This is a genomic window from Natrialba chahannaoensis JCM 10990 (genome assembly GCF_000337135.1).
GTDB lineage: Archaea > Halobacteriota > Halobacteria > Halobacteriales > Natrialbaceae > Natrialba > Natrialba chahannaoensis.
Map to the genome: position 1 here is coordinate 57672 of NZ_AOIN01000056.1, position 57671 is coordinate 115342.

Genomic DNA, 57671 nt, shown 5'->3' on the forward strand with positions numbered 1-57671 from the left:
GTAGCACGTTTGTTCCTCGAACCAGTGCCAGCCCGCGCCTTCGCGACGACGACTTCCAACGATGAACAAGGAACTGTTCGGTGTATTCGGCGATAGTGAGGCGTTCGAGCGGTTTCGATCACCAGACGAGTTCGACGAGTACCTCCGTGGACCGTCGCTCACCGTCGGCATCAGAGACCCCGGTCTCGAGTACGACGGCTGGAGCGCGACGCACGCCGACGAGATCGGCTGTTGCGTGATCTGGGGCGAGGCGTACGTGCCCGGCGACGAGCAAAACACCGCGCGCTGGCTCCTCGAGCGCTACGACGCCGAGGGGCTCGACGCACTCCACTCGCTCAACGGCTCGTATCTCGCCGTTCTCGACATCCGGGGTGAGGAACCGTTCGTCGCAGCAGACCCCGTTCGGTCACGCGAGTGTTTCTATACTGCAGCCCACGATGCTTATGGAGACTGTGGTGGCTGGGTGTTCGGTACCGACGCGGCTGCCGTCTGCCGGACCGTTTCAGACCCAACCGCCGACACTGATGGGATACTCGAGTTCCTCCATACGGGGCTCTCACTCGGCGAAAAGACCTGGGTGGACGACGTGTCACGACTCCCGCTCGATAGCCGGCTCACACCCGATGGTGTCGACGCGCTGTCGCGGTTCGTCTATCGACCGGCGGAACGCGACGAGTTCGACTACGTCGACGAACTTGCCTCGCGACTCGATCGGGCGATACGTCGCCGGTCGTCGAATCCCGGACCGAAGGGACTCCTCCTCTCTGCGGGCTACGACTCGCGGATCGTTCTCTCGCAGGTCGACGGAATCGATCACTGTTACACCGTCGGCTCCCCAACCGCACAGGAGGTCCAGGGTGCGAAACAGGTTGCAACCCAGTACGACGCGACCCACACCGCGTTCACACCGGACGATCGGTATCTGTACGCCGACGAGTCCAAAGTGCAGTACACAAACGGGATCAAGGAGTCCTTGCACATCCATCACGCCGGCTACACTGACGAACTCGACGGCGAGGTCGAAACGATGTATCACGGCCTCCTCTGTGACACCTTCTTCCGCGGGCACTTCACCGCCCAGGACGGCGTCGACGTCCTCGGCGCGCGCGTCCCATTCAACCGCCTCGACCCGGACCCCGACCCCGTCGAGTCGCTTCTCGGCAAGTACGGCTACAGACGCGACGCCAGTATCGGCCTCGCCGATCGAATCGACGTCGACCACGACCCCGAAACATTCGTCAGGGAGGCTATCGCCGCCGAGTTCGCCACAAACCGCTCACGCGCGAACTCGGTCCAGAACGCACTCACCTGCTGTGGCATCGCAAACCAACCCTCCGTCCCGTTCCACAACCACCTCGCCGACCAGTTTTTGACTCCGTTTCTCGCGACGGATATCGAGCTACTCGAGTGGCACCTGCGGACGCCACCGGAGCATCGCACGACGGAGACGTTTCTGCGGGCGTGTCAGCGACTCGACGGCAATATCCTTCGCCACCGACCGCCGGATCGACCACACGGGGCAATGCTCCTGAACGAAGTCGAGGGATTTGTGCGGCGCAAAACGCCGTTGCTCACGTCGTTCGAGCCCCCGTGGCCAGACCGCCGGGAGCTGTTCGACCGCTACGAACTGGACCAGCGACTTCTCGAGTCGACGCCGCACCTGCATCCGTTGCCGCCACGGCACAAGCTGCGGGTGAACGATCTGCAGACGTGGCTCGACTCCTGGAGCGCGGGAAGTGACGAGTTACTGGCATGGTTGCAGCAACCACCACGGATTATGTCCTAGTATAGCACTGTCTCCAAGCACATTCTCTGGCGTATACTGTGGCTAATTGTTCCGGACCGGCCGCTAACGACCAGATAGACCGTTTATCGTATTTGAATCGTGAAAATACTTATATATCACGGCGAGTTAGGCTGGAATATGCGTCTGACGCCGTCTTGGATTCGCTCTTCGTCAGCCGATACCTCAGAAGAGCAATCAGTAGATGGCGACGCCTCACTCGACGTCCCGATCTACCATTCGACTGGTGGAATACAGTCGTCAAGAGAGCCTGAACGGGGAGACACTGCCATATTCAACCACCGACCTGCCGACGCATTTATCCCTGATTCGGACGCGACATTGTGCGCGGTACTCGATGACCTGTCGACACCCGTGACTGTCGACGAACTGGTCGATGCACTGATTTCGAGAGCAGACCTACCCGACCCCTCAGTCGGTGCAACGTCGTCAATTTCTCCACCTGTAACCGACGACACCACAGTGCCTGTCGAGACGTGGGCCACGATTCACGAACAACTCCATCAGGACCGACTTCCCCGCCTCGACGAAGAAGGGGTACTCGAGTTCGAACCAACGTGTGGCACTGTCGACCGTGTTGGACCGGGTCCAGTGGGCCAGCGGCTCCGCTCTCCTGCGGTTGTTGGGGTGGTTTCGATCGTCCTCCTCTTCGTGCTGGCCGTGCTAGTGACGGCGTCGATGTATACGGCAGTAACAGTGACAGTTGCGGCGACGACGTTTGCAGTCTGGTTTCTTCCGGCCTACGGAGTCGTATAAGTCCGTCTTCGGGGAGTGGTGAGTCGGATCAATTGATGAACCGGCTGGCAGTGACCAGCGTGAACAGGAATAAGATTAGCGCACTGAGTCCGATTCCAGAGAGAATCGAGAGCACCGGCAACTCGAAGACAGCCCCCAGCAGTGCGACGTAACAGACTGCGGTCGCACCGATGTAGTAGTCGTCGCCGATCGAGAGTGCAGAGTTGGTCTCGTCTGTGGCGTTGTCCGCATTTGTGTCTGCGTTTCCGGTCGCGTTCGTGTGTCTGTTCTGTTCAGTGACCTGTAGGTACTGGTCGACCTCGTCTGCGAGTGGCTTGCGCTCGACGATGCCACGGTTTTGTTGGTAGTCAATGACGCCGGCTTCATCGAGCTTCGAGAGGTGTGACTGGTACAGCGGGATGTAGACGCGTTGGCGCTGCGTTGAGGTCAGTTCAGCGACGGTGGTATCGTGTTCCCAGGCTGCGACCTGCTCTGCGACATCACGCATGCGGACGGGTTCGTTGGTTCCCCGGAGATAGCGGAGTACAAGACGCCTGCGCTCGTTTTGCAGCAGGTGGAATATTTCGTCTTCGCTGAACGTCTTCTCGTTCCCTTCGGTTTCTTCGGTGTTCTCACTCTCCGCAACATCGTCTGCGGACTCTTCCTCCGCAACCTGTGAATTTGACCTGATATGTTTCGCTTTCATCGAGCCAGTCTTCCCTAATGAGGAGTGGGTAATAAAGTGTAGAAACCGGCCAGTTCAATTGATCCGGTTTCACATCGTTTCACCATCCGGCCTGGAGTTTCACGACATTTTATAGTAGCCCAGTAGCGCCCAATAACCCCGATATCAAAACATTCAGCATACCCATATGGGTTTTATTACACAGTAGTTCGAGTCGATAATTCCAGAAATTAAACCCGAATTTTCGATAGTTCTACTGAATAGGAGTATCACTCGTGAGCGATCAATCCCTCCCCGATAGCAGTGTCGGAGTTGTGATGAATTTGGTGATTCGAGGGGGTGTTAACCCCCACTGATTCCGGCTTACCAGGGTGATAATAAACCCGTCTGAGACCAACGGTCTGGTATGAGCGACACCGATTGGTGGTTTCTCGATCTAGCAGTCGTTATTGCAATGACGGGGGCGCTCTCGATCGGCCTCTTCACCGCGATTTCGGGACCTGTCCGCATCGTACTCGCCCTGCCGCTCGTCTTGTTTCTGCCGGGGTATGCACTGGTCTCTGCCCTGTTTCCGGATGAAGCGGATGAGACGTACCAGGACTTCGATGAGGAGAAAACTGGCCTCGGTAATCCCCTGCTGTTGACCCGGGGACTAGAGCCAATCGAGCGCGGAATCCTGTCAGTCGTTTTTAGCGTCGCCATCGTTCCGGCGATCACCCTTTTCGCGAGCGTAACCCCCAGGGGTGTGACGCTTGATCCGGTGCTCCTCGGGGTTGCCCTGACGACGATCATCCTGTCACTGCTCGGGATTGTTGCTCGGTATCGATGCCCGTCCGATCGGCGGTTCGCTCCGACCCAGACCGAACTGTCAGTATTTTTCCCCCGATTCCGTCCGAACTCCTACTCCGAGACGAATCCGCGACCGTACAACATCGCCATCGTCCTCGCGCTTGGTGTCCTTCTGCTGAGTGCTGGATTCGCCGTCGCCAATCCACCACAGCACGAGGGATACACCGAGTTCGCAGTCGAGACGACCGAAGTCGACGGTGACATCGAAACGATGTACGATGCAGAGTACACTGCCGGCGAAGCGACATCGCTCTCCGTCTCGATCACAAACCAGGAACACAGCGAACAGACGTATACGACCGTCGCGATGCTCGAACGCGTCGACGACTCGGGTGAGCCCACCGGTGAGACGGACCAACTCGCCAGTACGACCACCACGATCGCTGACGGCGACACAACAGCGCAGACACTCGAGTTCACCCCGTCGATGCAGGGAAACGATTTGCAGGTGACGCTGTTGCTCTATCAGGGTGATGCGCCGGCAGAGCCGGATACGGAGTCAGCGTATCGGGTGATCGAGTTGCCGGTTGTCGTCGAGTGAGTGGGACGGTTGCATATGGTACTGCTGTAGAGAGACAGACAGTATTTTTACGACCCGTCAGTTCTGTGAACATGTGATTTACGACCTCGTCGGATTCGCCCTCCAGTTCGCAGTGCTGGTCTTTGCAGCGTACCTCGGCACGATGCTCGCGCTCAGTCAGTTCCACCGACAGACGACTGGGAAACCGGGCGAGACGTTGCCCATCAGCCACCGGCTGACACCGCGTTTTATGCGGCCGAACCACGAGCAGTATCTCACCCCAACAGACGATCAGAACGCGGCTGCATCGGCTGCTGGGTCGACTCCCAGCGAGGAGTCGACCGAAGACGATTCCAACCATGACGCGACCGCCGATACGGCGGACGACACTGATCGGTAACGCAACCAATCGCGGCTCCTCTCCTCTCACCCTGGGACAGCACGCTGGCTATCGAGTATGTCACCGTACTCGAGCCGAGTACAGCCGTTCAGTCACCACGCAGTTCTTTGCGAGACGTTCCGAGAAAATCCAGACGACGAGAACAGCACACTGTCTGTGCAAGAGAGCAGTATCGACGTGCTGACTTGTGGCGTGACGAACCGTGGGTACTCGAGTATCCGACGACAGTGATGGGCCTCAGCGTCGGAACGCGGCGAGGCCGGTGAGAAAACGTTCACCGTTCGCCAGCGCCCGCCAGCAGTGGTCAGCGGTGGTCAGCGGGGACAGAGAGCGAAGAGCAGTCGAAGCGCGAAGTGAATAATCGCCAGCGAGGAGCAGCCTGAAAGCCCTACGTCGCCGGCGACGGCGTACACATCGTTACCTCACCGTTCGTGTACACAGTCGCGTGGTGTGGCTGACAGAGCCGGTCCTGGGAGACCTGCTCGATTCGTCCCTCGCCGTTCTCGTCGTTGAAGTACGTCGCGTCGGTCGACTGTTCCGCCCGGTAGACGACGTACTCGTGGTCTGCAACGCCGTCATCGGGCACTGTTGCTGTTGTTGTCGACGGATAGGCCCCCGTTCGACTGATCACCGTCTGATAGGGGTGGTCCGTGTGTAACTGCTGATCTGGTCGAATGTCCTGGCCGTCGGGGCCACCAGTGAGGTCACCGATACTCGAGACGGCTGCGAGCTCGGCCTCGTTGTAGGCGAGTTGTTCGTGCTGGTCGGAGAACACCGGATTCTCGGCGTTGCTCTCGACAGCGAAGAGCATCGCGCCCGGGTAGATGAGCGCGAACAACAGCAAGACTGAGACGACGACTCGTGGCGAGAGGCCGCGAACGAGCGTTCGGAGGCCGATCGCGCCAAGGATCGCCATCGGCGCGTAGAGGAACGCGAACCAGCGCGTCGGGATGAAGTTCCGGATGCCGAACATCGGCAGGACGAGGACGAATACCAGCATGATCGCGGCGGCGAGCAAGAGAGTGAATACCGACTGCTCGGCGCGCCGGCGGTGGACGACGTAGAGACAGCCGGCGAACGTCGCGCCGAGCAGGAACAGGAAGCCGAGTGCATCGATGTAGGGGACTGCCTGTTCGAGCAATGTCGGGGCGGCCCCGGCACCTGCCTCCGCTGCCTCGTCGCCGGTGCTCCCGCTCGCGATGTTGAGGAAGCCGGCGCTCTCCTCTAAGGTCTGCGTGAAGAAGCTGAGGACGGTCGCGAGGAACGACTGCTCGCGGTAGGGCGTCAGCGACCAGACGAAGATGGTCAGCCCGAAGTTGAAGACGACGAGCCCGATGAGATTGACCGGCTTCTTCGCACGGAAGACGCTCGTATCGAGGCGCGTGAGCCCGAAGGGGCCGACAACGAAGACCACCTGTGCGACGAATGCAGCGAGCAGGAGGACGAGCGTGATGAACGTCGACACCTGGTGTGTGAGGATGACCGCGACGCTCAGCAGAATCAACAGCGAGAAGTCACGCATCGTGTACTCGATGCGCATCACGCGGATGAGCGCATACAGGATGGCGAGGAAGAACACCAGCCCGAGGCTCGTGGGGATGAGGTGCAGCCCCCACATCGAGACGTGACTGGCGAGTGCGAACAGCGCCGTCGCCAGCACGGCCCAGCGCTCGGAGATGAGCAGGTTCGTCGTCGCGTAGACGAGCAGGACCGACAGCGGCATCAGAACACCAACGGAGAGATACAGTCCGAGCCGCAGCGGCACGTCAAGCAGGAGCGACGATGCGACGACGAGCAGGTGGTAGAACGGCGAGGCGTAGTGTTTGTCGTGTGAAATCGCGCTCAGGGACTCCTCGGCGTAGATCGCCTCGACGAACTCCATGTGCGTCCAGACGTCGATCCCGATGTAGCCCGGCGTCGCGTACAGTGCAGTAAACCGGAAGACGAGCGCGAAGAGCACGATCTGGAGCAACAACAGTCGCCGATTGAACTCTTCCTCGCTGGTGAAGAGAATCTGAGCGACGACGAGCGTCGCCAAGACGCTCGCCACCGCGAAGAATACGGGCGTACGCGCCCCCTGCAAGACCGTCAAGACAACCAGCGCACCGAGTCCAGCGAGGACGACACTCGGGAGCGTCATCGCGACGGGACGGGGCAGACGCGGCAGCGCTGTTGTCGTATCCCGCTGATACAGCGCGAGAAGGTAGAGTGCACACGCCGTCCCGAGAACGAACGGAACCGTATTGAGATAAATCTGCGAGGCGACCAACCGAAGCGGCAAGAGTGTGAGTGCCAGCAAAAGGCCGATAATCGCCGCGACGGTGTCGAGTCGGAACGGGCGAAGTTGCGATATCTTGTTATACACCACTGGAAACACCTCGCTTCGCAGTCTTCGCGCGGGACAGCGCCGTCGGATCAAGCAGGCGCTCGTAGAGATCGACCAGCCGGTCGCCCATCGAATCGAGGCTCAACCCGTCGATGCGCTCACGCCCCTCCGAGGAGCCGCCGTTATCGAGTGCAACCGTGAGCCCGACCGCCAGTTCATCGTCCTCGTCGCTGACGAAACAGTTCGGCAGTCCTTCGACCGTTTCGGCGACGAAGCCGACGTCGGTGGAGACGACCGGGAGGTTGCAGGCCGCGGCCTCCTTGACCACCATCGGGCCGCTCTCGCGCTCCGAGGTCACGAGCAACACGTCGCTCGCGTTCATGTAGTACGGAATCTCGGCGTGGTCGACGCCGCTGACCGTTCGGAGTTCGACATCGACACCTGCACGGTCGACGAGACGCTTCGCCCGCGGGAAGTCCTTGACCGCGCGCTCGCGGTCGTAGGGAAAGAGGGCGATGTTGGTGTCAGGGTCAGTGTCCCAGCCAAGGCGCTCGCGAGCCGCCGTCTGCGGAATCGGACGGAACAGTTCCGTGTCGACGCCGAAGGGGATCAGTTCGTGGTCGATCTCGAGTTGGCGCGACATCACCGGGCTCGGAACGACGGTCGCGCTTGCGCGACGTGCGCCGTGCCGGCTGAGCGATCGGAGCCACTCCTGGTCGGCCATGAGGTCCGTTCCCCACAGCGTCAAGACGACCGGTCGGGTCGGCTGGGCGAGCGCGAAGGGGGCAACGAGCCCGTAGTTTGCGTGGACCAGATCGTACTCGTCCGAGCGGAGTTCGGCGAGGATTCGCGGGTAAAAGCGTGCGTAGTCGACAGGCGTCCGGCCCGAATCGCCGTGGTGTTCGCCCGGCACGCCGACTACCGTACAGTCGACGCCGCGGTTTTCGAGTACCGACACCTGCTGGTCGAAAAACGGTCGTGGCGTGGTCACTACCTGAAGTACCTTCATTGTCACACTCACACTATCCGGGGTTCGTCGCAGCTGACGGCTGCTCCGGCCGCTTGCCGCGTGCAGTCGTCTCGAGTGCCTGTACGATTACGTTCGTCACGTCAACCCGCTCTGTGAGCAAGCGCTCGCGTCGCGCCGCCCACGGCTCGTCGTCGCGCTCGACGATCGACGCTGCCTTCTCGAGTGCTCGTCCGTGTCGATCCTCGTCGTTGAACTCGAAGAGGAGGCCGTATTCCGCGTCCAGTTCGGCCGTGTAACCGAGCGAGAGCGAGTTTACGTAGACCGAGGGCGTGCCGAGCACGGCAGCCTCGGCCGCGGTCGTCGCCCCCTCGCCGACGACGATATCCGCGAAGGCGAGCAGGTCGTGCATCAGCTCGGGCGGCGTCTCGAGTTGGTACTCGGCTAGGTCGTCAGGTGGCTCGCCCTCTGCCGTCAGAAGGACCGTCGCGCCCGCATCCTCGAGTCGGGTGACGACCTCGCGCGGGTCGTCGAAACCGCCGTGGCCCACGTCGTGGGACGCGTCCCAGCTACTGAGTCGGACGACGGCGATGGTCTCGTCGCGCTCGACGCCGGCTAACTCGAGTACGGCTGGATCGGGTTCGAACCGGTCGGGGTGGAGATAGGCCAGTTCGTGGTAGCCGGGATAGGTGACCTGCTTTGCGCCGATTTCCTCGCGATAGCACGCCGGCGTGCAGATCACGTCGGCGAACGGGTACCCCAGTTTCGTGATGAGCGTCGCGTGTTCGGTGTCGTAGAAGACGACGCTTTTCGCTCGAAGCGCCGTTGCGACGTGTGCTGCGGCGACACCGCCGATCGCGGTGATCACGTCGGGGTTGATCGCCCGTGCGCGACGGAGGAGCTTCGCCTCGTAGGTCGCCTGGACTGCCGCGAGCGAGGCGAGCGAGTCCGCGTCGCCGGCCAGTACTTCGTGGTCGATGTCGTAGCCCTCGAGCAAGGCGACCGCGACGCTGCTCTCGCGGGCGAAGACGTGGACCTCGTGGCCGCGGCACTCGAGTTCCCCGATCGCGTTCCGGAAGAAGTGGACGTGGCCGGGGTGCTGGATCGTGACGATGATGCGCATTATGTGACCTCCGTGTTGTCTGCGGTGGTCGCTGGCGTCGGTACTGGTTCGGCGACGTTCTCGCTCGCCGCTGGCGATCGGTCGTCCATCATCTCCGTCCGCAGCCCCATTCCCATCCCAACGCCGATCGCGTCCCCCCGTCCCGTCATACGCGTCGATAGGTGAAGCCGGCATCCGCGGCCTCGTCTTCGTCGATCGCACCGGCGACGTCGACCAGCGCGGGATCGTCAGCGAGTTCGCTGCCGATTGCCTCCAGGTCCATCTCGGTGAACTCGTCGTGAGGTGTCGCGAGCACGATCGCGTCGAAGCCCTCGAACGAGAGCTGTTCCTGAACGTCGAGATTGAACGTCTCTCGGGCCGCCTCGTGGTTCGCGATCGGATCGAAGCCCTCGAGGTGGATGTCGTACTCGTTCAGGGTGTCGATGACGTTCGAGACCTTCGAACTGCGCAGGTCTCCGACGCCGGGCTTGTAGGAAAGCCCGAGGACGAGTACGCGGCTGTCCCGGAGCGTCTTGTGACACGTGTTGAGCGCCTTGATCGTCAGGTCGGCGACGTGGGCCGGCATCGACTCGTTGACCTTCCGTCCCATCTGCATCAGTTCCGGCTCGAAGCCCTCCTGTGCGGAGCGGTAGGAGAGGAAGTACGGATCGACCGGGATGCAGTGTCCGCCGACGAGGCCAGGCTGGTAGTCGTGGAAGTTCCACTTCGTCCCAGCCGCTTCGAGCACCTCCTGCGTGTCGACGTTCATGTGCTCGAGCGCAACGGAGAGCTCGTTGACGAACGCGATGTTCAGATCGCGCTGAGTGTTCTCGACGACCTTCGATGCCTCGGCGACTTCGATCGAGGGCGCGCGGTGGACACCCGCGTCGACGACGGAGCCGTAGAGCTCCGCCACGTCGTCGAGAACAGCCTCAGTCTGGCCGCTGACAACCTTGACGACATCCGAGAGGCCGTGTTCCTCGTCGCCCGGGGTTGCACGCTCGGGCGAATACCCCACGAAGAAGTCCTCGCCGGCGGTCATCCCGGCGGTCTCCTCGAGTGCCGGGATGAGCACCTCGCGGGTCGAGCCCGGATAGACGGTGGACTCGAGTACGACCGTCGTACCGGCGCTCATCTTCGAACCGACAGTCTGGCCGGCGCTTTCGACGTAGCTCAGGTCCGGCCGGTCGTCGTCCTGGATTGGTGTCGGGACAGCGATGACGACGTACTCGGCGTCGCTGATCGCGCTCGCGTTCGTGGTGTAGGAGATGTCGTCGTTCTGGACGGCCTCGTCTGTGAGGTCGCCGGTCGTATCCTCGCCGTCTTTGAGCTGTTCGACGGTCGACTCGTCGACGTCGTAGCCGATAACCTGGTAGTCCGACTGTGCGAAGCCAACCGCGAGTGGGAGGCCGACGTAACCGAGGCCGACGACGCAGATGGTCGCCTCTCGGGTGTGGTGGTCTTCGTCGACGTGCTCGAGCGTGGTTGCCTCCGAGCTGCGGTGCTCGAGTACCTGGTGGCCGTGCAGTCGGTCGTCCGATCGGTTCTCGGTGTCGCTGATTGTCGGTGTCATGGGTGTCCTGTCTGGGTTCGTCTCCGGCGCACCCGGTGTGTGCCGGCGATCTGGATTCCGATTCGAATTCGGATCGGTTGTGAGTGGGTTCCGTTCGATTTCGGTCGGGCCCGTGTCGTTCGTCCCCGAGACACGGATTCGTCCTCGGTCCCGCCGAAGCGAGATTGGTCTCGATCTGGACAAGCAGCGATGAGCGGTTTACTATAGCGCTGATAAACTGTTGCAGCGATCGGACGGAAACGAAATCAGGTCCAAGGGCGTCTCTCGAAGGTGGAATGGCAGGATGCTCGAATACTGGCTGTAGGCCGGCTTAGCAGTCAGCTAAATCTGCTTGTATCGACCCATAATGAAGGTGCCATACCGTGCAGTGTCGATGCGGTCGTCGTGACCGTCGTGTGATTCGGAGGCTCACTCCGACTCGGTTGGACGACCAAGCGCGCGGCGAGGTTGCGAGCGCGAACGCAGGTGCAGACGCATACGCAGACGCGATACGTTACCTTCCGCACCGTGAGCACGGGCACGAGCACGAGCACGCAGGTCCCGACACGGCCGCCACAGACACAGAACGAGCGACCACAAACACAGAATCGCGAACTCATGGCACCACTACCCAGTATTCAGATCGGCCCCGGACTGCACGCACCGGTGGCGAGCCTCGACTCCGTCACCGACCCGGTCCTGGCCGCCGCAGTCGACGTGTCCACAGTCGGAGCGACGATACCCCTACCACAGTTGGGCGAAACGGCGGGTGGATCGTCGTACTGGCTGTCGACGATCCGTGATGCGTCGATCTGGGAGGTGTCACTCATCGGAATTCTGTTCCTGATGATCACCGCACTGGTCGGCATCCGTGTCGTGCAGGCCCTCTCCGTTGACGATCTTGGAGCGCTTGCACGACACGCTGGTACCGGCACTCGGTCCGGTGGCTCCGGTTCCAGTTCCGGTTCGGCAGAGCCACAGCATCCCGCTGGCGCGCGCTCTGCACGCGCAAACGGAACCGTGAACGCGAACCCAAACCCGAACGCGGGTGCACAATCCACCACTGGAACCGCCGGTACTGATCCCAATGCTGACCAGCCACGCTCCTACGAGAACCTCGTCTCCGCTGACACACCACCAGAGCTACTCAGCGACGAAGGACGTGTCGTCCGACTGCTCGTGAAACACGGCGGCCAGATCCGGCAACACCAGATCGCCGACGAAACGGGCTGGTCGAAGTCGAAGGTCAGCCGCATCCTCTCGAGTATGTACGACGACGGCACGATCGAGAAAACATCCGTTGGTCGAGAGAACGTGATCTCGCTTCCGGACCGACCGATTGGCGAAGACACGTCGACGGCGACTGACAACTCGAGTCCAGTGCCGTAGTTGCGAAGTTTCCTTGTCCTGACGGCGCGGTTAGCTGTGGTTAGTTAAATACCCTGATTAGTGTGTGAGGGTCGTGCGAGCGCCCTCAGAACTGAAGGTTCTGATGGGTTGCACAAGAGCTTGCTCTTGTAACGCTGTATCCCCGCCCTTCTCACTCGGCTTTGCCTCGCTCCTTGAGAACGGGTGCTTAGCGCCCTATGATTCAGCTAAACAGGAATGTACTGTGTGAAACAGTGCGAACGACTCCGTTGACAGAGAACTCGTCAGTGGGCAACGACACGTAATCGTATCGGAGTGGTGGCCACCCAACAGAACCCCGAGAAGCCGACTATCGTCGGCTTCAGACTGTGTCATTCCAGTTCAGGGAAACGTCCTCGTCGTCTGTCTCACAGGGCTACCGTCTTATTCGCTCTATAGTAATGCCTGCAGGACTATTCGCTTCGGGTAGATGCTCGGATCCGCCGTTCGGGCGGGATGGGCACACCTACGCAGCTCAAAACCATGACACTGAACAGCACCGATCCACGGGCAGCTGTCTCGAGCCGAGTCACGACGGATGCGACGACTGAAGTCGCGGGCGGATTCGCGGTCACCGGCGAATCCGAACGCAGTGTCGCGTCCGAAGACGCAGCCACGATCGGCGAACACGGGCACCAGCGACGCCAACGCCATCACCATCGTCATCACCGGCGAGCCCAGTCACCTGCAGGGAGACAGGTGGGATCGCCGTGGTTGCGTGCCTGGTCACCACAGGCACACGTAATGGAGGTGAACGGCTAATGTGCGGTATCATCGCGCGAATCGGGCAGGGCGAAGCCGCAGATACGCTGCTCACCGGCCTGGAGAATCTCGAGTACCGCGGCTACGACTCCGCCGGCATCGCCGTTCAGAACGGCTCCGGCGTCAAGGTCCACAAGTGCTCGGGCGAGGTCTCCGAGCTCAAGTCCCAGCTCGATGGCCAGCCCCACGGCAACCTGGGCATCGGCCACACGCGCTGGTCGACCCACGGGCCGCCAACCGACGAGAACGCACACCCGCACACGGACACCGTCGGCGACGTCGCCGTCGTTCACAACGGCGTCATCGACAACTACGACGAACTCAAGGCCGATCTCCAGGCGAAGGGCCACGAGTTCGAGAGCGATACCGACACCGAGGTCATTCCCCACCTCATCAACGAGTACCTCGACGATGTCGACGACACCGAAATCGCCATCCGCCAGGCGGTCGACACGCTCGAAGGGAGCTACGCTATCGCCGCAATCGTCGACGGCGAGGAGCGCGTCTACGCGGCCCGAAAGGGATCGCCGCTCGTCCTCGGTCTCGACGACGAGGAATGGTTCCTCGCGAGCGACGTGCCGGCGTTCCTCGACCACACGGACGAGGTCATCTACCTCGAGGACGGCGACCTGGTCACGCTCGAGCCCGATACCTACTGGATCACGGATCTCGAAGGCCAACCGGTCGAGCGCGAGGTCGACACCGTCGACTGGGATCCGGAGGATGCCGGCAAGGGCGAGTACGACCACTACATGCTGAAGGAGATCCACAACCAGCCGACCTCGCTCTCAAACACTATCGAGGGCCGGGTCGAAGACGGCGATGTGGTGTTCGAGGACCTTCCAGCGGGCACGTTTGCAGAAATTGAAACAGTCCAGTTCGTCGCCTGTGGAACCTCCTACCACGCCGCAATGTACGGCGCACAGCTGCTCCGTAAAGCTGGCCTCCGAACCGAAGTCATTCGCGCAAGCGAGTACGAGTCAGCGGCCGGTCCCGTCGACGAAAACACCCTCGTCGTCGCTGTCACCCAGAGCGGCGAAACTGCGGACACGCTGGACGCCGTCCGCACCGCGACCGACCGCGGCGCACGCTCACTCGCCGTCACCAACGTCGTCGGTTCGACCATCTCCCGCGAGGCTGACGACGCGATTTACATCCGCGCCGGTCCCGAGGTCGGCGTCGCCGCGACCAAGACCTACTCCTCGCAGGCGGTCACCCTCACGCTGCTCACCCAGCGCATCGCCGCCGACGTTCCCGAGGCCACGCCCGCCGCGGACCGCGAAGCGATGCTCGCCGAACTGCAGCACCTCCCCGAGTACGTCGAGCAGGTACTCGAGTCCACCCGCGCAGAGACCCTCGCCGAAGAGACCCTCGACAACGATTCATACTTCTTCATCGGGAACGGCCTCGGCCACTCGGTGGCACTCGAGGGCGCGCTGAAGTTCAAGGAGATTACCTACGAGCACGCGGAGGGATTCGCGTCGGGACAGCTCAAGCACGGGCCGCTGGCGCTGGTGACTGAGGCGTCGCCGATCTTTGCAGTGGTAACGGGCGACGGTGACGAGAAGACGAAGACGAACGCGATCGAAGCGCAGTCTCGCGGCGCGCCGATCGTTGCGGTCGGTCCGGAAGAGCACGCACTCGTCGACGTGGCGGACGAGAACCTCTCAGTGCCGGCAACGCATCCGGTCTGGGCGGGGCTGCTGGCGAACGTCCAGCTTCAGCTCGTCTCCTACCACGCGGCGGAGTTGCTCGAGCGGCCGATCGACAAGCCGCGGAATCTGGCGAAGAGTGTGACCGTCGAGTAGGGCCGGTGAGTACAGCCTGTCGACCACCAGGTGCGTGTAACTGCATCGGGGGTCGACCTGCGCGGTCCACTGCAGTGCAGTCGTCTGGTTTTGAGTTGCGTCCGGGGTGACCCGGACGGTGACTCGTTTCGTGTGTTGCCTTCGAGTGTGCACCGCTACCTGCACCTGTCTGTACTGTTCCTGTAGCCGCTGCAGTCGGATATCCGAACGTCGGGCTGGTGTGGCACAGTGCCTACTGCCCACTGCTCGAGCGTACTGGATACCCCTGACGCAGTGACAATCCGACACCGAACGCATATATCGATCCGCTCTGAATCGACGCAACAGTTAAATGAGCGAACAGGGCGGCTTTCGGCTGCGTGCCGTACTCACAGTTTCCGGTGTCCTCGCCATCGCGCTCGGTGCGGTCGCTCCCTGGATTCGCCCGAATCCTGCGCTGGTCGGGCGGACCGATTCGATACCGGACGTACTGCTTCCGAAGATGAACGCGGGGCTGGAGCTGTACGGGGTGTTCCTGCTCGCTCCTGCACTCTTGCTGGCCAGTATCGCGCTGGGTGCGTCACGAGGAGATGCCCGATATCGGCGTCGGGACTGGCACTGGCACTGGTACCGATACCAGTCACTCGCTGTTCGCGCCTACGGACTCATCGGGCTCGTGCTCGCGGGCTACTACATCCGCTCGCACTCGCTCGTCGGCTTCGACGGGACGTTCGTCCCCGCGACCGGCTGGTATCTGGTCGTCGCCGGCAGCAGTGTACTCCTGCTCCGCGGCGATGGGGTTTCCAGAAACAGAAAGTCAGCTAGACGGGATCAACTGCGCTCACACGTAGACGGGGATTCGAACTCAGATTCGAGCCCGAATCCGGACTGATCCGGATCTGAAACCGACCTCGGGACGGTCACAACCACTAGCCGGCACGCACTCGAGTACCCTAGAATCGATTCGGACCCACCCGATTTACCCTGCAAGGTAACACTCCTTTATCAACAGCTACGTGGTTAGATAAGCAACACGTAGACACTCGTGTCCTCGCTTCCACCGATACTCGAATCCCTCACGATCGCAATTGCTATCGCAGCCCTTCTCTTGCTGGCCTGGCTCGGCTATCGCGAAGCGGATCGCCGGGACTGCGACGCCAGGACACGGATCGGTGCGGCGAGTGGGCTCGGCGTGCTTGGTGCGAGCGGTTTTCTCGTGCCAGTCTGGTTCGACGAGACGTTCTACGCGATGCTGTTCGGCGGATCAGGTGCGGTTCCGTACGGCGTCTCGTCGCCAACCCTGTCCGCTGCGCATCTTGCAGTCGGAATCGCGACGACGATAGGAGCGCTGGGAGTGTACTGGCAACGACGAGAGAGTCGGTGAGTTGGTCGAGAGCAGAAACACCAGGCAACAACCACGCACCATCTGGCCCCGCAGTGGTATCGCAATCAGTGTGCACGAGAGAACGGAGGTGAGCGAGAAGACGAAAGACAAAAAGACAGGAGAGAAAAGAAACAAGGAAGAGATCGTTAGTAACTGCCGGAGGGAGCAGAACCGCAACTACGCCGCTGCCCGTCCCGATCAGTCCTCCTCGAGTTCGACCGTGATCTCTTCATCGTCGTCGATCTCGATCTCGAACTCGGCGTCCTCGTAGTCGTCTGCCGAGACGACCACCGTATACTCGCCTTCCCCGACGTCCAGTTCGGCCTCGCCATCGTCGTCAGTCGTTGCCTCGGCGTCCGGACCGAAGAGCTGATTCCCGCTGTAGAGTTCGATCGTCGCATCTTCGATCTCGTCGCCGTCGTCCTCATCCTCGACGAGCGTCGTGAGGGTGTACTCGTCGTCCGCGTCGTCATCCTGGCTCTCGAGTACCAACGTCACATCCTCGTCGTCGCCGTCGATTTCGACATCCGTCTCGGCCTCCTCGTAGCCGTCCGCGCTGGCAGTGAGCGTGTACTCGCCGTCGTTGACGGTGAACTCGACCGTGCCGTCGTCAGCGGCTCGCTCCGTGGAGTTGAGGTCGCTCGTGAGTTCGACCGTTGCGTCCTCGATTTCGTCGCCATCCTCGTCTTCGATAGTGGCCGTAAGCGTGTGCTCGTCTGCATCGTCACTGCCGTTTTCGTCAGCGTCGTCTTCGTCTTCGCCGTCATCGGCACCGTTGTTCGACTCATCGCCATCAGACCCGTCGTCTGCATCGTCGGTATCATCTGGATTGCCGTCGTCATCGCCAGCATCGGTATCGCTCTCTCCACCGTCGTCACTGTCTGCTGACTCATCGTCTCCGCCGTCGGCAGCCGGGTCGTCGGCTTCCGGTTCCGGCTCGTCAGCCTCGTCTCCAAACGGGCCGAGTGCCCCGATTGACGCACCGCTCGCGGCGAGTGCGAGGCCGGCAACCAACAATACGACGCCGGCGAGCGTCAGCGTCACCTGTACACCTGTCTGGATCGATCGCGTTTCCGCGGTCTGTCGACGGCTACTGTTAGACATTGACCTATAACTGTGCCGAACGGGTATTCGGTGAACGATACGTTGTGACGTGGCTGGTCGTTCTCCCTGTGAGGGGAACCCACGGACCACGCACTGGCTGTGGCCCTGGGCGTTCGTCACGACGACGCGGGCGATACTGGAGTCGTTGCATTACGAAAACCGTTCTCGCTTTCGGCGGTTCACTATACACGTGCTAAGGTCGTTTTTCTGATACGGGTTTTCACACCCGACCTGCCCCCACCCACACATCTTCTCTCCTCATACCTAAACACGTAATCTCTCAGAACTGCTCAAAACGGCCGGAAGACAGTTCAGAGTGACTGTCCCATTTTGTAGACGATCGTCATTACTGGCTGGAGACGATGCTCGCTCATTCGCTCCCCCAACTCGAGTACACCCTGCTCGGTGCAACAGTGTCGGGTATTGGTGTGCTGTCGACTCATCGGCGGGACCCGAACAGGACGTGCCGGCAATCTGCTCGAGTCGGATGCAGCGAGTCGGACGGTCGTTTAATAGCCCCATAGTATCGGATACGCTGGTCGAAAGACCGGGTATGGGAGACTACACGCTCGCGTTCAAACCGGCGATCGGTCTCTACGGCCAGCACGATCCGAGTGCCGTGCTCTTCGAGGACGGGACGCCGGTGTTTGGAATCGAAGAAGAACGGCTCACGCGCCAGAAACACGCGCCAGAGACGTTTCCGACGAACGCGATTACCGCCTGTCTCGACTACTGTGACCTCGAACTCGCCCATCTCGATGAGATCTATCTGCCCTACGATCCGCACCTTCGCTCTCGAATCCGCTCACACTACATCAGCGACGCCCTCCGTGCACCCGGTGTGACGCGAAAACTCTCCGCACTCGAGGAGACCCTTGTCTCGGAGGTCCAGAGCAAGGTCGCGCCGACGCGCAAGATCGAGAACCGACTGGCCGAGATCGGAACGCCGGTGCCGCCGATCGAGACGCGTTCCCACCACCGCTGTCACGCTGCGAGCGCGTTCCACCCGTCGGGGTTCGACGATGCGTTGGTGATGACCATCGACGCGAAGGGTGAGTTTGACTCGACGGTAATCTGGCGGGGCCATCAAGGCGGGCTCACGCGTGTGAAAACGTACGAACACCCGAACAGTCTCGGGCTGTTCTTCGCGATTATTACGGAGTACCTCGGCTACCGGATGTTCAACGGCGAAGGGAAGGTGATGGGGCTTGCACCCTACGGAGAGGAAAACCCCGAAATCGAACGCACGCTGCGGAACTTGATCGACACCGGTGCGGAGTACGATGTCACCGAACTGACCAAGCGCTGGGGAACCGGCTACGGCGTCGAGCGCCTCGAAAAGGAGTTCGGACGAACTCAGAAGGAGAGTCCGGAGTCGTTCACCCAGTGGGAGAAGGACCTGGCCTACACGACACAGAAGCTCTTAGAGGAGATCGTCACGGACATCGTCCGAACCTACGCACCGGGCATTGGTTCGGGGAACGTCGCCCTCGCCGGTGGCGTCGCGCTCAACTGCAAACTCAACAAGGCGATCCGAGAGACCGCCGTCGTCGATGACCTGTTTATCCAGCCCGTCGCCCACGACGCAGGACTCGCACTCGGTGCGGGCTGGGTCGGCCAGCGTCCCTCGGCCGTCGAGCCGCTGACGGATGTCTACTACGGACCTGAGTACGACACAGCGGAGATCGAGTCAGAGCTCCAGACGAACAAGATCGAGTACGAGGAACCCGAGAATTTGGAACGCTATGTCGCCGAACGGCTGGCAGACGGCGCACTCGTCGGCTGGTTCCAGGGCCGGATGGAACTCGGTCCGCGCGCCCTCGGCGCGCGAAGCATCCTCGCAGATCCGCGCACTGCGGCCTCGCGTGACCGTGTCAATCGCTTCGTCAAGCACCGCGAGGAGTGGCGACCGTTCGCCCCCTCGATGCGCGAGGAGGCCGCCGCGGAATACCTCGTCGACGGCCAGCCCGCGCCGTTCATGATCAACAGCTTCGACGTCGACCCGGAGAAAGCGGACGACCTGACCGCCGTCGTCCACCCAGCGGACGAGACCACCCGCCCCCAAACGGTCCGCGAAGACCAGCACCCGCGCTACCACCGCCTGCTCACCGAGTTCGAGGCCATCACCGACGTACCAATCCTGCTCAACACCTCGTTCAACGACCACGGCGAACCGATCGTCAATACTCCCACCGAGGCGGTCAAAGACTTCTACGGCATGGGCCTCGACGTGCTGGTCCTCGAGGACTACGTACTCGAGAAGGATGCGCCGAACACACCCACTGGTCGGAGTCTCGACGTGACGAGTCGGGATAGCAGTCGGAGCACGTTCGTCGCAGCAGACGATAATCACGGAACCGGCTCGGCCGGGCGACACGCAGACGCCGGAACCGAGAACAGTAACGGCGAACCCACCGCGACGACGAGAATTCTCTCGAATATCAGCACCCGCTGAAGCGGCGGTACTGCGCTGTCACGGGCCAGATATGGGTACCGGTCGTTTATTGAAGCGACGACGACTGTGGCTTGAAGCAAGTCGATAGCCGCTCGGTAGCTCCTTGTTCTTGGCAGCTATAGTAACAACTGCAACTATTTACACACTGATCGCACAGTTGCCGTACGATCAGGTGCGCATTGACTTGCAGTGGCTACTATAGAACCAGACCGACTCGATTGAGCGAAGTGGGTACTGCACACCCACGGAAATAAGCAGGGAGGTCGGTGCGCGACGGTTCGCAGAAAAAACGACGCTTTTCGGATTCTAGTCTTAGCTATCGGAGAGTGCAATCGTCCAGTCGCCGTCGGCCTCGACGTTGAGCCAGACCGCGCCACCCGCGCTGTAGGATCGCGAACTATCGAACGTGCCGTTCTGGTGAATTAGTTGCTCCGAGCGGCCGTCCGCGCCGTAGCCGTCGACCATGAACAGGCCGTCACCGTCGTGGGTCACGTCGAGCGAGACGTTACCCTCGGTGTCGAACGGACCGACGTAGGAGGAACCCGACCCGGACACGTCGGTCGGCAGCGCCGTCAGATCGTCGCTGTGGACCTCGGGCTGGTCGAGATCGAGCGACCACGCGCCGTCGGCGTCGACTTCGAGTTGGTACGTTCCCTCCTCGACCGTGATGATCGACTCGCCGGACTGGGTCGCCGTACTCGTCGTCGGAATCACGCGGTCGTCGCCGTTCGTGTCGCCGGCCGGCACCAGTTCGACCGTCAGATCCGCATCACCGTCGTGTGAGAAGTCGGCCGTGACGATGCCCTTCTCGAGTGCGAACGACTCTGTCGTGTTCGATTCGATGCCACCGAAGGAGTGATTCTCGCCGGCCTCGAGGATGAGGCCCTGCTGGTCGCCCGACTCATCGTCTGCTTCGTCGTCGCCATCCATCGTTCCGTCGACCACGTCGGACGGCGTCACCACGTCGAGTCCGCGGTGCTCGATATGGTTGACCAGTTCGTCGAAGTCCTCGAGTGACATGCTGTTCCCGCTTGCCTCCTCGTCGTTCTCGAGTTCGACGATGCGTGGAATTCGAAGAACGACCAGCTGGTTGTACTGATCGCAGAGGTTGATCGCGCGGCGGACGCCGCCGTGGAGGTCGGGGCCCCAGATCTGGGAGAGCATATGGGTGTTCGTCGGCGGTGCACCGGTCGGCGAACCGCTGGCGAGGACTGCAGAATCGACCTCCTCCCGGAGAACGGTCTGAAGTGAGTCGTCCATCCGGTCGGCTGGGGCGTAGAAGTGTCGGGAGTCGTCCTCGAAGCCGAGGTCAGCGAGCGTATCACGAACGTTCGCGACGACCTGTCGCTGGCGGTCTTCGGGCATCTCCGGCAGCGGCGTGCTGACGCTCGGGTAGCCACAAATGTCCCAGCCGCGTTCGTGAAGCTCGTCGAGTTGGACGAGGTCCATCCGTCCGCCGGAGCCGATCTGATCCGGATCGACCGGGACTGCGCCGGCCCAGTCGCGCTCGTCGAGCCGATCGAGTGCGTGCTCGTAGTGAGAGGCGTGGCCGTTGTAGAACGAGAGGATCGCCTTGCCGTTGTCAGCTGCTTCGGTCTTGCGGAGGTCGTCTGCGACGAGTCGGGTGCCGTCCTCGGGGCCGACGGCGACGACGTTCAGTCGTCGAACGTCCGAGAGGTCCGGATCACCGTGCTTCTGGATGTAGCCGAAGTCGAGGCGGAGCCAGCCGTCGTAGTCGTCTGGCACGTGGCGGATGCTGGTCAGGTGATCACCCCGCGACGGTGCCATGTACTCGAGATGGATCTGGTCGACGGCGTCCGCTTTGACTGCCATCGAGGTGTCCCAGCCGTCGAGGTCGATACCGCGGGGGAACTCGATCCGCATCGCGGCCTGGTCGCTGTCGCTCTCGACGGCGAGTGCCTGCGAACCTGTTGGGGCGTCCGAGACCGTCTCGGTTTCGCCGGTGACGGCGACCCACTCGTCGGCGGACTCGAAGTCCGAGAGGAGTTCGCCGTGGTCGATTGCGGGCCAGCTATCGGTGCCGTTCTCGTCGCCGTTTCCACCGTCTCCGTCGCCGTTCGAATCGGAGCCACCGTTGGAGTCCGCCTCCGGCGACTCGTCACCGGAAAGTACATCGAGACAGCCCGCAACCGTTGCTGTCGACGTGACGCCGAGTGCCGCCACCAACTGTCGCCGAGAGAGTCCACGCGTCATGCTGTGATCACTTCTCGCTCGCGTTCGGGGACACTTTCTAATAGAGCCGTTAATTGTGCTGACGCGAACTGTTTCGGTTCGGTGTGTGGACGGCACTGGGAACAAGAAACAGGGCACGGGGACTGGCTGAGGGTGGCCAGACTGCAGTAGTGGTGTGTCTCCCGGCTTTAACAGGGTGCTAAGCGGCGTGGCTCACTCGCGGAGCCGGACTGGTGCTGGATCTGAACACAGGTCGAACCCGGACCACACACGGGCCGAGTCCGGGCCGAACAATGATATGGGCGGCCCCCAGAGTTGGGGGCAACGAGCAACGCCACATGACAAACCAGTACGATCACGCGCAAGTACAGGAGTTCTGGCAGTACGTCTGGGAACGCGACGGCGTCACCGAACTTCCGAACGGGGCCGTCGATCCAACCTACGTCCTCGGGATGTTCCCCTACACCTCCGGGACGCTCCACATGGGTCACGTCCGAAACTACGCGATCACCGACGCCTACGCCCGCTACCGGCGACTCCGCGGTGACGACGTCCTCCATCCGATGGGGTGGGACGCGTTTGGACTCCCCGCAGAGAACGCCGCCTACGAACGGGCCAGCGACCCCGAATCCTGGACCCGTGCGTGTATCCGCCGAATGCGCGAGGAACTCGAGACGCTCGGCTTCGGCTACGACTGGTCACGAGAGATAACGACCTGCGAACCGTCGTACTATCGCTGGAACCAGTGGCTGTTCAAGCGGTTCCACGAGGCCAGCCTCGTCGAATTCACCGGCGCGACGGTCAACTGGTGTCCCGACTGCGAGACGGTGCTCGCTGACGCGCAGGTTGTCCTTGAGGAGCCTGAGAGTGAACGAGACACGACAGCCGCTGACGGTGCTGACGCTGACACCGCTGCCAGCGGTGATAGGGACGACAGCTCACACGGCCACACCGGCTCCCGTGTCTGCTGGCGCTGTGCAACCCCCGTCGAGCAGCGCGAACTCGATCAGTGGTTCTTCACGATCACCGACTACGCCGACGAACTGGTCGACGGACTCGACGACCTCGAGCAGTGGCCCGAGGGTGTTCGCGAGATTCAACGGAACTGGATCGGTCGACAGGAAGGGGCACGGCTCACGTTCGACGTATCGACGGCAGCCGACGAGTCGGAGACCGCCGTCGATGTCTTCAGCACCCGGCCCGAGACCGTCTTCGGCGCGACGTTCGTCGCCATCTCGCCCGAACACGACCTAGCGAGTGAACTCGCGAGCGCGGACGATGAGGTGGCAACGTTCGTCGACCAGGCGCGAACGAGTGCACCCGACACCGGCCACGCCGCGCGCGACGACTTCAGTACTGCAGGCCTTGAAACCGACGCGACAGCTCAGAATCCGCTCACGGGCGAGGAGATTCCGGTCTACATTGCCGAGTACGTTCTCGCGGACGTGGGCACGGGCGCGGTGATGGGCGTTCCCGGACACAACGAGCGCGATTACGAGTTCGCACGGGCACACGAGCTGCCGATCGAGACGGTCGTCGTTCCCGAGGCTGGCGAGGGTGAGGACAGTACAGATGCAGGGAGAGAGACGGAAACGAACACGGACACAAGCGCAGGCGCAGACACAGACACGAACACAGACTCCCCCCTCACCGCCGACGGAACACTCGCACTCGAGTCCATGTCCTCCTCGCACAGCGAGTACGACGGCCAACCGAGTGAGGTCGTTCGAGACCACCTCGTCGACGATCACGAGGCGATCGACCCCGACGTGACCTACCGACTCCGGGACTGGCTGATCTCACGTCAGCGCTACTGGGGGACGCCAATCCCGGTCGTCCACTGCGAGGACTGTGGGCACGTTCTCGTTCCCGACGAGGAGCTGCCGGTCGAGTTACCGGAGTTCGTTCAGACCACGGGGAACCCGCTCGACGCCGCCGAGGAGTGGAAGGAGACGAGTTGCCCGGACTGTGGCGGCCCCGCAGAGCGCGAGACGGACACGATGGACACCTTCGTCGACTCCTCGTGGTACTTCCTGCGATTTCTCTCACCCGACCTTGCGGACGCGCCGTTCGATACCGAACTGGCGAACGAGTGGCTCCCCGTCGATGTCTACGTCGGCGGCGACGAACACGCCATCTTGCACCTGCTGTACATCCGATTCGTGACGCGCGCGCTGGCGGATCTGGGCTTTCTCGACCAGCGCGAGCCCGTCGAGCGACTCGTCAGCCAGGGGACGGTGCTCTACGAGGGCGAGAAAATGTCCTCCTCGAGTGGGAACGTCGTCACGCCCGACGAGTACGGCGCGGAGACGACCCGGCTGTTCGTTCTCTCGGCGGCCCACCCCGAACAGGACTTCGAGTGGACGGCAAACGACGTGCGTGGTGCGTACGACCTCCAACAGGCGCTGTACAGTATGGCGACCGAGTTCGTCGACGAAGGCGAGACCCGTGTCGAACGAACGAGCCACGACGAGTTCGTCGACCGCGAAATCGACCGCACGATCGTCGCCGCCCGCACCGAGTTCGAGCGCTTCCGCTTCCACCGCGTCGTCACCGAGGTGCAGGAACTCGCCGGCCTCCTGCGCCAGTACCGCAGCTACGACCGCATCCACGGTGAGGTCTACCGCCGCGGGCTGCTCACCATTGCGGTGCTCATCTCGCCGCTCGCGCCCCACCTCGGCGAAGAGCTCTGGAACAAGCTCCGCGGCGACGGCCTCGTCGTCGAGGCCGACTGGCCGGCACTTGAGTCCGACCCGGCGACGATCGAGGTGGACTACCAGCTCGAACGGCAGCTGGTGGAGACGACGCGCGCTGACGTGCGTGATATTCTTGACGTGGCATCGATCGACGACCCGGAACGGATCGACCTCGTGGTGGCCGAACCCTGGAAGTACGAGGTTGGGGCGCGCCTTGCGAAAGCAGCTGGCGAGATGGATGATGACAGAGCGGCGGAGACCGGCGACACACCGGGTAGCGGAAGTATCGATGTCGGCACGCTGGCCAACGAGCTTGGTGTCGAGCCGGAGCCACTCGCTGCGTTCGTCGCGGACCAGCGGCGTATCGACGGGCAACACTCACCCTCGAAGGAACTCACAGCGACGCGCGAACAGACACTTCTCGAGCAGGCGGCGTGGCTGCTTGCTGATGAGTTCGGCGTGACTGTGAGTGTTCGATCAGCGACCGCAGTAGACGTCGAAGACGAGACGGCAGACACTGCAGCGGACGACACACCGGACGCAGATATCGCGTCTCGTGCCCAACCAGGGAAGCCCGCAATTAGTATTCAATAGTCCATCAGTCGACCGGTGGCCAAAAGCGCCGTTCAGGCGAAGATGTGCGGCACAGCAGCCGAATTGGCCGACGGAGAACAGCAAGACAGATAGGTGGGCTCTCCTAACGGCCGATAATGGCAACTGCCGACGCAGCACGAGAGCGGCTTCGAGAACGCCCCCTCGGCGTGACGATTTTCCTATCGATCGTCGGCTACGCGCTGGTTATCGGGACATTCCTGTTCGAGCTACCGATCTATCCGGAGCTGACGAACGCGCAGGTGAACCTGTTTACCCATGCGATTGCGGTGATTAACCTGGCGACAACGATCCTGCTGATCGCCGGCTGGTACTGGATCCGCGTCGACGAGGTCGAGAAGCATCGGCTCGCGATGATCGGCGCATTCGTGTTGATCCTCCTGTTCCTGGTCGTCTACCTCACTCGCGTCGGCGGTGGCGGCGGCGAGAAGCAGTTCCTCGGCCCTGACTCGGTCTATTATGCCTATCTGGTGATGCTGGCGATCCACATCGTTCTCTCGATTGTCTCCGTTCCAGTCGTCCTCTACGCCCTGATCCTCGGGCTCACCCATACGCCCGCGGAATTGCGCCAGACGGCCCACGCCCGGGTCGGCCGAATTGCAGCCTCGGCGTGGATCCTGAGTCTCGCCCTCGGTGTGGTAACATATCTGCTGTTGAACCATATCTTCGACTACGAGTTCCCGTCGATGCTCGTTTCGCTGATGTAGCCGGGGAGGCGACCACTTATCGCAGACTGTCCGCGGATACGAGCTCTCAACACCGTACAGAGAACGGTACGCAAAGATCACTCTCTCAGGGATTTCGCAGGACAGGGTTTACAGGCACCGACGAAGTATGTACGTCGTCATGGATTCGTCGTCCTGTGGGACCGACGACGACCAGTCACAACAGCTCCGCCAGCAGCAGGTGCTGGCTACACTCAGTGAGTTATCACTTTCGGTGACTGAGCAACACACCAGACGAGAGGCACAGGACAGAAACGAAGTCGACGACACAAACGATGCAACAGACCCGGATTCGGACACTGACCAGCCACACACACTCGAGTCCCTGTTGCAACTCACGGCCGAGCAGGTCGCAGCGGTGTTCGATGCCACCTCGGTGTACGTCCTGCAGGCAGATAGCGATCGAGGTCGGTTTCGACTGCGTGCAGGTGTGTCTGTAGACAGAACGGAGCGCGCCGGCGATGCAAGTGAGGGATGTGAGGGAGAAGAGCAGGCTTCCGGTGATGGCAGTTCGAATGGAGACGACGCTGAAGCCGAGACTCGAACCAACATCACCTCCACTACTGCGGATCATCACGACCAGCCAACGCCCATCGCCGTTTCGAACCAGAAGCCGATTCCCATCGACCCAGACACACAACTCGGCGAGGTACTCGAGTCCGCAGAGCCGGTCGTGGTCGAGGAACTGGCGTCGGACGATCGGTTCTCGTCGACCGGCAAGCCGGTGTCGGATACGGTGACGAACGGGGTTGCCGTCCGGATCGGAACGAGCGAACGCACTGGCGCTGCAGCCGGGACAGTGGGAACGGCGAGCACCGAGCCGCCCCAAGACGAGGACGGTGAGACCGGCGAGCTCGACGAAACTCACGGGAGTACGACTGCATGGGGTGTATTGGCTGTCCATACGACGAACAACCGCGACTTTACCAACGCGGACATCGCGTTTCTCAAAACGGTCGCAAACGTGCTAGCGTCGACGATCGACCGAATTAGGGCCCAGCGACGACGCAAAGAAGCCACGACCTGGACCGACAGCGTGCTCGACGCCGCTCCGGTTGGCATCATGCTCGTCAACACCGACGGGATGAGTGTCTTCGCGAACAGGCGCGCCGAGGAGATCACCGGCCGGCCACTCTCCGAACTGCGGACGTTCACCCACAATGACGAGCGCTGGGGACTGGTCGACGAAGACGACAACTCGATCTCGTTCACCGACTTGCCGTTCACCAGGATCATCCAAACCGAAGAACCAGTGCGAAACGAGGTGGTCGGCATCAGACGTCCCTCCGGCGAGCGCGTCTGGGTCTCGACACACTGTAGCCCCCTGTACGACTCGACCGGTGAACTCGACGGTGTCATCTACACCTTTAGGGACGTCACCGAACGTCGCAAACTCGAGTCCCGACTTGAGGAGATTCTCGGTCGCGTCGAGGAGGCAATCTGTGCGTTCGACGATGACTTTCGGTACACACACGTCAACGACAGTGCCGAGGAACTCCTGCAACGCTCGCGCGAAGAGCTTCTCGGCAAACAACTCTGGGAGGTCTTTCCAGAGTCGGCGAGCGAGGCTGTCGTCCGGAACAGCTTCGAGACGGCGATGGACTCACAGGAGCCGACCAGCTACGAACACTACTACGAACCAGCGAACGCCTGGATCGAAGTGACGATCTACCCCTCCGAAACGGGCGCGTCGGTCTACTTCCGGGATGTAACCGACCGCCGAGAGTACCGACGACGACTCGAGGAGTCGAACGAACGTCTCGAGCAGTTCGCCTATGCTGCCTCCCACGATCTTCAAGAACCGCTTCGAATGGTTAGCAGCTACCTCGAACTACTCGAGTCGCGATACGCAGACGAACTGGACCAGGATGCCCAGGAATTCATCGACTACGCCGTCGACGGTGCCGACCGCATGCGGGAAATGATCAACGGATTACTCGAGTTCTCTCGCGTCGAGACGCAGGGTGAACCGTTCGAACCGGTCGACCTGAACGAGGTACTCGAGGATGTCGTGCGAGATCTACGCATGAAGATCGTCGAGAGTGGCGCGGACATTTCCGCAGCGGAGTTGCCGTGGGTTGCGGGTGACGGCAACCAGTTGCGCCAGGTGTTCCAGAATCTGCTGTCGAACGCGATCGCATACTCAGGTGAGGAGCCGCCCGAGATCGATATTGCGGCCCACGACACCGGTTCGGAGTGGGTTATCTCAGTCAGCGACCAGGGGACCGGTATCGACCCCGACGACACAGACCGTATCTTTGGGCTGTTTCAGCGCCGACACGCCGCTGACGAACACACGGGGAGTGGCATCGGGTTAGCACTCTGTCAGCGGATTATCAAGCGCCACGGCGGCGAGATCTGGGTCGATAGCGAGCCAGACGAGGGAGCGACGTTTTCGTTTACGCTGCCAACGCGCTTGGACACTGTTACCCTTGAATCGATAGAGTCTGAGTCTAAGTCTGAGGTCGAATTCGGCTCTGGTTCTGAATCAGATACCGAGTCCGACTCTCGGCACACGTCCGAGTCCGAGACATCTGGGTGTGCAGAGGAGACGTGACGACAGTGACAGGTGTCCGGACTCGATCGAGTCGCATAGTGAACGTGCAAGCGCGAGCACACCAGCTGAAGCCGAGTGCACCAGTTGAAGCCAACCACAGACTCAATCAGTCCGTGGAATCGACCGCGCACCGAGCGCGAACGTAATCACCGAGAGCACCACGAGGATAGCGAGGTTCGCAAGCGCTGGATCGACGCCGGCGATGGTCGCGGGATTCGCGGCAGGATCGGTCGCCGCGCGAACGCCACGGGAGAAGTATGTCAGCGGCGAGAGATTCACCAGCGGTTCGAACCAGCCCGGGAGCTGGTCGAGCGAGATGAACGTCTCCGAGAGGAACAACAGCGGCAGGCCGATCGCGTTGCTCGCTGCAATCGCGCCGTCCTGCGAGTCGGTATAGCTCCCAAGCATCGCTCCGATGCCACAGAAGCCGACGACACCAATGAGGATGTACGGGACGAGCAGCGCCGAAAACGTGATCTCAGCACCCGTCAAGAGGACGACGAGCGCGAGAATCAGCAGGCTCGCAAGACCGATGATGACAGCGTTGACGGCTGTCTGGGCGAGCAGCCACTCGGTCCGCGTCAGCGGCGTCGTCGCGAGTTTCTCGAATCGATTGCCCTCGCGATGGCGTGCGACCTCGCTCCCCATCCGCGAGAACGGCGTAAAGAGGACGACGACAGCGAGATAGCCCGGTACGTAGTAGGCCGCCGGCTCGGCGAACAGGCCACCATCACCGGGGTCCGTGCGCACGAGCGCGCCGAAAATAACGATCAGGATGACCGGGAAGAAGAACGTGAAGAACACCGCCGTCCGGCGGCGGATGAACGACCGCCAGCCGGCACTCGTCGCGGATCGAATGCGTCCGAGGCGGCTCATGCGGTCTCACCCGTCTGCGTCAGGTCAGTCGTAGTCTCATCGTCTGGCTTCTTTTCGCCACTCTCGCCAGCACCACCCGTCCGCTCGCGCTCCATCCGATCCGCCAGTTCGAGATACACGTCCTCGAGATCCGGTTCGGTCCACGAGAGGCCAGTGTACTCGAGTCCCTGCCGCTCGAGGGCGTCAACGACGGCCCCGATTGCGGCAGGATCGATATCCCGCACGACGAGGGTGTCCTCGACACCGGACGACACCGTGTCGTCGGCAGCCGTGTGCGTTCGACGCTGAGCGCGTTCGACGGAGTACTCGAGTTCGACGAGTGTGTCGGGGTCGGCGGCCGTCTCGATCTCGAGTCGACTCGAGCCGCCGTACTCGGCGACGAGTGCGTCGGGGGTGCCCTGTGCGATCAGCGAGCCGTCGGCCAGCAGGCCGACGCGGTCGGCCAATCGTTCGGCCTCGGCCATATTGTGGGTCGTGAGCAACACGGTCGTCCCGCCGGCTGCGAGCTCCTCAATCAGTCGCCAGACGGTGCGTCGACCAGCGGGGTCGATACCCGTCGTTGGTTCGTCGAGAAAGAGCACATCGGGGTCGTTGACCAGTGTAGAGCCGACGCAGACGCGTCGTTGCTGGCCACCGGAGAGGTCCTCGTACCAGGTGTCGCCAGCGTCGGCGAGGCCGACAGCCGCGAGCACGGCGTCTGGATCGCGGGGGTTGTCGTAGAGACCAGCATAGTAGGCGAGCAGTTCACGGGCGGTGAGGCGATCTGGTGGCGAGAAGTCCTGTGGGAGGACGCCGAGGCGGTCGCGGTCGATCGCCGTTGGCGACTCGCCGAGGACTGTCGCCGTTCCCGCGTCCGGCTCCGTTGTCCCCGTCAATGCGCGGACGAGCGTCGTCTTTCCCGCGCCGTTAGGCCCGATCAGTCCGAAGACTTCCCCGGCAGGAATTGAGAGCGACGCCCCCGATAGGGCGACGGTCTCGCCATAGCGCTTCTCGAGGGCTGTCGCCTCGACTACGGCAGTCATATCCGGTGATAGCGATGCAGCGTGGGTAAGGAATTCGGTTTGTTCATACGATTCGGTACAGTTCGTTACCGGTGATCGCTCCAACGGGGCAGCGGTCACCGGCAACACGCTACAACGATCCGTATCAGTCGTCCGCTGGCGTGGAGATCAGTTCCGCCACTGGTTCCACGTGTTGCCCCGACGGATCGACAACGTGACGCTCCGGCAGATCCGGTTCGGGTTCCCGGCCGACGGTGAAGAAGCGCTCGGTGCGAGTGAGTTCCTCCGAGGCAGGGCTCGGTTTGGTGATCTGCTCGAAGCCGACGGTAACGCGCGACGGTTCTGTTTCGTCCGCGGCGTCGGTCGCAGCCGTCGCGGCGGAGTCAGACGTAGCTGCGTCCGTCGACGCTGGCTCAGCTGCGATTCGAACCGCCGCAAGCTGGTACGACGGGTAGAACACCGGTGGCAGGATGCCGATGATGCCGTCGCGTCGGTGGAGACGCTTGAGCCACGTGCCGGTGTTGACGAGGACACCACCGTCGACCTCCTTGAGCATCGGTCGGTGAGTGTGACCGAAACAGAAGATTGTCGTCTCCGGTTCGCTGTCGAAGCAGGCGCGGGCGGCCTCCTCGTAGGATTCTGTGGGGTCGACCGTGAGTTCCGTCTCGAAGACGCCAAAGCGATTGATCGTCTTCCGGATATCCCGGCGGATAAAGTACAGCGGGATTCCGATGAGCACCAGCATGCCGGCGATGCCGACGTTGAGCAACAACAGGAACCAGGCGGCCGTTCCGGCCGTCCCGAACTGGCTGAGGAAAGAGGTCGTCTGCTCAACGGGAAGCGTCCAGATCCCCGCCAGATGCAGTCCCGACAGCACCGCGAGTAGCGCACTGATATTGAACAGCAACAGGAACGGTACCAGCGAGTACCGGATGAGCGGGTTCATCTCTCGATAGAAGTACTTCGAGAAGAGCCAGATCGGCATCCGTTCGGTCGGCGTCACCGCCTGGACGTCCTTTAGCCAGTTGTACCGCCCGCGATTCGACAACTGGCCCGCGCGACTCGTCACAAGTGTATTGTAGTAGTACCCAAGCGGCGTCGCGTGCGGGTTCCCCCAGTCTTCGATCCGATTGTTCGGATCCTGCTGGTGGCCGTGCTCGAAGTGAATCGCTTGCTCCCCGACGGGCCGGGTGATCGATTTCTCCTGGACGAGGTCGACGTTGTACTCGGCAAAGCGCTCGACAAACTCGTCGTAGGCAGCCAGTTCGTGATCGTGATTCCCCGGAATCAAAGTGATCGGGATGTTCGCACCCGTTGCCCGGAACTGCTCGAACAGTTCCGGATACGTCTCCTCGAGTACGTCGAACTTCTCGACGCCTTCGACCGTCGTGAACTCCCAGAGACCGAACGCGTCGCCGTTGATCACGAGTTCGGCGTTCTCGTCGGTTTCTTCGAGGCGCTGGAGGAAGGCGAGCAGTTCGTCCAAGAACTCGATCTCCTCGAGTTGTTCGTCGCCGCCGATGTGGAGGTCGCTGATGACGTAGTAGACTCGATCGTCACGGTCGGTATCGTCGTCGGCAGGAGTCTCGATGTCGGTACCGCCGTCTTCGTCACCATCGCCATCGTCGGATTCGGTACCCATTCGTGTATGTTGCCAGTCTGTGGCTCCACTTCGAAAGGTGTTGTCGTCTGGCTGCGACGCGTGTGGACTCGAGTACAATCTGCTCTGCAACCGAACCAGAACCGCGCTCGTGCAGGCTCAACCGTTACCCTCGGGTTCGTGGTAGCCAGTCCAGAATGACACAGTTTGGCTACACCCTCTCGAGTGAGGAGCACGGGCCGACCGAACTCGTCGAGTACGCACAACGTGCCGAGAAGATGGGCTTCGACTTCGTCTCGATTTCAGATCACTTCCACCCGTGGGTCTCCGCGCAGGGAGAGTCACCGTTCGTCTGGTCCACGCTGGGAGCCATCGCGACGGCGACCGACGAGATCGAGGTCGGGGTCGGTGTTACCTGCCCAACAATACGGATCCATCCGGTCAACGTCGCGCACGCGGTCGCGACGGTCGACGTGATGTTCGGCGATCGGTTCACGTTCGGCGTCGGTACCGGCGAGAATTTGAACGAGCACGTCACCGGACAGCACTGGCCCGAACACAACGTTCGCCTCGAGATGCTAGAGGAGTCGATGGACGTGATGCACAAACTTTGGACCGGCCAAACGACGAGCCACTACGGCGAGCACTACACGGTCGAGAACGCCCGGCTTTATACGGTCCCCGACGATCAGCCGACCACCATCGTGAGCGCGTTCGGTCCGCAGACGGCCCGCTGGGCCGCCAACCACGGCGACGGTATCTGGTGCTCTGGACCGAAAGGGCAAATCGTTGAGGAGTACAGAGATGCCGGCGGCGAGGGGCCAGCCTACACACAACTGCACATGTGCTACGCCGAGAGCGAGGACGAGGCAGTCGACACCGTCCACGAGTACTGGCCCAACGGCACGATTCCAGGCGAACTCGGCCAGGAACTTCCCACGCCGGCTCACTTCCAACAGGCGGCCCAGATGGTCGAGCGCGAGGATATCGCCGAGGGCAGCACCGTCACCAGCCCGGACCCACAGGCCCACATCGACAGCATCGAGCAGGCAGTCGACGCGGGCTACGACCACGTCTACGTCCACCAGATCGGCCCCGAGCAGAAACAGGCACTCGAGTTCTACGAAGAGGAGGTACTCCCGTCAGTTCGGTGAGGACGAGCGATCCAGACGCGCTGCGTCGAATTGGACTGCTCGCTGTTCGACGCAGCGACGTTCCAGCGATCCTTCTCGGTCACCGTGCTCACTCTCCGTTCTTGTCGTTGCCCTCATCCGTGTCCTCGTTTCCGTCCGTTGAACGGCTATCGTTCTGGCGCTCGGACTGCCACCAGCTCATCGCGAGGGTTGGCAAAAAGAGGAGGACACCACCCACAACAAGTACGATGATAAACAGGAGAAACTCAAGCATCGCTCTGTCTCGGCACTACACGGTGTTGAGACCTTACTGTTTCGTTCCGACACGTTCCCAGAGAACATGGTCGGTAGCGGAGGTGGTACTCGAACCGGTAGATTTCAGACCCAAAATGGATTTAGTGCTAATCGGACAGTCTCAGTACGTCTTCGCGCCAGGTAGCGGAACTACAGTATCCTGAGAACCCCGATACGCCTAAGGCACCAATCCGTGTACGTGTACACGTACACGCAGACGTATGGGAACGAAAAACATTACAATCACGACGGAAGCGTACGAGAATCTCAAAGCGCACAAACGAGAGGACGAGAGCTTCACAGACACGATCTTGCGTCTCACCGAGGCTGATAAAGATGTGATGAAGGGGTTCGGCATGCTCGCCGAAGACGACGGCTTCCCGGATTCGAGTGAGCGTGCTCGAGCCGACCTCGATGAGGCGCTCGACGAGCGAGGAGAGCGACGGGACCGGAGTCTCTGAGATGATCGCACTGGATGCGTCGTTCGTGATTGACTATCTGAACGGCGTCGAGGCAACACAATTGTTTCTGGAGCAGCGAGACGAACCGGTCTACTACGTGCCGACGCTGGCGCTGTTCGAAGTCGGCCGGGAATCGGCCTGGGCCGAGAGCCGGTCGGTCGAGGACGTATTGACGGGGCTCGACTGGACCGAGCCGCTGGCGTTCGACGCGGGTGCGAGTCGAGAAGCAGCGCAGATTCACGCGGAACTGCTCGAAAACGGGACGACGATCAACGCGGCCGACGTGATGATCGCCGGCATCTGTCGGCATCACGGTGCGTCGCTGGTCACGCACGACGGCGACTTTGCGGACGTTCCTGGGCTGGAACTGGTCGACTACTAAGGAGGGCGTTGCTCTCCGCTATGGTTCTGTATAGGGTTCTGCCGAGTGCGAGAGACAGAGACTGTGATACTGGCAGTGGCAACGGTAGTGACAGCAAGCAGCGAGACACAAAAGCAAAACCGAGAACGCGAACGTGAACGTGAACGCAGCGACGCTATGCGTCTTCGTACAGCGGATTCGCCGCACAGAGCTCATCGACTTCCGCACGAACCGACTCGAGTACGTCCTCGTCGTCAGGGTCGTCGATCACGCGGGCGATGAGGTCGGCGACCGTCCGGCAGTCGTCCTCATCGAAGCCGCGGGTCGTCAGCGCCGGCGTGCCGGCGCGGATACCGGACGGATCGAACGCCGAGCGGGTCTCGCCCGGCACCGTGTTGCCGTTGAGGACGATGCCGGCGTCCTCGAGTGCCTCCTCGGCGTCGCCGCCGGAGGTGTCGGGGTGGCTCTCGCGCAGGTCGACAAGCACGAGGTGATTGTCGGTGCCCTCGGAGACGAGTGAGAAGCCGTGTTCGGCGAGCTGGTCGCCGAGCGCCTTCGCGTTCGCGACGGTCTGTTCGGCGTAGTCTTCGAACTCCGGCTGGAGCGCCTCCTTGAAGCCGACGGCCTTGCCGGCGACGTTGTGCATGAGCGGGCCGCCCTGGCCGCCGGGGAAGACGGCGGAGTCGATGTCGTCAGCGTACGCTTCCTCACACATGACGATGCCGCCGCGACCGGAGCGGATCGTCTTGTGGGTCGAGCCGGTGACGAAGTCCGCGATGCCGACCGGCGAGGAGTGGACGCCAGCGGCGACGAGGCCGGTGATGTGCGCAATGTCTGCGAGGTGGAGCGCGTCGACATCGTCGGCGACATCCTGGATGCGCCCCCATTCGATCTCGCGCGGGTAGGCGGAGTACCCCGAGACGATGATGTCCGGCTCGAACTCGGCGGCCTGTGCTTCGAGCCCGTCGTAGTCGATGTAGCCCGTTTCGGCGTCGACTTCGTACTGCTCGACGTCGTAGAACTGGCCGACGAAGTTCGCCGGGTGGCCGTGGCTCAGGTGGCCGCCGTGGGTCAGATCCAGCGAGAGGATCTTGTCGCCCGGTTCGAGCATCGCAAAGTAGACGGCCTGGTTGGCCTGCGTGCCCGAGTGGGGCTGGACGTTGACGTGGTCGGCACCGAACAGCTCCGTGGCGCGCTCGATGGCGAGTTCTTCGACCTCGTCGGCGTACTCACAGCCGCCGTAGTAGCGCGAGCCGGGGTACCCCTCAGCGTACTTGTTCGTCAGCGCGCTCCCCTGGGCGTCGATGACGGCCTCGCTAACGTGGTTCTCGCTCGCGATCATCTGCAGAGACGATCGCTGGCGCTCTACCTCTCCCTTGAGTGCATCGGCGACGGCAGGATCGACCTCCCGGACGTGCTCGTGGTCCATGTGCGAAGTGGTGTCTGGCTGCTGTATAAGTGTACCTCTCTTCGGCAAGCCGAGCCACGAACACAAGCGATTGTGATGAAATCGATGGTGGTTTTGCCCGCGATTTTCTCTCACTCGGTGGCAGTCAACTGCCAGCAATCGTGTCCCTTGCAAGCTATTACCATCCGATACAACTAACTACATTGCGTTGGATCTACCGTACTGAATGCTCGTGTGGGATGAACGACAGGACGGCGTTCGTATTACCGACACCGACAGCGCTACACTGGCGATTACGGGCGAGGAATTGACCATTCGTGACCGAAATCCCGAACTCCCACGCCCGGTCGACGAAACCGTCTCGGTGCGCGCGAGCGAACTCCGCTTTCCACACGCCGTCGTCTATGCCTTCCCGCTGGATTCGGCGTCCGCACCGATGGAACTCGAACCGTGCGGTGACCCACTTTCGCTCCCTCCCAGCGAGTACGTCGTGGACATCGACACCGAGATCAAGAGCTACCTTCAGTTCCACAGTTCAGCCCGCATCGAACGGACCGACGACTTCGAATCCGTCGTCGTTTCGTTCCCCGAGCGGACCTCTGTCGACCTCGGCTTTCGCAGCCACCACGAGTTCCCCGCCGGCAGCATTACCGTTCCCGACTCGCCCTCGGCGCTCGCGACCGCCATCTCACATCTGGCCTCCTCGCACAAGACGACGAGCGCCGACCGTTCCTATCCGACGCTCCGAGGCCACCCACCGCTTCTCGAGTCTGGCGACGAACTGCACGTACCCGACTGCATTCGGGCCGATACGCCCGAGACCGGAATCGAACTCGTCGTGCCACCCTGCTACGAGATGATATACCTCGTCGCACCACTTGCATACTACCTGCAGGCACAAGTTCGGACCGACGCGTCGCTGTACCCCGACGCAGAAACCGGTGTCGTGCTCCGCCTCTCCGACCTCGGCATCGACCACCACCTCGCCGGCCCGCCCGCACTCGAGTGCGAGGTCACAGAACTCCTCCGGAAGACGTTCTTCTTCGACTGTCTGGTTCGCAACGCCGGCCCCTACGGGACGGCGTTAGCAGAGGAAGCGGTGCTTGATGCGAATCGGGTCACCATCGAGCCGGCACAGCTCTACGAGGCGACACCCCAGGAGCGGCTGGCGGCCTACCTCGACGTCCCGTTCGACGCAATCGAATCCCACCTGCCGGAGTGGCACCTTGCGACGTACGTCGCGCCCGAGTACGAGCACGTCGAGACGCTCCCGTTCCTGCTTGATCGGCTCAGCCTCCTCTACCGACCGGAGACCTCACGCCTCGACGGTCAGGAGCTGGTCGACCGATCGCTCACCGCCTGCTATCGCGGTGGCGCTCGATCCGGCTCCAGCGGAGAGGTCGCGTCCGTCGATATCGTCAAACCCGAACTGCGACACGGACGGGTCCACGGCTGGCTCGCAGACGGCGTCCCAATCGATGTCTTCAACGCCGCCCCCGAGGCGTACGCGAACCGACTCGAGTTCCTCGAGCGGGCGAGTGAGGAGACCTCGGTCTGTGTCGTCCTGAACGATCCGGAGATGGCTGGCGAGCACAACGATGTTGCTGAGATCTATCGCGCGCGGTCGGGCGAGTTGCCGATGACCGTCACGGTTTCCGAGGGCGTCACGACGGACGAACTCGCGCGAATCTTCGAAGACGGCTTTGACTTCGTCCACTACATCGGTCACTGCGAGGAAGCGGGTCTACGCTGTCCGGACGGCCACCTGTCGATGACGAGCCTCGATCGCTGTGAGACACAGACGTTCTTTCTCAACGCCTGCGGCTCGTTCTACGAAGGACGGACGTTGATCGAGAAGGGCAGCGTCGCAGGAGCCGTCACCGTCAGGAAGGTGCTGAACGACCACGCCGTCAAGGTCGGTTCAGCCTTCGCAAAGCTACTAGTCCACGGGTTCAGCATCGAACGAGCGTTGGCGCTCGCTCGACGGCGAATCATCATGGGCAAAGACTACACCGTCGTCGGCGACGGCACTCACTCGCTAACCCAGGGCGAACATCGCCTCCCGACGACGGTTCGCGTCGAGGACCTCGATTCGTCGACTGGGGAGAGAGCACCGGAGACACGATCAGAGACAGACGGGACCGTACTCGAGTACCCGCGACCTGGCTCCGGCACTGCGGTCGATGCCGGCGGTGATGACGGGCAGTATCTGGTCACGCTCGATTGTTACTCGCCGCGTCTCACGGGATCGTACTACTTCCCCCACACTGCGGATAACGAGGTTGCGTACCTCTGTGGATCGGAGTCGAGATTCGTGCTCTCGGCGTCGGAACTCGTGACGTTGCTCAAAGAAACGTCGGCGTCGGTGATCTATGACGGCGACATTGAATGGTCGCACGCGATCTGGCCGGCGTTCGAACCGTGATAGGGCCCCACCCTGATGGGTGAGGCACTTTCGTCACGTCGCCGTTCTGAGTTCTAGTTCTAGTTCCGAGTCCTGGGACCTTGGACCCGGGTCCTAAGCAGTCTGTCGTAGTTGCTGGCCGCGAACCTATGGTCCACCGTACGTACTCACACGCTCCGTCTTGACTCGTGGGAGCGCGTCCCGAATTTGCACAGTAGCTGCGAAAACGGAGTGGTGGAAGGGCTGAGCGGCAAACCAGGGCCGGGGGAATGGAACATCCATACAGACTAACAATGCCAGAACCAGAGCATATAACTGACGCAAATTTTATCGGTTACCGAGAACGTACTAAACACCACAGCCCGGTTCGTTGAGATTCGGTACCCACCTCTGTAGATCAGTTAAACGTGTCGGTGCAATGAACTACAAACGGACAAAAATTACTGGTTCGTCAATCAGGTGAGAAGTTCTGCCGTGATGATGGCCACCAAAATTAAGTACTGCGCTCTCGATTACTTCTGTAGAGAGATGGCTTCGAATTTACTCAACCACCAGATTGACGATATACTGGAATCGATTCTCGAAGATGCAAGCGGTGACGTATACATGGTTAACCCGTCGCGGGATGCCATCGAGGAGTTCATTTCCGTCGCTACAGCGTTCGACGGCTCACTCCCGTCGGTCCACATGCTCGCCGACGAACGCACCCTGAAAGCGGTCATGGACGACTTCATCGTCGCATCGAACGCAGCGGACCTCATCAGCGAGGGTGCACTCGCACTCCACACGCTCGATGAAGCACCTGAGAACTCGCTGCTCGTCACTGACGAGCGCGTCATCGCCGTCGTCCACGCCGGCGACCGCGTCGGCGGCCTCGTCACCGACGACGACAGCTTCGTCGAGGACACCTTCGACACCTACGCGGCCCGCTGGGAGGACGCCTCCGCGTTCAACCTCCGTACCCCGCCGATTACAGACGTTCGCGAGACACTCGCCGACGAGATCAGCCCCGACGCCGAAGAAGACTTCACGGCGATTCTCAACTCGCTCGAGACCGCCCGCGGCGACGGCGACGGCCTCGACGAAGTCACGATTTCGCTGCTCGTCGCAGCGAAGAACGAGGCGCTGCTGTACGACATCAGCAAGTGGGGAGAGGACGTGGGGATCGCTAGTAAGGCGACGTTCAGCCGCACGAAGACCAAGCTCGAGGACATGGGTCTAATCGACACGGAGAAGGTTCCGATCGATGTCGGTCGTCCCCGCCTGCGTCTGAAGATTGGCGACGACCGCCTGCGCGAGGCCGACAACGGTCAGCTCGCGACAGTCGCACAGTCTATCCTGAACTAGAATCCGACTGTGATGGGTCTCCCACCCATCACTGGTCGCACACTCCAACCTCACACAGTACCGTCTCTAACGGAGTTATCGTACTTGAGTTCGTGGTAGAGATTTCTCTTTCTCTCCTCCGACACCCACTCGTACTCCCACAAGAGTCGACGTGACGCAGTCGATGGTGCGAGCAGACGAGTACCGAGTTGCCTTCTCGAACACGCGACATTCGACACAGCGGTCGGTGCTAGCGGATTTAACTGTCCGTACTCACTAGCTGGGAACGGAATGTCGCTTCACGGCACTTCCTCACTGTCCGACTCTCATGCTCACAGACACCGCTGGAATCCACCACATCACAGGTATCGTTCGGAACGCACAGCAGAACGTCGAGTTCTACAGAGACGTGCTCGGCCTCCGTCTCGTCAAGCAAACGGTGAACTTCAACGAGAAGTTCACGCGACACCTCTTTTATGGCGATGAGACCGGATCACCCGGCACCGCATTAACCTTCTTTCCGTATCCAGCAGCCAACGACGGCCGGCCGGGAACGCCACAGATCAGTACTGCTTCGCTGGTGATTCCGCCTGACTCGGTGACGTACTGGCAAGATCGTCTCGCCGAGCACGGCGTCACGGTCGAAGCGCCCGTCGAACGATTCGACGAAACCGTGCTTCGAGTCGCCGATCCCGATGGCACACAACTCGAGTTGGTTACTGGTGTGTCGGCTGTCAAACCGTGGGAGGATAGCACAGTCCCCGAACAGCACGCAATTCGTGGCATTCACGGTGTAACGCTGCTCTCCGTGAACAGGTACGTCACCGCGAGCGTGCTTGAGACGCTTGGATTCGACCTCACGGCGCAGGAAGACGACCGGGTTCGGTACGAGGCACCCGGAGAGCATGCGACCGTCATCGATCTCCTCGACCGCGATGCCGAGTTCGGGCGCGAGGGTGCAGGGTCGATCCACCACGTTGCTGTCTCCGTTCCAGATGTGGACCAGCTCTACGAGTGGCACGACCTCTTTCGGGAGCGCGACTACGATGTGTCCCGGGTGAAAGACCGACACTTCTTCCACTCGCTGTACGTCCGTGAGCCAGGTGGAATCCTGTTCGAACTCGCAACGGAACAACCAGGTCTTACGGCCGACAGCGATCTCGATACACTCGGACAAACGCTCTATCTGCCGCCGTGGCTCGAAACGGACCGCGAGATGATCGAAAATCAGTTACAGCCACTCGATCTCTCAGCAGGGCAGGAGTCGACCTAATGGGGCAGAATGATTCGGGAGCGAACGAGCATCCACACGACGGACAACCGATCGAGACGGCCGGTGCGCCACCAGCGGTGGCCGACGCAGCCGTCGTCCTGCTTCACGGCCGTGGATCGACTGCACAGCATCTCCTTACACTCATCGATGAATTTCTTCACCACGGTGCAATGTATCTCGCCCCACAGGCAGCCCACAGGTCGTGGTATCCTCGATCTGCATTTGCACCACTCGAAGAGAACGAGCCGTGGCTATCCTCAGGGTTTCAGCGTATTGAAGCGGCAATCGAGATCGCTTCCGACGCGGCCGTCCCTCCAGAACGCACGCTCCTCTTCGGTTTCTCACAGGGTGGTTGTCTCGCAAGCGAGTTCGTAGCACGAACCCCTCGTCGATACGGCGGCCTCATCGTGCTGTCGGGGAGCCTTCTCGGCCCCGAACGAACACGAGACAACAGTGGGTCTCTCGATGAGATGCCAGTATTCTTCGGCTGTGGTACAGACGACCCCTACATTCCCGCCGAGCGTGTTCAGGACTCGGCGAACGCGTTCGAACAACTCGATGGGGACGTACAGCACAGGCTCTACGACGAACTGGGGCATGCTATCAACGACGACGAAATCCAGACGATCAATTCGTTCATCGAGCGACTCGTCTGAACTGCTCGTAGAACAACTCAACTCTCTCCGTACACCGGCACAGCAGCCCCGCTCGTCGCGCTCGCAGCATCACTACAGAGAAACAGTATCGTTCGGGCGATTTCGTCGGGTGTCGGCCACTTCTGATGGGCAGCGTCCGGTAGCAGTTCCCGATTCGCCGGGGTGTCGATGATACTCGGCATGATGGCGTTCGCACGAACGGACCCTCGGTTCTCTGCTGCAATCGTTTCCGTCAGGAGTCGCACACCGGCTTTCGCGGCACGGTAGGGTCCATCGCCCTCACCGCCACCAAGCGAGGAACGTGAACTAACGGTCACGAGAGTCCCCTCGGATGCACGCAAGTGGGGGATTGCGTGTTTGGCTGCCAGAAACATCGTCTTGAGATTAACGTCCAGAAGAAAATCGAACTCGTCAACGCCGGTCTCGTCGATCGGCGTTCCGCCACGCCACGAGCCGACAAGCGAACAGAGTGCATCGAGTCGGCCGTGGTCCTCGAGAAGTGACTCGAACACGGACGCCACAGCGGCTTCGTCGGTGAAATCTGCGTCGTAGAACTGAACGCGATCTTCATCGAGGAGTGTTGCGGCCTTGCCGTCTTTCGGTGGGTTACGAGCACTCATACAAACAGTCGCACCGGCGTCGTGGAAGTGCTCAACGGTTGCCGTGCCGAGCGAACCGCTCGCTCCTGCTACGAGAACGACCTGATCAGTGAACTCGAACTCGAATTGCGTGGACATCGTGGTGAGCTACGAACAACTGTCACGTAAATGGAGAGGTCTACAGAGAGATACCTTGTTCCCGTTGTGGCTGTTCAATCGTGACAACAGCACCTCGATACACACTCGAGACACACTGATCGAACGATTGCTGTCTAACTGGGTGTAGATTCATTTGTAGTGGCAACGAGATATGAGTGTGCCAATCGAAGACCCAGACAAACTCCGGCAGATTCTCGACTACGACCGCGTTGCAGTCGTCGGTGCATCGACCTCGCACGAGAAAGCAGCACACATCGTCCCAGCATACCTCCAGCGACACGGGTACGAACTCCGTCCAGTTAACCCGAACGCGACCGAGGTTTTCGGAGAGCCTGCGTTCGATTCACTGCCCGACATCGTGGATCCCGTTGATATCGTCCAGATCTTTCGGCCAAGCGGGGAAGTTCCGGACATCGTTGCACAGGCGCTGGATCGTGACGACGTGAAGGCAATATGGATGCAGCCGGGGACGCAGAACGACGAGGCAGCACGTACGGCCGAAGCCGCTGACATTGCTGTCGTTCAGAACCGCTGTATGAAAGTCGAACACGGCCAACTCATCCGCAACCCGATGGACTAAATCAGACCACAGACACCCGCTCTCGGGTGCTGGTCCCGCCACTCTGCCCGCAACTCCCATCCTGTGACTCCCCTCTCTCCTCGAGTCCGCAACCGCCATCCACACACCATCCGCACTGCGGATCCGCAACCGGATGACGCAAACCCCAAGTTCGCGCCGCGTGAGAGCTCTCGTATGTACGAAGCCGTCCACGCCCACCCCGACGGACAGAGCACGGTCGCCAGGCTCGCGAAAACCGCGGCCAGATTCGGTTTCGAGGGCGTGGTCGTGCGCACCGACTCGAGTACCCGCGCGGAATTCGATGCCGACGAGGTCAGCGCGGCGTACGACATCGATGTCGTCACAGGTGTCGAGATCGACGCCAACAGCGTCGAACAGGCGAGCGGTGCCGTCGGCAACCACCGAACCGATGAGACCATCGTCACGGTTTCGGGTGGCACGCCCGCGATGAACCGCTTTGCCGTCGAGAACGAGAAGGTGGACGTGCTTGCCCACCCGATGACCGACAGCGGCGACGTGAATCACGTGCTCGCGAAGGCGGCAGCCGAGAACGGTGTTCGATTCGAGTTCGACCTCTCGGGTGTGCTCCGGACACATGGTGGCCGACGGGTTCGAATCATCCAGTCGTTGCGGAAGTTAGAAGATATCATCGACTACTACGACGCCCCCTACGTTGTGAGTGCGACGCCGCGGTCGCACCTCGAACTGCGCGCGCCCAGAGAACTGGCGGCACTCGGCGAACAGATCGGCTTTTCGAAGTCATTTATCGAGGACGGGCTCGCTGAGTGGGGCCACCTCGCCGAGCGCAATCGTCGGATTCAGTCCGAGTCCTTCATTGAGCCGGGGGTCAAACGGGGCAGGTATGAAGAAGAGCATTGAGGAACACGCCGCCCGCTTCGACGAGGCCGCAAGCGAGTACGACGACGACAGTTCCGAAGAATATCGTGCGTGTGCGAACCTGGTAATAGAGCACGCCGCGCCCGACGCGGACGAGACTGTCCTCGACCTCGGAACGGGGACCGGCGCGATTGCGCTCGCACTAGCCCCCGACGCAGAGCGCGTCGTTGGCCGCGACATCAGCGACGGCATGATGGAGGAAGCAGCATCCAAAGCAGCCGAGCAGGGAGTGGAGAACGTCGAATTCGATCACGGGACGTTCCGTGAACCCGAGTACGACGGCGCAGCCGACATCGTTACCTCCAACTTCGCGATGCACCATCTCTCGGACGAGGAAAAGCGCGAGGCGATTTCGGTGATCGGCGAGCTCGGCCCACAGCGGTTCGTCCTCGGCGACGTAATGTTCTTCGGTGAACCAAACCCTGACGAGCCGTTCTACTCACCGGAGGTTGACGACCCGGCGACGGTCGGTTTCCTCGCCGACGCGCTCACGGATGCCGGCTTCTCGCTGACGGCCGTCGAGCGCGTCCACGAACAGGTGGGTGTGCTGGTAGCCGAACGCAGCCGTGGTCGTGACGAAACCGACGCTCAGTAACACCCGAAATCGCAATGAAACACCTCCCCAAACACCTCCGCCCGCGTTGGCGCTATCTGGCAGTCGAACTCGAGTGCTGGCCCGATAGCTCGGTCGACCGGCGGGCGTTTCAGCGCGAGTGCTGGTACGCCGGCCAGAATCTGCTCGGTGATCCGGGGGGTGCCCGCGCCGATCTCTCCGTGCTGCAGTTCCAGTTCGACGCGACGGCAGGCGTCGGCGAGGCGCTCGTCAAGGTCAGACACGGCTGGAGCGACGAAGCCCGGGCGGCGATCGCCTGTATTGGCGAAATCGACGGCGAGGCGGTGGGTGTACGGGTCAACGGTATCAGTGGCACGATCCGTGCCGCTGAAGAAAAGTATTTAGGACGCCGCGGGCAAGATTCTGAAGAGAGACACGTCGTGTTCGGGAACGAGGAGCGAGTCGCCGTTGTGCGCGATGGATCTGTAGACGTGCGACTCGATGCGGCGTTCGCGGGGACGACAGACCTCGATTACGACGATTCCGATTACGATTTAGCGTGATACTATGCAGGGACAAGCCCAACAGCAGGCGTACGACCGAGGCATCACGATCTTCTCGCCCGACGGCCGACTCTACCAGGTGGAGTACGCCCGCGAGGCGGTCAAGCGTGGCACAGCGAGTATTGGCGTTCGAACCGACGACGGCGTCGTGCTGGCCGTCGACAAGCGCGTTCCATCGCCACTGCTCGAGGACTCGAGTGTTGAGAAGATTCACAAAGCAGACGACCACATCGGCATCGCGAGCGCCGGCCACGTCGCCGACGCGCGCCAGCTGATCGACTTCGCGCGCCGTCAGTCGCAGGTCAACCAGCTGCGCTACGGCGAACCAATCGGGGTCGAGACGCTGACGAAGGAGGTCACTGACCACATCCAGCAGTACACCCAGGTCGGCGGTGCCCGTCCGTTCGGCGTCGCGCTGATCGTCGGCGGTGTCGAGAACGGCGAACCACGCCTGTTCGAGACCGACCCATCCGGCACGCCGTACGAGTGGAAGGCTCTCGCTGTCGGTGCCGACCGCAGCGAACTCCAGAACTATCTCGAGGAGAACTACGACGAGGAGGCCGATCTAGACGGCGGTATCCAGCTCGCCCTCGACGCGCTCGCATCGGTCAACGACGGCTCGCTGCTGCCAAGCGAGGTCGGACTCGCGACCATCGACGCAGAAAGCGAGCGCTTCGAGCAGTTCGAACAGGACCGCATCGCGGACCACCTAGAAGAGAACGACCTCCTCGACGACGGTGAGGAGGACGCAGACGAGTAATCGCAATCGAGCGTCACCACGGTTGAGTGACCGCACGTCGCCGCGGGCGACGGCTGGCGGCGAATACGGAACGGCAAACCGCAGACCGCGAACCCTACTACTTCTCGACCAGCCGTTTCGAAACTGCCACCGGAAACTGAGTCCCAACTCCGTGTTGCCCAACAAACTCACTCGCAATCACCACAACAGCAGGAAAAACTCTTTTAGGCGGCCGACGGAACTCACTGCTATGATATCACTCGACGAGGCGGTGACAGCGCGACTCGAATCCCACGGGGCGCGCTTCGAAGTGTTGGTCGACCCGGACGCCGCACTCGCCATCAAGCGCGACGAATTCGACGGCGATCTAGAGGACGTCATCGCCGCAGAGGACGTCTTCGAGAACGCCTCCCGCGGGGACCGCCCCGCCGAGGACGACCTCGAGACGGTCTTCGACACGACCGACCCGCTCGAGATCATCCCCGAAGTCGTCACAGAGGGAGAGATCCAGATTACGGCCGAACAGCGCCGCGAGATGCAAGAACAGAAGCGAAAACAACTGATCAACACCATCGCGCGCAACGCGGTCAACCCGCAGATGGACAACGCACCCCACCCGCCAGAGCGAATCGAGAACGCACTCGAGGAGGCGGGCTTCACGGTTGACCCGATGGAGACAGTCGAGTCCCAGGTCGACGAAGCGCTCGACGACCTCCGGCCGGTGATCCCGATCCGATTCGAGGAAGTAACGATCGCGGTCCAGATTCCGGCAGAGTATGCGGGTAGCGCACAGGCACAGGTTCGCCAGTTCGGCGACCTGGAACGCGAGGAGTGGCAACCCGACGGCTCGTGGATCGGCGTGGTGACGTTCCCGGCGGGGATGCAAAACGAGTTCTACGACGTGGTCAATGAGCACTCGAGTGGGAAGGCAGAGACGGAGTTGATCAAAGATAAGGACGACCTGCAGACGCGGTGAAGTAACAGAGCCCACTCATCTGTTGCAGGGCGGAGTAGTGTGCGAAAACGCAATGACGTTTTCCGTTTGAACTCAATCAATGTGTCTGGGGTCTCTCGATAGGCTACTCGGTGGTGTTGTCAGGGAAGGCGCAGCGGTGGTCATCCTCTTGCTCCTCTGGTTCTATAGTAACAACTGCAACTAGTTACACACTGATCGCACGTTCGCGGTTCTCGCTCAGTTCACTCGCTCCGAACCGCGCTGCCGTCGTGCGATCAGGTGCGNCACGTTCGCGGTTCTCGCTCAGTTCACTCGCTCCGAACCGCGCTGCCGTCGTGCGATCAGGTGCGCAGTGACTTGCAGTGGCTACTATATTTCCCGTCGCATACGCCGCTGTTCTACCTGATTGGCGGGATCGTTGCAGGGTTCATCCTGCTGTACTTCGCCATTGGCATCCATCATATCTAGGTGCGGCCGCACAAATCTCAGTAGACGCACGAACACAGACTATGCTAGTGGGTCATCCGTGTTTGCTCCTGGTTCGAACTCGATAGTCACTGAGAAGAGAGACGACAGCAAAATAGGAGAATGGCTCTGCTGGCACCGTCTAGTTAGCGTGGTTTGAGAAGTGAGCAGGTCGTAGAGTTGGTTTGATCATGCAGCTCGCAGACCTGCTCAGTGAGTCATACACGGCGGAATTTGATGAAGCTTGGGAGCGTGAGTGGACGGCGACACCCGCTAGGGTGTTCGCCGTCCGTCTTCACGCGACTGGATGTTCGCTTCGTGAGACAACAACTATTCTCGCTGAATTAGGTGTTGAACGCTCTCATGGAGTAGTTTGGAATTGGGTACATCGGCTGGCTGACAGCGTTCCCGACCCGCCGAGGGCGAAGCCCTCGCGGGTCGCGGTTGACGAGACTGCTGTCAAAATAAACGGCGAATGGTCTTGGCTGTACGCTGCAATAGACCTCGACGCAAAGTTGATTCTCGATGCTCAATTGTTCGGTCGCCACGGCACCGATCCAGCGGCTGCATTTCTGCATAGACTCCGCGAGAAACATGATCTCTCCGAGGCGGTGTTTCTCGTCGATCAATTTGGTTATCGGACTGCCCTTGCTCGGTTAGGATTGAACGGTCGGGTTGACTATATCGACCGAAACCTCATCGAAAAATGGTTTCACACCTTCAAAATGCGCGTTGACCGTTTCCATAATTCATGGGTGGGCAGTCGGCGAAGCGCCCGTAGATGGATTGAACAATTTGTGCATTACAACAACCGACAGAGACCGCACCAATCGCTCGATGGACGAACGCCATCTGAGGAGGTGCTAAACTAGACAGTGCCCTTTGAGAAGTCAGGTGTTGTTAGAAGAATGTACCACCGGCCGAAGGAACCCGTGTACGAAAGCGACGACACCGATAGTGACCCCTATCAGATATCCGGGATTTGACGCTGCATCGGCACTACCGGCGGGTGAGTCGATCGCTGCGATGATAGCTAGTCCGATGAGATAGCCGATTGGAAGTAAAATCACCATCAAAAACCAGCTATTATTTCTAAGATTGGCCATTGTACACATTTTAGTCGGCAAACCTGTAAATTGTGCGCTTCGTGGGACCGCTTGTGTTCCTGTATCGACGAGGACGGTTGTTTTGGGGGATTTGGACATGGAAATTCGTTCGGTGGCAGTAGTGTTTGCTCGCGTTTTTGAGGTCGAAAAATGTCGCGTCCACGCTGCATGATCAGATGGCTCGTGCAGCTGCGCCCACAGCCGCAACAGCACTCGCTACACCGACATCGTGATCCTGTCAAACACCTTTACTAGCGTCGAGTGATCAGGGAGATCGGTCTTCAGAAGGCCGACCTCCGCCAGTATCTGTGGCATTTCGCTCAAGGGGTCGAGCGCTTCGCGGTAGGATTTCTCCAGTGAAATGTGCCAGATCCAGTTGACACCGTCTAGCGGATCATCAGAGCCTTTCGAACCGGACCTCGGTGACGAAAACGAGTATCCTGCCCTCCAGATGTATCACACACCGGAGACGCCTCACCAGACGACGATCACTCGGTGTTCGAATCGTTGATTCCTCGCTCGAGCGGAGAAGTTCATCACGGACGTCGCCGATGAAGTCGAAGCCTGCTGCCGCCGACACACCCACCACGTCGAAATGCACGAACTGTGGAGCGAGGACGATGACGTGAATCCCGGCGAGTCCGAGGAGGAACTCGACCCAGATGGACTCACGAAACAGCAGATCCGCCGGCTCGTGAACGAGTTGATGCGTCATGTCTGTCCGAATATCAGCTTCCAGCGCGGGAAGAGCAAGGGAATCCGTAAAAACCTCTTTCTCGAGGGTGACGCTACCTCTGCCGACCTTATTCTGCATGCGACACGGAGACGAAAACCTGTGCCACATTCGCGCTCTGTATCTCGCACACTTCGCTCAACCTATCCAGCAGCTGGTAGAAGAAGCGTGTAACATCCAGAGGCTGCAGTCAGCAGACGAGTTCATGGTTCGACTACCACTCTGTCTGATTCGCTTACGTCGCTGTTACTTTCGAGGAACCATTCAGAGCCTTGAGCGACGCACCTTCACTGAACAATCATAAATGCCTTGTCATCCGAAGAATGTCCGTTAGTTAATTATCACTCTTGTTGAAGTAGCATTGTGAATAGGAGTTTCGTTTCTGGCACAACGATACGGACGGGTGACGTGAGCGGGCGACTCTATCTCGGCCTCGGGGAAGGTCCGCATCCAGGTGTACTCGTCCTTCATGGAGGCGGTGGCGCGCGCGGATACGAACAGACATACGCCGCGTTACTCGCCGAGCATGGTTACACGGTGTTGTGCGTTGAGTACTTCGGCGCATCTGGTATTCGAGACACGCTTCTGGAGGTGCCACTGGAGGAGTTCGGGAATGCCGCTGATTGGCTCCTCCAACACCCCGAAGTCGTGGGCGATCAAGTAGGCGTCATTGGCTTCTCTCGAGGTGGTGAGGCATCGCTATTGACCGGTTCTCATTTCGACACAGTTGGTGCCGTAATCGCATACGTACCGAGTTGCTACGTCTGGCCTGCGCCGTCCTGGATGGACGGAGTTGGTGAAGACCAGCCCACGTGGACGCTCAAAGGGAACCCGCTCACACATCTACCGATTGATTCGTACGTCTACGAGGAGGATGGCATCGATGAACCTCTCGGGGTCAAGGAACCGAACGCTCCCACGCTGGCGTTAGAGCGCTCAACGGAGACCGAGAAAGAACAGGCGGCGATTCCCGTCGAAGAGATCGACGGTCCGGTGTTACTCATTTCTGGAGGGAATGACACCGTGTGGCCGTCGGCACTATTGGCAAACCGCGCAGCCGACCGACTTGATGCTCACGACCATCCGTGGCGGTTCGAACACCTCTCGTTTTCCGAGGCAGGTCACGCTATCCGGGTCCCGTATCGATTCGACGAGACAGATGATCCGACTACTCACCATCAGTTTGGGGGGACCAATAAGGCGAACGCCCAGGCATCAGCAGCAGCCTGGTGGAAGGCTCTCGAATTCTTAGGCCGTGGACATACGGCCCGGGACAGAGAACGGAATAGACAATCACACTGAATTGGACGATTCTAGTGGAAGTGCTTTTTCGCTGCTCCCCTGCGACATTCGCGCTCTGTATTCAGTACGCAGTTCGTATCAGCGCTGAAGGATTTCAACAGAGCCGAGAGAATCTAACGAGACAAATGCATCGTACCGACTCGTCCCAACCGCCTATGCTCGGTGGTAGCCGATTAGAAACCCGCTCGTGAAGCCGACTGCGATCGTCCCAACCGAGAGCAGCGACTCGAGCCAGTGGACATCCATCCCGGCCTGGTGGGTCTCCGCCGTCACCTCACCCGTCGACACGAGCCCCGCCGAGAGGCGATCCCAGTCGACGATGAGAATTTCCTGGGACTGGAGATAGCGAAACACCATCAGCTGCACACCAAAGATAATCGCGAGCACCTTCGCGATTCGTTTGGTCGCAAAGCCAAGCAGTCCACCGAGAATCGCGCCGGCGAGGAACTCGAGTGCGAGCGTCGTAGGGTCGACAGAGACCATTACCGCGAGCATTCGTAGCGCCAATAATGACTGTTATGATCGAGTGAGTGTCTCGTTGCGGGGTGATTGGGTGTGGTGGATTGGGCGTGGCGGTGTGAGTGCGGCAGATTAGGGGATGGTAGTGGTGAGAGTGCGCCAAATTCGGCGGGGTGGGTGGAGCGCGCCGGATTCGGTCTGGTGGACCGGGAACAGCAAGTGATCGGTGCGGTGACGTGAGGAGTTTGTGGGGGCGAGCACGGGATTCAAGGCGCTTGGAACCGTACGCGCGAGTATGGCTGTGGATCGTCTAACGGAGGTGGCGGACCGGCACGACGAGCGTGGTTGATCGCATCCCGGCAGCGTTGCGAAGGCGACGGCACGGGGAACCACTACGAGCGCCGCGGCGACACCGTCCGTTCTCTCCGCAGTCACACGAGACAGTACGCAGACTGCGATGCGCGACCAGTCGCGTCTCTGCAGACCTTCTGCTCGCAGTCACGACGCAACTGTCTGTCTTCGAATACGAGCCTGCGTCTTCGTCCTCGTCTTCGTCTGCATTTGAACTCGAACCCGAACCCGAACCCGGCCCCGAATCCGACTCCGAAACAAAACCCACACCCAAACCCGCATGAGAGCAATCATCGCAAAGCGCGTCGACTCCGGAACGCCAGACACGACCGAGATTTCCGACCTCGCAGCCGCAGCAGGGTATACCGTCGCCGGCGAGGTCACCCAGTCCCGCCGGGCTGATCCTGCACTCCAACTCGGCGAGGGGAAAGCGGAAGAGCTCGCCGAGGTAGTCGAAGCGACCGAGGCCACAACCGTCATCTTCGACAATCGCCTCGGACCCTACCAGACGTACAACCTCGGCCAACTGCTTCCCGAGGGCGTCGAGGTCATCGACCGGTTCACGCTAATCCTCGAAATCTTCGGCCAGCGCGCCCAGACGCGAAAGGCACAGCTACAGGTCGAACTCGCCGAACTGCGCTACGAACTCCCGCGCGCCGAGGCCAAGACCAGCCTCGCAAAGCGCGACGAGCACCCCGGCTTCATGGGCCTGGGTGAGTACGACGAGAGTCGCGAGCAGGACATCAAGAATCAGATCAGCCGGATCAAGGACGAACTCGAGCGCATCGAGCAGACCGAAGAACACCGCCGGGAGCGCCGGCGCGATTCCGGCTTCGACCTGGTCGCGCTCGCGGGCTACACGAACGCCGGCAAGTCCACACTCCTGCGGCGGCTCGCGGAGGATCTGGATGTCGAGGAGAACGAGGACCTCCACCGGGATCTCGACGCGACCGCCGAATCCCAGGACAAACTGTTCACCACGCTGGGGACGACGACCCGGCGAGCCGCTATCGAACCACGGGACGTACTCGTAACGGACACTGTCGGCTTCATCAGCGACCTCCCCCACTGGCTGGTCGAATCGTTCAAGTCGACGCTCGATTCCGTCTACCGTGCCGATCTCGTCCTCCTCGTCGTCGACGTGAGCGAAGACGTGGACGACATCCACGAAAAACTCGTCACCAGTCACGACACCCTCTACGAGCGCAACGAGGCACCGATCGTCACTGTGCTCAACAAGATCGACGCCGTCGACGAGACGGAACTCGAGGAGAAGCGCGAGGCACTCTCAGCGCTCGCGCCGAATCCGGTCACTGTCAGCGCGCGGGAGGGGCTGAACATCGACGCGCTACTCGATCGGATCGACGACGAACTCCCAGACTGGGAAGAAGAGCGACTCATGCTCCCGATGGCAGACGAGACGATGAGCGTCGTGTCGTGGATTCACGACAATGCTCACGTCGACGACGTGACCTACGGCGACGAGGACGTACTGGTCTCCTTTGAAGCACGGCCAGCCGTGATCTCTCAGGCACGCTCGCGCGCGAGCGAGTTACAGGCGACCGTGGCTGATTCGGCGTGACGGTGCTGGCACAGCCAACGCCAGTATTGCTTTCATGTACTCACGTCTGGTAACAGACGGTAGCTTGGCGACTCGGTGATCGTGGGATCGGCGACTGACAACCGACGGATCCCAATCCTATAAAACACAGACCTGTGTGCAGTAGGATATGGAACGTGTTGCTGTGATCGGCTCGTCGATGACCCAGTTCGGGCAACGAGACGGGTGGATTCTGGACCTCCTCGCGGAGGCCGGCCTTGCCTGTCTCGGCGACGCGGGCGTCGACGCGGCCGATGTCGAGCACCTGTACGTCTCGAACATGGCAAGCGGCGAGTTCGAAGGTCAGACCGGCATCATGAACGCGCTGGCTCAGGACATCGACGCGACGCCAGCGTACACCCAGCGAATCGACCAGACGAGTTCGAGCGGCGGCGCAGGCATCTACGCCGCCTGGCAGTCTGTCGCCAGCGGCGCAAGCGACATGACCCTGCTCGTCGGTGGGGAGAAAATGACCCACCGGACGACCGGCGAGTCGACCGACGTGATCGCCTCACTAACCCACCCCGTCGAATACAAACAGGGCGTGACGCTGCCCTCGTTTGCGGGCCTGACCGCACGCCATTATCTGGAACGCTTCGACGCACCTCGCGAAAGCCTCGGGAAGGTCGCCGTCAAGAATCACGCGAACGGCGTCCACAACCCCCACGCCCAGTTCCAGAAAGAAGTCGACTTGGAGACGGTACTCGAGTCACCCATCGTCGCTGACCCACTCCGACTGTACGACTTCTGTCCGATTACGGACGGCTCGGCGGCGCTCATGCTCTGTCCCGAATCGGTGGCACAGGAGTATACGGATGAGTACGCCGTCATCACGGGTATCGACGGCGCGACGGATACCCACGTCGTCCACGAACGCGAGGATCCGACGATCATGGGCGGCGTCGTCGAAAGCGGCGAAGGGGCCTACGAGATGAGCGGCCGTGGCCCCGACGACATCGACGTGGCCGAACTCCACGACATGTTCACCATACTCGAGTTCCTCCAGATGGAGGGGCTTGGCTTCGCCGAGCACGGCGAGGCCTGGAAGCTGGTCGAAGAAGGAGAGACGGAACGGGACGGTGAACTACCGATCAACACCTCGGGTGGGCTCAAATCGAAGGGCCATCCGCTCGGTGCGAGTGGCGTTGCACAGGGCGTCGAGATTTACGAGCAACTCGTCGGCGAGGCGGGCGACCGTCAGGTTGAGGCAGAGGTTGGCCTCTGCTGTAACGTCGGCGGCTTCGGTAACTGTGTGATTACGACCATCATGGAGGCAGCACAATGACGATGGAAGCGACGCGGTACGAGGACGGTACGATCAGCTACCCCGGTCATCCGCGCGGGCCGGGCGGAACGGAGCCGGTCGAGACGGTCGATCTGAGTGAGTACACCGCAGAGGTGATCACCTGGACGACCTCGATGGCGACCCCGCCGGGCGTCCGTGAGCCGAATCATCTCGCGATCGTCGAGTTCGATATTGATGGGGAAATCGTCCGCGCGCTCGGTCAGCTCACGACCGGTGATGTCGAAACGGGCGACGAGGTCCAGCCCGTTCATGTCGACGAACTGCGCGAGCCGGGAGCTGGAATCCGAGAGCCGGCGAGTCAGGAGTGGGACGGCTACCGGTTCGAACCGGTCTAATCAGCGGTCGTTGCCGTTTTGCGAGTCGTTGTTGTTGCTGTCGTCTGTGCCGTTAGTGTCGTCGCTGCTTTCGCCTGCACCGGTGGTGTTCTCGTTGCTGCTGTGGCTCCGATCTGTGTCAGCGCTGCCGTCGGTGCTGTCACTGGTGGCGTCCTGTCTGTCCTGTCCGTCCTGTCCGTCCTGTCCGTCCTGTCTATTGTCCGAAGCAGCCTCACCGTCTGCAGACTGCTCGTCGGCTTTCGGTTCGTCGGTGGACCCGTATCGGTCCCGCAGCGTCTCGAGTTCGGCGTCGACGTCGACGGTCGACTCGGGCTCACTCGGTGAGTTGACGTCGACCGTCCCATCGTCGTTACTGCCGTCAGTCTCTGTCTCTGGCGGCGATTCGTCGTCCGTAATATCGATCCGGACCGCATCCTGTTTGTCGCTGTCGACTGTGTCGGCCGCGTTAGTGTCGCTCCCAGAACCCGAACGTCCGCTTGTCGCATCGCGCAAACGGGTATCGACCTCGTCTCGAAGCTCGCGCGCCTCAGTGAGCAGGTCACGAGCGTCCTCGTCTGCCGGAAGCGCACCGGAGGAAGCCGCACGTTGAAGCTGTGAGAGGACCGTGTCGAGCTGTGAGAGCGTCGTCCGACGGAGGTCGGTCGCGCGCTCGGTCGTTGCTTCTGCGGCCTCGCTCGTTCGGTCGCTGACCTCGCGTTCCGTTCGAACAAGTTTGAGTCCGCGCTGGAACGTCTCGAGTGCACGCACGCTGGACTCGAGGACAGTGATCGCAGCGGGGATCGCGACCTTGTCAGTAAAGGAAAGCACTTCGCCGGGTGTCGGCGGTCGGAGACGTGATGTGGGTCGTGGAGGTGTTCTCAGTCGCGTGTCGTTTCCGTTCGCGAGTTCCTCGCGGAGTTCGTCGATCGTCTCCGTGAGTTCGCGGACGGCATCGGCGAGGTCGTCCGTCGGCTCCGGTCCGCCGGAGCCAGCGTCGGCGTCGGGACCGGTGTCGGGATCGCTCATACGCATCCTACGGGGTCCCGGTATGAAAATCCGGGCATCATGTTGGCGGTCGAAGAGGACCTCTACCTGCCGAGCGAGGCACGCGCTGCAGCCCCCAGACAGATCCAAGCGCTTTTCCTTCCACCGGTCCCCTCCACTGGTGTGCGAATCGAGAATAGTTTCATCCCGGTCCGTGGCGTCGGCGAGACGACCGAGCGCCGCCTCTGGGAACACGGGATTACCCACTGGGACGACTTCGACGGCAGCGTCGTCGGTGACACACTCGCCGATCGAATTGAGGACTTCATCGCGGACGGCCGACAGCACCTCGAGCAAGGAAACCTCACACCGTTCGCCGAGGCGCTCCCCGCCTCGAGTCGCTGGCGACTCTACGAAAACGTCCGTGAGAAGACGTGCTTTCTGGACATCGAAACCACCGGCCTCGACGCGACCTCTAACGACGTGACGACGGTCAGCCTTCACCGCGGCGGCGAAACGAAGACGTTCGTCAAGGACCGCGATCTGACGAGCGACCGACTCGCAGCCGAACTCGAGTCCGCCTCGCTGCTGGTCACCTTCAACGGCCAGCGGTTCGACGTGCCGTTCCTCGAGACCTGCTACAACGTCGACGTGACGACGCCGCACGTCGATCTCATGTACCCCTGCAAGAAGGTCGGCCTCGACGGCGGCCTGAAGGCGATTGAACAGGACCTCGGTATCGAGCGTGAGATGCCCGATATTAGCGGCCGCGACGCGGTTCGACTCTGGCACGAGTACGAACGCGGCGACGAGGGGGCACTCGAGACGCTCGTCGAGTACAATCGGGCCGACACGAAGAATATGGAGCCACTAATGGACCGCGTTGCGACACGCCTCCACGAGGAAGTCTTCGAGTCCGTTCAACGGACGGCCTGAGAGCCGTAGCGGAACGCAACAACTGAGTGTCCGAAAACGCAGCCTGAACCAGCAACGCTACAGTGGTTGACTTCGTCAGCCGGTACCGTGACTCCAGATAGCGACAACCGAGAGGCGAACGAGTCGTTCGACGCCGACTACGAAGTCGAAGTCGAGGTTCGACTGCGGGATGTCGATTTCATGGGCCACGTCAATAACGCGACGTACGCCACATATCTCGAACAGGCTCGCGAAGCGTTCTTCACGGATGTCTTTGGAACATCACTCGTCGATCTCGATACCGTTCTTGCCAACGTCGAACTCAACTACGAACGGCCGATCGAGGCCGACGCGACCGTCATCATCGCGCTGGCTATCGGTGAACTCGGGACGGCCAGTCTGCCAATGCGCTACGAGATCCGTGCCGATGGAGTTTGCGCCGCCACCGCCAGCACGGTCCAGGTATTTATCGACCGCGAGAGCGAACAGTCTCGGCCAATCCCGGACGCGTGGCGTACCCAACTCGAGCAGTACCAGCTCGAGTAACGCTCGGGCGGGAGCGATCGACCGAGTAACAATCACTGTTCAGACAGAAGCGTCCCGTACAATAACGTCCCCCTTACCTTCGACGACGATCTGATAGCCGTTGAAAACGAACTCGACTCGGCCTGGCAGTCGATCGGAGCCGTCCTGTCGCGGTGCGAACAGCGAGTCCAGCGCTTCTGGATTGACGACATCATATAATGCCTGGTACTCTGGTGGTTCGATATCGGTTGGGTCGACACCCTCACGTTCGGCGACTGCGGCGATCACTTCGAAACTCGGCGACTGCGAATCGGTTGCCTCCGAACGATCGACTGAGAGTAGCATTGCCCGGACTCTTTCCTCGCCCATATATAAATCCACTGGCCTCAATGCAATCTTGCTAACCACATGAGGTCACCAAACACCAGTTCTGAGCACTAGTGTATTTATCCCGCCCAATTTCTATCCAAATATAATCGCATTCAGCTGAATTGGACCTCTTCAAGCGTGGATATATCCGTTGCAGGGACCGATTGTGACCGTAATCACCGATCCGTATGCGAGCTGGGATCGAGGCGGGTTTCCCAATTACAATTACAATTACGACGACGGTGCCGGTGACGGGGCGAGGTCATCAACGAGGTACTCGAGTGTCTGGTCGATGCTCTCGACCTGATTCGTCTGCTGGTGGATCTCGCTTGCAATCTCTTCAGTCTGCTCGGCGATGTTTTCGGCGCTCGCGACGGTCTGGTCCACCATGCTTGCGACTTCTTCGGTACTCGAGGCTTGTTGGTCGGTTGCTTCGGCTACTTCGGCGATCCCGTCCGAAACCTCGTCGACGGTGTCGTGAATCTCTTCGAGAATGTCGATTGCCTGATTGACCGATTCGATTCCTCGTTCGATTCGGTCGTTGTTCTCTTCGAGGCTCTCGGCGGCAGTCGCCGTGTTCTCCTCGACATCGTTGATCATGCGTTCGATTTCGGTGGCCCGCTCCTGAGAATCTTCTGCGAGTGTTTTGACTTCGCTCGCGACGACGGCGAAGCCGTCACCGGCCTTGTCCGCGTGGGCGGCCTCAATCGAGGCATTCAGTGCGAGCAGGTTCGTCTGATCAGCGATGTTGTTGATCACTTCGACAACCTTGTCGATCTCAG

52 protein-coding genes and 1 pseudogene (1 of these 53 only partly in view) are annotated in these 57671 nt (G+C 61.1%); 33 read left to right on the forward strand and 20 right to left on the reverse strand.

All coding sequences use genetic code 11. The features are described from left to right. Positions 1 to 61 precede the first annotated feature (61 nt). The gene (locus tag C482_RS09280) at positions 62 to 1786 is read left to right on the forward strand and encodes an asparagine synthase-related protein (protein WP_006167308.1); all 1725 of its coding nucleotides are present in this window, start codon (positions 62 to 64) and stop codon (positions 1784 to 1786) included. Between the two features lie 138 nt (positions 1787 to 1924). Continuing rightward, a complete protein-coding gene (locus C482_RS09285; RefSeq protein WP_049896600.1) occupies positions 1925 to 2560 on the forward strand; it encodes a hypothetical protein in 636 nt (211 codons plus the stop codon). Between the two features lie 28 nt (positions 2561 to 2588). Here C482_RS09285 and C482_RS09290 read toward each other — a convergent pair whose 3' ends face one another. After that, the gene (locus tag C482_RS09290) at positions 2589 to 3245 is read right to left on the reverse strand and encodes a DUF7344 domain-containing protein (RefSeq protein WP_006167310.1); all 657 of its coding nucleotides are present in this window, start codon (positions 3243 to 3245) and stop codon (positions 2589 to 2591) included. Between the two features lie 385 nt (positions 3246 to 3630). On the opposite strand from C482_RS09290, the gene C482_RS09295 reads away from it, so the two are divergent. Continuing rightward, a complete protein-coding gene (locus C482_RS09295; protein WP_006167311.1) occupies positions 3631 to 4614 on the forward strand; it encodes a DUF1616 domain-containing protein in 984 nt (327 codons plus the stop codon). Between the two features lie 73 nt (positions 4615 to 4687). Beyond that, positions 4688 to 4993 carry a hypothetical protein gene (locus C482_RS09300; RefSeq protein ID WP_006167312.1) on the forward strand — a complete coding sequence of 102 codons (306 nt, stop codon included), beginning with the start codon at positions 4688 to 4690 and terminating at the stop codon, positions 4991 to 4993. 388 nt (positions 4994 to 5381) lie between these two features. Here the strand turns inward: C482_RS09300 and C482_RS09305 are convergent, their stop codons facing one another. From C482_RS09305 to C482_RS09320, 5 genes are read right to left on the reverse strand one after another with little or no spacing between them, the layout of a single operon-like run. Continuing rightward, positions 5382 to 7361: a hypothetical protein gene (locus C482_RS09305; protein WP_049896601.1), complete on the reverse strand. Its 1980-nt coding sequence runs from the start codon at positions 7359 to 7361 to the stop codon at positions 5382 to 5384. Further along, a complete protein-coding gene (locus C482_RS09310; RefSeq protein ID WP_049896602.1) occupies positions 7351 to 8328 on the reverse strand; it encodes a glycosyltransferase in 978 nt (325 codons plus the stop codon). The genes C482_RS09305 and C482_RS09310 overlap by 11 nt, the downstream gene beginning before the upstream one ends. A gap of 13 nt (positions 8329 to 8341) precedes the next feature. Further along, positions 8342 to 9409, reverse strand: a complete 1068-nt coding sequence (locus C482_RS09315; RefSeq protein ID WP_006167317.1) for a DUF354 domain-containing protein — start codon at positions 9407 to 9409, stop codon at positions 8342 to 8344. Next, positions 9409 to 9558, reverse strand: coding sequence for a hypothetical protein (locus C482_RS21780; protein ID WP_006167318.1), 150 nt, complete (start codon positions 9556 to 9558; stop codon positions 9409 to 9411). Before C482_RS21780 ends, C482_RS09315 begins: the two co-directional genes overlap by 1 nt. Continuing rightward, positions 9555 to 10961 (reverse strand): nucleotide sugar dehydrogenase, encoded by a 1407-nt coding sequence (locus C482_RS09320; RefSeq protein WP_006167319.1) that lies wholly within the window; start codon positions 10959 to 10961, stop codon positions 9555 to 9557. The genes C482_RS21780 and C482_RS09320 overlap by 4 nt, the downstream gene beginning before the upstream one ends. A gap of 597 nt (positions 10962 to 11558) precedes the next feature. On the opposite strand from C482_RS09320, the gene C482_RS09325 reads away from it, so the two are divergent. The 5 genes from C482_RS09325 to C482_RS09345 all read left to right on the forward strand — a co-directional run bounded on the left by C482_RS09325 (position 11559) and on the right by C482_RS09345 (position 16280). After that, positions 11559 to 12329, forward strand: a complete 771-nt coding sequence (locus tag C482_RS09325) for a helix-turn-helix transcriptional regulator (protein WP_049896616.1) — start codon at positions 11559 to 11561, stop codon at positions 12327 to 12329. A 501-nt stretch (positions 12330 to 12830) separates the two neighbouring features. After that, positions 12831 to 13109 carry a hypothetical protein gene (locus C482_RS09330; protein WP_152421992.1) on the forward strand — a complete coding sequence of 93 codons (279 nt, stop codon included), beginning with the start codon at positions 12831 to 12833 and terminating at the stop codon, positions 13107 to 13109. Beyond that, on the forward strand, positions 13109 to 14917 hold the full coding sequence (glmS, locus tag C482_RS09335) for a glutamine--fructose-6-phosphate transaminase (isomerizing) (protein ID WP_006167323.1): 1809 nt from the start codon (positions 13109 to 13111) through the stop codon (positions 14915 to 14917). The genes C482_RS09330 and glmS overlap by 1 nt, the downstream gene beginning before the upstream one ends. A 331-nt stretch (positions 14918 to 15248) precedes the next feature. Beyond that, positions 15249 to 15788 (forward strand): hypothetical protein, encoded by a 540-nt coding sequence (locus C482_RS09340; RefSeq protein ID WP_006167324.1) that lies wholly within the window; start codon positions 15249 to 15251, stop codon positions 15786 to 15788. 153 nt (positions 15789 to 15941) lie between these two features. Continuing rightward, positions 15942 to 16280 carry a hypothetical protein gene (locus C482_RS09345; RefSeq protein ID WP_006167325.1) on the forward strand — a complete coding sequence of 113 codons (339 nt, stop codon included), beginning with the start codon at positions 15942 to 15944 and terminating at the stop codon, positions 16278 to 16280. Between the two features lie 198 nt (positions 16281 to 16478). On the opposite strand, the gene C482_RS09350 is transcribed toward C482_RS09345, so the two are convergent. Next, on the reverse strand, positions 16479 to 17384 hold the full coding sequence (locus C482_RS09350) for a carboxypeptidase regulatory-like domain-containing protein (protein ID WP_006167326.1): 906 nt from the start codon (positions 17382 to 17384) through the stop codon (positions 16479 to 16481). A 553-nt stretch (positions 17385 to 17937) separates the two neighbouring features. Between C482_RS09350 and C482_RS09355 the strand changes: the two genes are divergently transcribed. Next, a complete protein-coding gene (locus tag C482_RS09355) occupies positions 17938 to 19839 on the forward strand; it encodes a carbamoyltransferase family protein (protein ID WP_006167327.1) in 1902 nt (633 codons plus the stop codon). 312 nt (positions 19840 to 20151) lie between these two features. Here C482_RS09355 and C482_RS09360 read toward each other — a convergent pair whose 3' ends face one another. Then, a complete protein-coding gene (locus tag C482_RS09360; protein WP_006167328.1) occupies positions 20152 to 22053 on the reverse strand; it encodes a polysaccharide deacetylase family protein in 1902 nt (633 codons plus the stop codon). A gap of 317 nt (positions 22054 to 22370) precedes the next feature. On the opposite strand from C482_RS09360, the gene C482_RS09365 reads away from it, so the two are divergent. The 3 genes from C482_RS09365 (at position 22371) to C482_RS09375 (ending at position 28622) form a co-directional block, all read left to right on the forward strand. Beyond that, entirely contained in the window at positions 22371 to 25322 is a 2952-nt protein-coding gene (locus tag C482_RS09365; protein WP_006167329.1) for a leucine--tRNA ligase, read from the forward strand. A 116-nt stretch (positions 25323 to 25438) separates the two neighbouring features. Next, positions 25439 to 26047, forward strand: coding sequence for a DUF420 domain-containing protein (locus tag C482_RS09370; RefSeq protein WP_006167330.1), 609 nt, complete (start codon positions 25439 to 25441; stop codon positions 26045 to 26047). 127 nt (positions 26048 to 26174) lie between these two features. Continuing rightward, positions 26175 to 28622 carry an ATP-binding protein gene (locus C482_RS09375; protein ID WP_006167331.1) on the forward strand — a complete coding sequence of 816 codons (2448 nt, stop codon included), beginning with the start codon at positions 26175 to 26177 and terminating at the stop codon, positions 28620 to 28622. 102 nt (positions 28623 to 28724) lie between these two features. On the opposite strand, the gene C482_RS09380 is transcribed toward C482_RS09375, so the two are convergent. The 3 genes from C482_RS09380 to C482_RS09390 all read right to left on the reverse strand — a co-directional run bounded on the left by C482_RS09380 (position 28725) and on the right by C482_RS09390 (position 32141). After that, positions 28725 to 29498 (reverse strand): ABC transporter permease, encoded by a 774-nt coding sequence (locus C482_RS09380; protein WP_006167332.1) that lies wholly within the window; start codon positions 29496 to 29498, stop codon positions 28725 to 28727. Then, complete coding sequence (locus tag C482_RS09385) at positions 29495 to 30520, reverse strand: ABC transporter ATP-binding protein (protein WP_006167333.1); 1026 nt, start codon at positions 30518 to 30520, stop codon at positions 29495 to 29497. Before C482_RS09385 ends, C482_RS09380 begins: the two co-directional genes overlap by 4 nt. Positions 30521 to 30644: 124 nt before the next feature. Then, positions 30645 to 32141: a metallophosphoesterase gene (locus tag C482_RS09390; RefSeq protein WP_006167334.1), complete on the reverse strand. Its 1497-nt coding sequence runs from the start codon at positions 32139 to 32141 to the stop codon at positions 30645 to 30647. Positions 32142 to 32296: 155 nt separating this feature from the next. On the opposite strand from C482_RS09390, the gene C482_RS09395 reads away from it, so the two are divergent. Further along, positions 32297 to 33253, forward strand: a complete 957-nt coding sequence (locus tag C482_RS09395) for a TIGR03557 family F420-dependent LLM class oxidoreductase (protein ID WP_006167335.1) — start codon at positions 32297 to 32299, stop codon at positions 33251 to 33253. Positions 33254 to 33341: 88 nt separating this feature from the next. Here C482_RS09395 and C482_RS21785 read toward each other — a convergent pair whose 3' ends face one another. Continuing rightward, positions 33342 to 33506 carry a hypothetical protein gene (locus C482_RS21785; RefSeq protein WP_006167336.1) on the reverse strand — a complete coding sequence of 55 codons (165 nt, stop codon included), beginning with the start codon at positions 33504 to 33506 and terminating at the stop codon, positions 33342 to 33344. Positions 33507 to 33747: 241 nt separating this feature from the next. On the opposite strand from C482_RS21785, the gene C482_RS09400 reads away from it, so the two are divergent. Next, positions 33748 to 33987 (forward strand): antitoxin VapB family protein, encoded by a 240-nt coding sequence (locus tag C482_RS09400; RefSeq protein ID WP_006167337.1) that lies wholly within the window; start codon positions 33748 to 33750, stop codon positions 33985 to 33987. Between the two features lies 1 nt (position 33988). After that, on the forward strand, positions 33989 to 34369 hold the full coding sequence (locus C482_RS09405) for a PIN domain-containing protein (RefSeq protein ID WP_006167338.1): 381 nt from the start codon (positions 33989 to 33991) through the stop codon (positions 34367 to 34369). Positions 34370 to 34523: 154 nt separating this feature from the next. On the opposite strand, the gene glyA is transcribed toward C482_RS09405, so the two are convergent. Beyond that, positions 34524 to 35777, reverse strand: a complete 1254-nt coding sequence (gene glyA, locus C482_RS09410) for a serine hydroxymethyltransferase (protein WP_006167339.1) — start codon at positions 35775 to 35777, stop codon at positions 34524 to 34526. Between the two features lie 205 nt (positions 35778 to 35982). Between glyA and C482_RS09415 the strand changes: the two genes are divergently transcribed. The 4 genes from C482_RS09415 to C482_RS09430 all read left to right on the forward strand — a co-directional run bounded on the left by C482_RS09415 (position 35983) and on the right by C482_RS09430 (position 41415). Beyond that, a complete protein-coding gene (locus tag C482_RS09415; protein WP_006167340.1) occupies positions 35983 to 38181 on the forward strand; it encodes a hypothetical protein in 2199 nt (732 codons plus the stop codon). A 507-nt stretch (positions 38182 to 38688) separates the two neighbouring features. Then, positions 38689 to 39507 (forward strand): transcriptional regulator TbsP, encoded by an 819-nt coding sequence (tbsP, locus tag C482_RS09420; protein WP_006167341.1) that lies wholly within the window; start codon positions 38689 to 38691, stop codon positions 39505 to 39507. Between the two features lie 307 nt (positions 39508 to 39814). Then, positions 39815 to 40759, forward strand: coding sequence for a ring-cleaving dioxygenase (locus C482_RS09425; protein ID WP_006167342.1), 945 nt, complete (start codon positions 39815 to 39817; stop codon positions 40757 to 40759). Beyond that, positions 40759 to 41415 carry an alpha/beta hydrolase gene (locus C482_RS09430; protein ID WP_006167343.1) on the forward strand — a complete coding sequence of 219 codons (657 nt, stop codon included), beginning with the start codon at positions 40759 to 40761 and terminating at the stop codon, positions 41413 to 41415. The genes C482_RS09425 and C482_RS09430 overlap by 1 nt, the downstream gene beginning before the upstream one ends. A gap of 17 nt (positions 41416 to 41432) precedes the next feature. On the opposite strand, the gene C482_RS09435 is transcribed toward C482_RS09430, so the two are convergent. After that, positions 41433 to 42152 (reverse strand): SDR family oxidoreductase, encoded by a 720-nt coding sequence (locus tag C482_RS09435; protein ID WP_006167344.1) that lies wholly within the window; start codon positions 42150 to 42152, stop codon positions 41433 to 41435. 178 nt (positions 42153 to 42330) lie between these two features. On the opposite strand from C482_RS09435, the gene C482_RS09440 reads away from it, so the two are divergent. From C482_RS09440 to C482_RS09470, 7 genes are all read left to right on the forward strand, one after another. Continuing rightward, positions 42331 to 42753 (forward strand): CoA-binding protein, encoded by a 423-nt coding sequence (locus C482_RS09440; RefSeq protein WP_049896618.1) that lies wholly within the window; start codon positions 42331 to 42333, stop codon positions 42751 to 42753. 174 nt (positions 42754 to 42927) lie between these two features. After that, on the forward strand, positions 42928 to 43632 hold the full coding sequence (locus C482_RS09445; protein WP_006167346.1) for an RNase P subunit p30 family protein: 705 nt from the start codon (positions 42928 to 42930) through the stop codon (positions 43630 to 43632). Further along, a complete protein-coding gene (locus tag C482_RS09450; protein ID WP_006167347.1) occupies positions 43616 to 44245 on the forward strand; it encodes a class I SAM-dependent methyltransferase in 630 nt (209 codons plus the stop codon). The genes C482_RS09445 and C482_RS09450 overlap by 17 nt, the downstream gene beginning before the upstream one ends. Positions 44246 to 44259: 14 nt before the next feature. Further along, positions 44260 to 44766: an Rpp14/Pop5 family protein gene (locus C482_RS09455; protein WP_006167348.1), complete on the forward strand. Its 507-nt coding sequence runs from the start codon at positions 44260 to 44262 to the stop codon at positions 44764 to 44766. A 4-nt stretch (positions 44767 to 44770) separates the two neighbouring features. Then, a complete protein-coding gene (gene psmA, locus C482_RS09460; RefSeq protein WP_006167349.1) occupies positions 44771 to 45526 on the forward strand; it encodes an archaeal proteasome endopeptidase complex subunit alpha in 756 nt (251 codons plus the stop codon). Between the two features lie 229 nt (positions 45527 to 45755). Further along, the gene (locus tag C482_RS09465; RefSeq protein WP_006167350.1) at positions 45756 to 46481 is read left to right on the forward strand and encodes a ribosome assembly factor SBDS; all 726 of its coding nucleotides are present in this window, start codon (positions 45756 to 45758) and stop codon (positions 46479 to 46481) included. A gap of 635 nt (positions 46482 to 47116) precedes the next feature. Beyond that, positions 47117 to 47797 carry an IS6 family transposase gene (locus C482_RS09470; RefSeq protein ID WP_006167351.1) on the forward strand — a complete coding sequence of 227 codons (681 nt, stop codon included), beginning with the start codon at positions 47117 to 47119 and terminating at the stop codon, positions 47795 to 47797. A 279-nt stretch (positions 47798 to 48076) separates the two neighbouring features. Here C482_RS09470 and C482_RS22340 read toward each other — a convergent pair. Both C482_RS22340 and C482_RS21500 read right to left on the reverse strand, forming a co-directional pair. Continuing rightward, a pseudogene (locus C482_RS22340) lies at positions 48077 to 48394 on the reverse strand (IS5/IS1182 family transposase); the annotation flags it as partial. A gap of 34 nt (positions 48395 to 48428) precedes the next feature. Beyond that, complete coding sequence (locus C482_RS21500) at positions 48429 to 48845, reverse strand: hypothetical protein (RefSeq protein WP_049896603.1); 417 nt, start codon at positions 48843 to 48845, stop codon at positions 48429 to 48431. A gap of 327 nt (positions 48846 to 49172) precedes the next feature. Between C482_RS21500 and C482_RS09480 the strand changes: the two genes are divergently transcribed. Next, complete coding sequence (locus C482_RS09480; protein ID WP_006167353.1) at positions 49173 to 50066, forward strand: acyl-CoA thioester hydrolase/BAAT C-terminal domain-containing protein; 894 nt, start codon at positions 49173 to 49175, stop codon at positions 50064 to 50066. A gap of 153 nt (positions 50067 to 50219) precedes the next feature. On the opposite strand, the gene C482_RS09485 is transcribed toward C482_RS09480, so the two are convergent. Then, complete coding sequence (locus C482_RS09485; RefSeq protein ID WP_006167354.1) at positions 50220 to 50549, reverse strand: FUN14 domain-containing protein; 330 nt, start codon at positions 50547 to 50549, stop codon at positions 50220 to 50222. A 607-nt stretch (positions 50550 to 51156) separates the two neighbouring features. Between C482_RS09485 and hflX the strand changes: the two genes are divergently transcribed. From hflX to C482_RS09500, 3 genes are all read left to right on the forward strand, one after another. Continuing rightward, positions 51157 to 52458, forward strand: coding sequence for a GTPase HflX (hflX, locus tag C482_RS09490; RefSeq protein ID WP_006167355.1), 1302 nt, complete (start codon positions 51157 to 51159; stop codon positions 52456 to 52458). Between the two features lie 148 nt (positions 52459 to 52606). Beyond that, positions 52607 to 53761, forward strand: a complete 1155-nt coding sequence (locus C482_RS09495) for a thiolase family protein (RefSeq protein ID WP_006167356.1) — start codon at positions 52607 to 52609, stop codon at positions 53759 to 53761. Then, entirely contained in the window at positions 53758 to 54117 is a 360-nt protein-coding gene (locus C482_RS09500) for a hypothetical protein (RefSeq protein WP_006167357.1), read from the forward strand. Before C482_RS09495 ends, C482_RS09500 begins: the two co-directional genes overlap by 4 nt. Here the strand turns inward: C482_RS09500 and C482_RS09505 are convergent, their stop codons facing one another. After that, entirely contained in the window at positions 54118 to 55122 is a 1005-nt protein-coding gene (locus tag C482_RS09505; protein WP_006167358.1) for a DUF7547 family protein, read from the reverse strand. Positions 55123 to 55263: 141 nt separating this feature from the next. On the opposite strand from C482_RS09505, the gene C482_RS09510 reads away from it, so the two are divergent. After that, positions 55264 to 56016 carry a ribonuclease H-like domain-containing protein gene (locus C482_RS09510; protein WP_049896619.1) on the forward strand — a complete coding sequence of 251 codons (753 nt, stop codon included), beginning with the start codon at positions 55264 to 55266 and terminating at the stop codon, positions 56014 to 56016. Between the two features lie 87 nt (positions 56017 to 56103). Further along, positions 56104 to 56541, forward strand: a complete 438-nt coding sequence (locus C482_RS09515) for an acyl-CoA thioesterase (protein ID WP_006167360.1) — start codon at positions 56104 to 56106, stop codon at positions 56539 to 56541. A gap of 39 nt (positions 56542 to 56580) precedes the next feature. Here the strand turns inward: C482_RS09515 and C482_RS09520 are convergent, their stop codons facing one another. Together C482_RS09520 and C482_RS09525 are read right to left on the reverse strand one after the other, a co-directional pair. Beyond that, positions 56581 to 56865 carry a HalOD1 output domain-containing protein gene (locus C482_RS09520; protein WP_006167361.1) on the reverse strand — a complete coding sequence of 95 codons (285 nt, stop codon included), beginning with the start codon at positions 56863 to 56865 and terminating at the stop codon, positions 56581 to 56583. Between the two features lie 255 nt (positions 56866 to 57120). Then, positions 57121 to 57671 carry the 3' portion of a methyl-accepting chemotaxis protein gene (locus C482_RS09525; protein WP_006167362.1) on the reverse strand. Its footprint extends 418 nt past the window's final position, so only the last 551 of its 969 coding nucleotides appear in the window; its start codon lies beyond the right edge, outside the window; it ends in the stop codon at positions 57121 to 57123.

Coding starts and splice junctions, on each gene's coding strand:
- C482_RS09390 (WP_006167334.1), bottom strand. CDS start 32,141: ATGGGTACCGAATCCGACGATGGCGATGGTGACGAAGACGGCGGTACC.
- C482_RS09505 (WP_006167358.1), bottom strand. CDS start 55,122: ATGAGCGATCCCGACACCGGTCCCGACGCCGACGCTGGCTCCGGCGGA.
- hflX (WP_006167355.1), top strand. CDS start 51,157: ATGAGAGCAATCATCGCAAAGCGCGTCGACTCCGGAACGCCAGACACG.
- tbsP (WP_006167341.1), top strand. CDS start 38,689: ATGGCTTCGAATTTACTCAACCACCAGATTGACGATATACTGGAATCG.
- C482_RS09325 (WP_049896616.1), top strand. CDS start 11,559: ATGGCACCACTACCCAGTATTCAGATCGGCCCCGGACTGCACGCACCG.
- C482_RS09350 (WP_006167326.1), bottom strand. CDS start 17,384: ATGTCTAACAGTAGCCGTCGACAGACCGCGGAAACGCGATCGATCCAG.
- C482_RS09340 (WP_006167324.1), top strand. CDS start 15,249: ATGAGCGAACAGGGCGGCTTTCGGCTGCGTGCCGTACTCACAGTTTCC.
- C482_RS09330 (WP_152421992.1), top strand. CDS start 12,831: ATGACACTGAACAGCACCGATCCACGGGCAGCTGTCTCGAGCCGAGTC.
- C482_RS09370 (WP_006167330.1), top strand. CDS start 25,439: ATGGCAACTGCCGACGCAGCACGAGAGCGGCTTCGAGAACGCCCCCTC.
- C482_RS09455 (WP_006167348.1), top strand. CDS start 44,260: ATGAAACACCTCCCCAAACACCTCCGCCCGCGTTGGCGCTATCTGGCA.
- C482_RS09280 (WP_006167308.1), top strand. CDS start 62: ATGAACAAGGAACTGTTCGGTGTATTCGGCGATAGTGAGGCGTTCGAG.
- C482_RS09365 (WP_006167329.1), top strand. CDS start 22,371: ATGACAAACCAGTACGATCACGCGCAAGTACAGGAGTTCTGGCAGTAC.
- psmA (WP_006167349.1), top strand. CDS start 44,771: ATGCAGGGACAAGCCCAACAGCAGGCGTACGACCGAGGCATCACGATC.
- C482_RS09310 (WP_049896602.1), bottom strand. CDS start 8,328: ATGAAGGTACTTCAGGTAGTGACCACGCCACGACCGTTTTTCGACCAG.
- C482_RS09375 (WP_006167331.1), top strand. CDS start 26,175: ATGTACGTCGTCATGGATTCGTCGTCCTGTGGGACCGACGACGACCAG.
- C482_RS09315 (WP_006167317.1), bottom strand. CDS start 9,409: ATGCGCATCATCGTCACGATCCAGCACCCCGGCCACGTCCACTTCTTC.
- C482_RS09385 (WP_006167333.1), bottom strand. CDS start 30,520: ATGACTGCCGTAGTCGAGGCGACAGCCCTCGAGAAGCGCTATGGCGAG.
- C482_RS09295 (WP_006167311.1), top strand. CDS start 3,631: ATGAGCGACACCGATTGGTGGTTTCTCGATCTAGCAGTCGTTATTGCA.
- C482_RS09415 (WP_006167340.1), top strand. CDS start 35,983: ATGCTCGTGTGGGATGAACGACAGGACGGCGTTCGTATTACCGACACC.
- C482_RS09485 (WP_006167354.1), bottom strand. CDS start 50,549: ATGGTCTCTGTCGACCCTACGACGCTCGCACTCGAGTTCCTCGCCGGC.
- C482_RS09355 (WP_006167327.1), top strand. CDS start 17,938: ATGGGAGACTACACGCTCGCGTTCAAACCGGCGATCGGTCTCTACGGC.
- C482_RS09470 (WP_006167351.1), top strand. CDS start 47,117: ATGCAGCTCGCAGACCTGCTCAGTGAGTCATACACGGCGGAATTTGAT.
- C482_RS09445 (WP_006167346.1), top strand. CDS start 42,928: ATGTACGAAGCCGTCCACGCCCACCCCGACGGACAGAGCACGGTCGCC.
- C482_RS09500 (WP_006167357.1), top strand. CDS start 53,758: ATGACGATGGAAGCGACGCGGTACGAGGACGGTACGATCAGCTACCCC.
- C482_RS09425 (WP_006167342.1), top strand. CDS start 39,815: ATGCTCACAGACACCGCTGGAATCCACCACATCACAGGTATCGTTCGG.
- glmS (WP_006167323.1), top strand. CDS start 13,109: ATGTGCGGTATCATCGCGCGAATCGGGCAGGGCGAAGCCGCAGATACG.
- C482_RS09520 (WP_006167361.1), bottom strand. CDS start 56,865: ATGCTACTCTCAGTCGATCGTTCGGAGGCAACCGATTCGCAGTCGCCG.
- C482_RS09320 (WP_006167319.1), bottom strand. CDS start 10,961: ATGACACCGACAATCAGCGACACCGAGAACCGATCGGACGACCGACTG.
- C482_RS09285 (WP_049896600.1), top strand. CDS start 1,925: ATGCGTCTGACGCCGTCTTGGATTCGCTCTTCGTCAGCCGATACCTCA.
- glyA (WP_006167339.1), bottom strand. CDS start 35,777: ATGGACCACGAGCACGTCCGGGAGGTCGATCCTGCCGTCGCCGATGCA.
- C482_RS09450 (WP_006167347.1), top strand. CDS start 43,616: ATGAAGAAGAGCATTGAGGAACACGCCGCCCGCTTCGACGAGGCCGCA.
- C482_RS09435 (WP_006167344.1), bottom strand. CDS start 42,152: ATGTCCACGCAATTCGAGTTCGAGTTCACTGATCAGGTCGTTCTCGTA.
- C482_RS09360 (WP_006167328.1), bottom strand. CDS start 22,053: ATGACGCGTGGACTCTCTCGGCGACAGTTGGTGGCGGCACTCGGCGTC.
- C482_RS09400 (WP_006167337.1), top strand. CDS start 33,748: ATGGGAACGAAAAACATTACAATCACGACGGAAGCGTACGAGAATCTC.
- C482_RS21500 (WP_049896603.1), bottom strand. CDS start 48,845: ATGCAGAATAAGGTCGGCAGAGGTAGCGTCACCCTCGAGAAAGAGGTT.
- C482_RS09405 (WP_006167338.1), top strand. CDS start 33,989: ATGATCGCACTGGATGCGTCGTTCGTGATTGACTATCTGAACGGCGTC.
- C482_RS21780 (WP_006167318.1), bottom strand. CDS start 9,558: ATGACGGGACGGGGGGACGCGATCGGCGTTGGGATGGGAATGGGGCTG.
- C482_RS09465 (WP_006167350.1), top strand. CDS start 45,756: ATGATATCACTCGACGAGGCGGTGACAGCGCGACTCGAATCCCACGGG.
- C482_RS09380 (WP_006167332.1), bottom strand. CDS start 29,498: ATGAGCCGCCTCGGACGCATTCGATCCGCGACGAGTGCCGGCTGGCGG.
- C482_RS09290 (WP_006167310.1), bottom strand. CDS start 3,245: ATGAAAGCGAAACATATCAGGTCAAATTCACAGGTTGCGGAGGAAGAG.
- C482_RS09430 (WP_006167343.1), top strand. CDS start 40,759: ATGGGGCAGAATGATTCGGGAGCGAACGAGCATCCACACGACGGACAA.
- C482_RS09395 (WP_006167335.1), top strand. CDS start 32,297: ATGACACAGTTTGGCTACACCCTCTCGAGTGAGGAGCACGGGCCGACC.
- C482_RS09495 (WP_006167356.1), top strand. CDS start 52,607: ATGGAACGTGTTGCTGTGATCGGCTCGTCGATGACCCAGTTCGGGCAA.
- C482_RS21785 (WP_006167336.1), bottom strand. CDS start 33,506: ATGCTTGAGTTTCTCCTGTTTATCATCGTACTTGTTGTGGGTGGTGTC.